The organism is Saccharothrix sp. ALI-22-I (genome assembly GCF_001984175.1).
GTDB lineage: Bacteria > Actinomycetota > Actinomycetes > Mycobacteriales > Pseudonocardiaceae > Actinosynnema.
Map to the genome: position 1 here is coordinate 1 of NZ_MTQP01000059.1, position 56,918 is coordinate 56,918.

61 protein-coding genes (1 of these 61 running past the window's edge) are annotated in these 56,918 nt (G+C 70.2%); 52 read left to right on the plus strand and 9 right to left on the minus strand.

What is annotated here, in order from left to right; genetic code table 11:
* The 24 genes from ALI22I_RS18310 to ALI22I_RS18425 all read left to right on the plus strand — a co-directional run.
* Positions 1-1,534: alpha/beta hydrolase (locus ALI22I_RS18310; protein WP_077006739.1), on the plus strand; the 1,534-nt coding region annotated here is incomplete at its 5' end.
* 357 nt (positions 1,535-1,891) lie between these two features.
* Positions 1,892-3,235: an ammonium transporter gene (locus ALI22I_RS18315; RefSeq protein ID WP_077006959.1), complete on the plus strand. Its 1,344-nt coding sequence runs from the start codon at positions 1,892-1,894 to the stop codon at positions 3,233-3,235.
* Complete coding sequence (locus ALI22I_RS18320) at positions 3,232-3,570, plus strand: P-II family nitrogen regulator (RefSeq protein ID WP_033437621.1); 339 nt, start codon at positions 3,232-3,234, stop codon at positions 3,568-3,570. The genes ALI22I_RS18315 and ALI22I_RS18320 overlap by 4 nt, the downstream gene beginning before the upstream one ends.
* Positions 3,571-3,593: 23 nt before the next feature.
* Positions 3,594-5,963: a [protein-PII] uridylyltransferase gene (locus ALI22I_RS18325; protein WP_238598433.1), complete on the plus strand. Its 2,370-nt coding sequence runs from the start codon at positions 3,594-3,596 to the stop codon at positions 5,961-5,963.
* A gap of 314 nt (positions 5,964-6,277) precedes the next feature.
* Positions 6,278-6,820 (plus strand): AAA family ATPase, encoded by a 543-nt coding sequence (locus ALI22I_RS18330; RefSeq protein ID WP_238598434.1) that lies wholly within the window; start codon positions 6,278-6,280, stop codon positions 6,818-6,820.
* 55 nt (positions 6,821-6,875) lie between these two features.
* On the plus strand, positions 6,876-8,414 hold the full coding sequence (ffh, locus tag ALI22I_RS18335) for a signal recognition particle protein (protein WP_077006742.1): 1,539 nt from the start codon (positions 6,876-6,878) through the stop codon (positions 8,412-8,414).
* Positions 8,411-9,487 (plus strand): metal-dependent hydrolase family protein, encoded by a 1,077-nt coding sequence (locus ALI22I_RS18340; RefSeq protein WP_179118273.1) that lies wholly within the window; start codon positions 8,411-8,413, stop codon positions 9,485-9,487. Before ffh ends, ALI22I_RS18340 begins: the two co-directional genes overlap by 4 nt.
* A gap of 168 nt (positions 9,488-9,655) precedes the next feature.
* The gene (locus tag ALI22I_RS18345) at positions 9,656-10,366 is read left to right on the plus strand and encodes a CPBP family intramembrane glutamic endopeptidase (protein ID WP_077006743.1); all 711 of its coding nucleotides are present in this window, start codon (positions 9,656-9,658) and stop codon (positions 10,364-10,366) included.
* 9 nt (positions 10,367-10,375) lie between these two features.
* Positions 10,376-11,158, plus strand: a complete 783-nt coding sequence (locus tag ALI22I_RS18350) for a CPBP family intramembrane glutamic endopeptidase (RefSeq protein ID WP_077006744.1) — start codon at positions 10,376-10,378, stop codon at positions 11,156-11,158.
* Positions 11,155-11,922, plus strand: a complete 768-nt coding sequence (locus tag ALI22I_RS18355) for a LamB/YcsF family protein (protein WP_238598435.1) — start codon at positions 11,155-11,157, stop codon at positions 11,920-11,922. Before ALI22I_RS18350 ends, ALI22I_RS18355 begins: the two co-directional genes overlap by 4 nt.
* Before the next feature lie 153 nt (positions 11,923-12,075).
* Entirely contained in the window at positions 12,076-12,516 is a 441-nt protein-coding gene (gene rpsP / locus ALI22I_RS18360; protein WP_077006745.1) for a 30S ribosomal protein S16, read from the plus strand.
* Positions 12,513-12,752, plus strand: coding sequence for an RNA-binding protein (locus ALI22I_RS18365; RefSeq protein WP_015104447.1), 240 nt, complete (start codon positions 12,513-12,515; stop codon positions 12,750-12,752). Before rpsP ends, ALI22I_RS18365 begins: the two co-directional genes overlap by 4 nt.
* Positions 12,753-12,762: 10 nt before the next feature.
* Positions 12,763-13,281, plus strand: a complete 519-nt coding sequence (rimM, locus tag ALI22I_RS18370) for a ribosome maturation factor RimM (protein ID WP_077006746.1) — start codon at positions 12,763-12,765, stop codon at positions 13,279-13,281.
* Positions 13,271-14,005 carry a tRNA (guanosine(37)-N1)-methyltransferase TrmD gene (gene trmD / locus ALI22I_RS18375; RefSeq protein WP_077006747.1) on the plus strand — a complete coding sequence of 245 codons (735 nt, stop codon included), beginning with the start codon at positions 13,271-13,273 and terminating at the stop codon, positions 14,003-14,005. The genes rimM and trmD overlap by 11 nt, the downstream gene beginning before the upstream one ends.
* Before the next feature lie 165 nt (positions 14,006-14,170).
* Positions 14,171-14,530, plus strand: a complete 360-nt coding sequence (gene rplS / locus ALI22I_RS18380) for a 50S ribosomal protein L19 (protein WP_077006748.1) — start codon at positions 14,171-14,173, stop codon at positions 14,528-14,530.
* Between the two features lie 34 nt (positions 14,531-14,564).
* The gene (gene lepB / locus ALI22I_RS18385; RefSeq protein ID WP_077006749.1) at positions 14,565-15,467 is read left to right on the plus strand and encodes a signal peptidase I; all 903 of its coding nucleotides are present in this window, start codon (positions 14,565-14,567) and stop codon (positions 15,465-15,467) included.
* A 16-nt stretch (positions 15,468-15,483) separates the two neighbouring features.
* Positions 15,484-16,386, plus strand: a complete 903-nt coding sequence (gene lepB, locus ALI22I_RS18390) for a signal peptidase I (RefSeq protein ID WP_077006750.1) — start codon at positions 15,484-15,486, stop codon at positions 16,384-16,386.
* A gap of 9 nt (positions 16,387-16,395) precedes the next feature.
* Positions 16,396-17,190, plus strand: coding sequence for a ribonuclease HII (locus ALI22I_RS18395; RefSeq protein WP_077006751.1), 795 nt, complete (start codon positions 16,396-16,398; stop codon positions 17,188-17,190).
* Positions 17,190-17,513 carry a DUF2469 domain-containing protein gene (locus ALI22I_RS18400; RefSeq protein ID WP_033431454.1) on the plus strand — a complete coding sequence of 108 codons (324 nt, stop codon included), beginning with the start codon at positions 17,190-17,192 and terminating at the stop codon, positions 17,511-17,513. Before ALI22I_RS18395 ends, ALI22I_RS18400 begins: the two co-directional genes overlap by 1 nt.
* A 211-nt stretch (positions 17,514-17,724) precedes the next feature.
* Positions 17,725-18,078, plus strand: coding sequence for a YraN family protein (locus tag ALI22I_RS18405; RefSeq protein ID WP_077006752.1), 354 nt, complete (start codon positions 17,725-17,727; stop codon positions 18,076-18,078).
* On the plus strand, positions 18,078-19,583 hold the full coding sequence (locus ALI22I_RS18410) for a YifB family Mg chelatase-like AAA ATPase (protein WP_077006753.1): 1,506 nt from the start codon (positions 18,078-18,080) through the stop codon (positions 19,581-19,583). Before ALI22I_RS18405 ends, ALI22I_RS18410 begins: the two co-directional genes overlap by 1 nt.
* Before the next feature lie 205 nt (positions 19,584-19,788).
* Entirely contained in the window at positions 19,789-20,937 is a 1,149-nt protein-coding gene (gene dprA / locus ALI22I_RS18415; protein WP_077006962.1) for a DNA-processing protein DprA, read from the plus strand.
* Between the two features lie 33 nt (positions 20,938-20,970).
* Entirely contained in the window at positions 20,971-21,948 is a 978-nt protein-coding gene (locus ALI22I_RS18420) for a tyrosine recombinase XerC (protein WP_077006754.1), read from the plus strand.
* Entirely contained in the window at positions 21,923-22,933 is a 1,011-nt protein-coding gene (locus ALI22I_RS18425) for a FliA/WhiG family RNA polymerase sigma factor (RefSeq protein ID WP_077006755.1), read from the plus strand. The genes ALI22I_RS18420 and ALI22I_RS18425 overlap by 26 nt, the downstream gene beginning before the upstream one ends.
* On the opposite strand, the gene ALI22I_RS18430 is transcribed toward ALI22I_RS18425, so the two are convergent.
* Positions 22,851-23,456: a M23 family metallopeptidase gene (locus tag ALI22I_RS18430; RefSeq protein ID WP_083751823.1), complete on the minus strand. Its 606-nt coding sequence runs from the start codon at positions 23,454-23,456 to the stop codon at positions 22,851-22,853. The genes ALI22I_RS18425 and ALI22I_RS18430 overlap by 83 nt on opposite strands.
* 347 nt (positions 23,457-23,803) lie before the next feature.
* Between ALI22I_RS18430 and rpsB the strand changes: the two genes are divergently transcribed.
* The 5 genes from rpsB (at position 23,804) to ALI22I_RS18455 (ending at position 27,995) form a co-directional block, all read left to right on the plus strand.
* Positions 23,804-24,673, plus strand: a complete 870-nt coding sequence (gene rpsB, locus ALI22I_RS18435; RefSeq protein WP_077006757.1) for a 30S ribosomal protein S2 — start codon at positions 23,804-23,806, stop codon at positions 24,671-24,673.
* A gap of 121 nt (positions 24,674-24,794) precedes the next feature.
* A complete protein-coding gene (gene tsf, locus ALI22I_RS18440) occupies positions 24,795-25,610 on the plus strand; it encodes a translation elongation factor Ts (protein ID WP_077006758.1) in 816 nt (271 codons plus the stop codon).
* 141 nt (positions 25,611-25,751) lie between these two features.
* Entirely contained in the window at positions 25,752-26,462 is a 711-nt protein-coding gene (gene pyrH / locus ALI22I_RS18445; RefSeq protein ID WP_051772088.1) for a UMP kinase, read from the plus strand.
* A 46-nt stretch (positions 26,463-26,508) separates the two neighbouring features.
* A complete protein-coding gene (gene frr / locus ALI22I_RS18450) occupies positions 26,509-27,066 on the plus strand; it encodes a ribosome recycling factor (RefSeq protein WP_077006760.1) in 558 nt (185 codons plus the stop codon).
* An 83-nt stretch (positions 27,067-27,149) separates the two neighbouring features.
* Positions 27,150-27,995 carry a phosphatidate cytidylyltransferase gene (locus tag ALI22I_RS18455; protein ID WP_077006761.1) on the plus strand — a complete coding sequence of 282 codons (846 nt, stop codon included), beginning with the start codon at positions 27,150-27,152 and terminating at the stop codon, positions 27,993-27,995.
* A 42-nt stretch (positions 27,996-28,037) separates the two neighbouring features.
* Here ALI22I_RS18455 and ALI22I_RS18460 read toward each other — a convergent pair whose 3' ends face one another.
* Positions 28,038-28,853, minus strand: a complete 816-nt coding sequence (locus ALI22I_RS18460) for a VOC family protein (protein WP_077006762.1) — start codon at positions 28,851-28,853, stop codon at positions 28,038-28,040.
* Positions 28,854-28,908: 55 nt separating this feature from the next.
* Between ALI22I_RS18460 and ALI22I_RS18465 the strand changes: the two genes are divergently transcribed.
* A complete protein-coding gene (locus ALI22I_RS18465) occupies positions 28,909-29,655 on the plus strand; it encodes a class I SAM-dependent methyltransferase (protein ID WP_077006763.1) in 747 nt (248 codons plus the stop codon).
* 25 nt (positions 29,656-29,680) lie between these two features.
* On the plus strand, positions 29,681-30,664 hold the full coding sequence (locus ALI22I_RS18470; RefSeq protein WP_077006764.1) for an aldo/keto reductase: 984 nt from the start codon (positions 29,681-29,683) through the stop codon (positions 30,662-30,664).
* A 1-nt stretch (position 30,665) separates the two neighbouring features.
* On the opposite strand, the gene ALI22I_RS18475 is transcribed toward ALI22I_RS18470, so the two are convergent.
* Positions 30,666-31,313, minus strand: coding sequence for a PadR family transcriptional regulator (locus ALI22I_RS18475; RefSeq protein ID WP_083751824.1), 648 nt, complete (start codon positions 31,311-31,313; stop codon positions 30,666-30,668).
* A 205-nt stretch (positions 31,314-31,518) separates the two neighbouring features.
* Here ALI22I_RS18475 and rlmN point away from each other — a divergent pair, with 205 nt between their 5' ends.
* The 4 genes from rlmN (at position 31,519) to ALI22I_RS18495 (ending at position 35,033) form a co-directional block, all read left to right on the plus strand.
* Positions 31,519-32,625 carry a 23S rRNA (adenine(2503)-C(2))-methyltransferase RlmN gene (gene rlmN / locus ALI22I_RS18480; protein WP_077006766.1) on the plus strand — a complete coding sequence of 369 codons (1,107 nt, stop codon included), beginning with the start codon at positions 31,519-31,521 and terminating at the stop codon, positions 32,623-32,625.
* A 57-nt stretch (positions 32,626-32,682) separates the two neighbouring features.
* Positions 32,683-32,928 (plus strand): FitA-like ribbon-helix-helix domain-containing protein, encoded by a 246-nt coding sequence (locus tag ALI22I_RS18485; RefSeq protein ID WP_077006767.1) that lies wholly within the window; start codon positions 32,683-32,685, stop codon positions 32,926-32,928.
* Positions 32,925-33,356: a type II toxin-antitoxin system VapC family toxin gene (locus tag ALI22I_RS18490; protein WP_077006768.1), complete on the plus strand. Its 432-nt coding sequence runs from the start codon at positions 32,925-32,927 to the stop codon at positions 33,354-33,356. The genes ALI22I_RS18485 and ALI22I_RS18490 overlap by 4 nt, the downstream gene beginning before the upstream one ends.
* Before the next feature lie 120 nt (positions 33,357-33,476).
* Positions 33,477-35,033, plus strand: coding sequence for a serine/threonine-protein kinase (locus tag ALI22I_RS18495; protein WP_077006769.1), 1,557 nt, complete (start codon positions 33,477-33,479; stop codon positions 35,031-35,033).
* Between the two features lie 36 nt (positions 35,034-35,069).
* Here ALI22I_RS18495 and ALI22I_RS18500 read toward each other — a convergent pair whose 3' ends face one another.
* On the minus strand, positions 35,070-35,327 hold the full coding sequence (locus ALI22I_RS18500; protein ID WP_238598436.1) for a DUF2631 domain-containing protein: 258 nt from the start codon (positions 35,325-35,327) through the stop codon (positions 35,070-35,072).
* Positions 35,328-35,525: 198 nt separating this feature from the next.
* On the opposite strand from ALI22I_RS18500, the gene ALI22I_RS18505 reads away from it, so the two are divergent.
* The 6 genes from ALI22I_RS18505 to ALI22I_RS18530 are packed head-to-tail and all read left to right on the plus strand — an operon-like array spanning position 35,526 to position 41,852.
* Complete coding sequence (locus ALI22I_RS18505; RefSeq protein ID WP_077006770.1) at positions 35,526-36,701, plus strand: ABC transporter ATP-binding protein; 1,176 nt, start codon at positions 35,526-35,528, stop codon at positions 36,699-36,701.
* Positions 36,694-37,845 carry a polyamine ABC transporter substrate-binding protein gene (locus tag ALI22I_RS18510; protein ID WP_077006771.1) on the plus strand — a complete coding sequence of 384 codons (1,152 nt, stop codon included), beginning with the start codon at positions 36,694-36,696 and terminating at the stop codon, positions 37,843-37,845. The genes ALI22I_RS18505 and ALI22I_RS18510 overlap by 8 nt, the downstream gene beginning before the upstream one ends.
* Entirely contained in the window at positions 37,821-38,687 is an 867-nt protein-coding gene (locus ALI22I_RS18515) for an ABC transporter permease (protein ID WP_238598437.1), read from the plus strand. Before ALI22I_RS18510 ends, ALI22I_RS18515 begins: the two co-directional genes overlap by 25 nt.
* Positions 38,684-39,508 (plus strand): ABC transporter permease, encoded by an 825-nt coding sequence (locus ALI22I_RS18520; protein ID WP_077006772.1) that lies wholly within the window; start codon positions 38,684-38,686, stop codon positions 39,506-39,508. The genes ALI22I_RS18515 and ALI22I_RS18520 overlap by 4 nt, the downstream gene beginning before the upstream one ends.
* 40 nt (positions 39,509-39,548) lie before the next feature.
* Positions 39,549-41,198 (plus strand): sensor histidine kinase, encoded by a 1,650-nt coding sequence (locus ALI22I_RS18525; RefSeq protein WP_238598438.1) that lies wholly within the window; start codon positions 39,549-39,551, stop codon positions 41,196-41,198.
* A 3-nt stretch (positions 41,199-41,201) separates the two neighbouring features.
* A complete protein-coding gene (locus ALI22I_RS18530; protein WP_077006774.1) occupies positions 41,202-41,852 on the plus strand; it encodes a response regulator in 651 nt (216 codons plus the stop codon).
* Positions 41,853-41,937: 85 nt separating this feature from the next.
* Here the strand turns inward: ALI22I_RS18530 and ALI22I_RS18535 are convergent, their stop codons facing one another.
* Entirely contained in the window at positions 41,938-42,204 is a 267-nt protein-coding gene (locus tag ALI22I_RS18535; protein ID WP_077006775.1) for a GlsB/YeaQ/YmgE family stress response membrane protein, read from the minus strand.
* 156 nt (positions 42,205-42,360) lie between these two features.
* Between ALI22I_RS18535 and dxr the strand changes: the two genes are divergently transcribed.
* Genes dxr through map form a run of 8 tightly spaced genes read left to right on the plus strand, consistent with a single transcriptional unit; the run spans position 42,361 to position 50,351 of the window.
* Positions 42,361-43,581, plus strand: coding sequence for a 1-deoxy-D-xylulose-5-phosphate reductoisomerase (gene dxr, locus ALI22I_RS18540; protein WP_077006776.1), 1,221 nt, complete (start codon positions 42,361-42,363; stop codon positions 43,579-43,581).
* A 1-nt stretch (position 43,582) separates the two neighbouring features.
* Complete coding sequence (locus tag ALI22I_RS18545) at positions 43,583-44,779, plus strand: M50 family metallopeptidase (protein ID WP_077006777.1); 1,197 nt, start codon at positions 43,583-43,585, stop codon at positions 44,777-44,779.
* A 33-nt stretch (positions 44,780-44,812) separates the two neighbouring features.
* Entirely contained in the window at positions 44,813-45,970 is a 1,158-nt protein-coding gene (gene ispG / locus ALI22I_RS18550) for a flavodoxin-dependent (E)-4-hydroxy-3-methylbut-2-enyl-diphosphate synthase (RefSeq protein ID WP_077006778.1), read from the plus strand.
* A 49-nt stretch (positions 45,971-46,019) separates the two neighbouring features.
* Positions 46,020-46,874 carry a GNAT family N-acetyltransferase gene (locus tag ALI22I_RS18555; RefSeq protein WP_077006779.1) on the plus strand — a complete coding sequence of 285 codons (855 nt, stop codon included), beginning with the start codon at positions 46,020-46,022 and terminating at the stop codon, positions 46,872-46,874.
* Between the two features lie 59 nt (positions 46,875-46,933).
* Entirely contained in the window at positions 46,934-48,733 is a 1,800-nt protein-coding gene (locus ALI22I_RS18560) for a penicillin-binding transpeptidase domain-containing protein (protein ID WP_077006780.1), read from the plus strand.
* Positions 48,734-48,766: 33 nt separating this feature from the next.
* Complete coding sequence (locus tag ALI22I_RS18565) at positions 48,767-49,042, plus strand: type II toxin-antitoxin system Phd/YefM family antitoxin (RefSeq protein WP_077006965.1); 276 nt, start codon at positions 48,767-48,769, stop codon at positions 49,040-49,042.
* Positions 49,039-49,446 carry a type II toxin-antitoxin system VapC family toxin gene (locus ALI22I_RS18570; protein WP_077006781.1) on the plus strand — a complete coding sequence of 136 codons (408 nt, stop codon included), beginning with the start codon at positions 49,039-49,041 and terminating at the stop codon, positions 49,444-49,446. Before ALI22I_RS18565 ends, ALI22I_RS18570 begins: the two co-directional genes overlap by 4 nt.
* 47 nt (positions 49,447-49,493) lie before the next feature.
* Entirely contained in the window at positions 49,494-50,351 is an 858-nt protein-coding gene (gene map, locus ALI22I_RS18575; protein ID WP_077006782.1) for a type I methionyl aminopeptidase, read from the plus strand.
* On the opposite strand, the gene ALI22I_RS18580 is transcribed toward map, so the two are convergent.
* A complete protein-coding gene (locus ALI22I_RS18580) occupies positions 50,338-51,036 on the minus strand; it encodes an alpha/beta fold hydrolase (RefSeq protein WP_077006966.1) in 699 nt (232 codons plus the stop codon). The two genes, map and ALI22I_RS18580, sit on opposite strands and share 14 nt — an antisense overlap.
* A 69-nt stretch (positions 51,037-51,105) precedes the next feature.
* Between ALI22I_RS18580 and ALI22I_RS18585 the strand changes: the two genes are divergently transcribed.
* Positions 51,106-52,629, plus strand: a complete 1,524-nt coding sequence (locus tag ALI22I_RS18585; RefSeq protein ID WP_077006783.1) for a cobyric acid synthase — start codon at positions 51,106-51,108, stop codon at positions 52,627-52,629.
* Positions 52,630-52,633: 4 nt separating this feature from the next.
* Here the strand turns inward: ALI22I_RS18585 and ALI22I_RS18590 are convergent, their stop codons facing one another.
* Positions 52,634-53,536 carry an EamA family transporter gene (locus ALI22I_RS18590; protein WP_077006784.1) on the minus strand — a complete coding sequence of 301 codons (903 nt, stop codon included), beginning with the start codon at positions 53,534-53,536 and terminating at the stop codon, positions 52,634-52,636.
* 74 nt (positions 53,537-53,610) lie between these two features.
* Here ALI22I_RS18590 and ALI22I_RS18595 point away from each other — a divergent pair, with 74 nt between their 5' ends.
* Positions 53,611-54,519 carry a LysR family transcriptional regulator gene (locus ALI22I_RS18595; protein WP_077006785.1) on the plus strand — a complete coding sequence of 303 codons (909 nt, stop codon included), beginning with the start codon at positions 53,611-53,613 and terminating at the stop codon, positions 54,517-54,519.
* A 227-nt stretch (positions 54,520-54,746) separates the two neighbouring features.
* Here ALI22I_RS18595 and ALI22I_RS18600 read toward each other — a convergent pair whose 3' ends face one another.
* Complete coding sequence (locus ALI22I_RS18600) at positions 54,747-55,418, minus strand: FadR/GntR family transcriptional regulator (protein ID WP_077006786.1); 672 nt, start codon at positions 55,416-55,418, stop codon at positions 54,747-54,749.
* Positions 55,419-55,588: 170 nt separating this feature from the next.
* On the opposite strand from ALI22I_RS18600, the gene ALI22I_RS18605 reads away from it, so the two are divergent.
* Positions 55,589-56,767: an MFS transporter gene (locus ALI22I_RS18605; protein ID WP_238598439.1), complete on the plus strand. Its 1,179-nt coding sequence runs from the start codon at positions 55,589-55,591 to the stop codon at positions 56,765-56,767.
* Between the two features lie 139 nt (positions 56,768-56,906).
* On the opposite strand, the gene ALI22I_RS18610 is transcribed toward ALI22I_RS18605, so the two are convergent.
* Positions 56,907-56,918: the 3' end of a mycothione reductase gene (locus ALI22I_RS18610; protein ID WP_077006968.1), read on the minus strand. 1,362 nt of this gene lie beyond the right edge of the window; only the last 12 of its 1,374 coding nucleotides appear in the window; its start codon lies off the right edge, out of view; it ends in the stop codon at positions 56,907-56,909.

Sequence of the window (56,918 nt, forward strand, 5' to 3'; positions counted from 1 at the left end):
GGGCCTGGTCCCCGGACCGGGCTCCGAGCCCGGCGAGGCGCGGCCCTACCAGCCCGGTGACGACGTGCGGCGGATGGACTGGGCGGTCACCGCCCGCATCGCCTGGCAGCCGTGCCCTGAGCTGGCCGAGGTGGAGTGCGGCACGCTGAGCCTGCCCATCGACTGGGCCAACCCGCGCGGCGAGAAGTTCGACCTCGCCGTGGCCCGCCGCAAGGCCACCGACCCGTCCAAGCGCGTCGGGATCATGGTCATCAACCCCGGTGGTCCGGGCGGTTCGGGCGTGAACTTCGCGCTGGCGGCGGCCGGCTACTTCAGCCCGGAGGTGCAGGAGCGCTTCGACATCATCGGCTTCGACCCGCGCGGTGTCGCGCGCAGTCAGCCGGTGCAGTGCTCGCTCGACGTGTTGCGGCGGCAGCCGTCGATCTACCCGACGAACCAGCAGCAGTTCGACACCCTCGCCGCGTACAACCGCGAACTGGCCGCGGACTGCCGCGCGCAGACCGGCCCGATGTACGACCACGCCGACACCGGCGCGGTGGTCAAGGACATCGACGCGCTGCGCAAGGCGCTCGGTGAACAGAAGATCAACTACTACGGCGTCTCGTACGGCACGCTCATCGGCCAGCAGTACGCCGAGGAGTACGGCCGCAACATCCGCGCCATGGTGATCGACTCGAACATGGACCACAGCCTGGGCACGTGGCGGTTCAACGAGACCGAGGCCAAGACCGCCGAGGACTCGTTCGGCGAGTTCGTGAAGTGGTGCGACCGCAACGAGTTGTGCGCCCTGCACGGTCAGGACGTCGGGAAGGTGTGGGACGACCTGCTCGACCGCGCCGACCGCGGCGAGATCGTCGACCCGTTCGACCCCGAGGTCAAGGTGACCTCCGAGGAGATCATCAGCGTCGCGTTCAGCTCGTTCTACGGCCCCAACTGGCAGTCGCTGGCGTCCTGGCTGGTCGACTTGGGCGCGGGCAAGGCGGCCCCGGTCGCCTTCGCGGCGGAGACGGCGCGCAACCCGTTCCCGGCCGTGTTCTGCCAGGACTGGGCGATGCGGGTGAAGAACTACCGCGAGTTCTCCGCCCTGGTGGACCGCGCCAACCAGATCGCGCCGCACATGCGCGGCTCGTCGCTGGGCCACTACGCCATCGCGGGCTGTATCGGCCTACCGGAGAAGGTCAACAACCCGCAGCACCGGTTGAAGATCAAGAACGCGCCGAAGATCCTGATGATGAACTCGCTCTACGACCCCGCCACCGGGTACGAGTGGGCGGCCAACGCCCACCGGCAGAGCCGTGACACCACGGTCCTGCTGACCTACGAGGGCTGGGGCCACGGTGTCTACGACCGCAGCGACTGCACGCGTGGCACCACGGACGACTACCTGATCAACCTGAAGACCCCGCGTGCCGGCGCCCGCTGCGCCGCGGTGGAGCCCCCGCCGGAGCCGACCGCGTCCCTTGGCACGGAGTCCTCGGACGCCAAGCCGGTGCCGACGGGTCCGGCCCCGGGCATCCCGGGCTGGCTCAAGTAAGAGCGTCACGACGAACCGGGGCCGCCTCCACCACCTGGTGGGGGCGGCCCCGGCCGGTCTGGCAGGCTCGACGCGACTGTGCGACGCCTGAGGGTCATACCCTCCGTGACCCACCGTCGCCGGTTCACTCCATGGGTCACACGAACCACCGCAAACGCGAGAGTCCCTCGCACGGTCCGTCACCGGGAATTCCGCCGCGACGGCGACTGATCGCGGGCGGAACGACTTGCTTCAAGCGGACGAAACATGGCTGTAACACCAGGGGTCGGACAGTTCACCTGCGCGAAACCTGAGGCGCAACCGCGCGAAACAGGACCTGCCGATGCTCCGTGCAACCGAAGCGCAGTGGAGGTCGACGTGGATACAGGGGACACCGCCTGGGTGCTCACCAGTGCCGCACTGGTGCTGTTGATGACGCCGGGACTTGCCTTTTTCTACGGGGGCATGGTCCGGTCGAAGAGTGTGCTCAACATGATGATGATGAGCCTGGGCGCAATCGCCGTGGTCGGTGTGCTCTGGGTGCTGGTCGGCTATTCCATGGCATTCGGCACCGATGTCGGTGCGGGTCTGCTCGGCAAGCCGTTCGAGTTCTTCGGCCTTGACGGCCTGCTGGCGGCTGACTCGCTCGCCGGCAAAATCCCGTCCACCGTGTTCGTCGCCTTCCAGGCGATGTTCGCCATCATCACGGTGGCCTTGATCTCCGGCGCGATCGCCGACCGCGCCCGCTTCGGGCCCTGGCTGCTGTTCGCCGGTCTGTGGGCGCTGCTGGTGTACTTCCCGGTCGCGCACTGGGTGTTCGACTTCGACGGCAAGGACGAGGCCGGCAACGTCATCGACCCGGGTGGCTGGATCGCCAACAAGCTGCTCGCCATCGACTTCGCGGGCGGCACCGCGGTCCACATCAACGCCGGTGCGGCGGGTCTCGCGCTGGCGATCGTCCTCGGCAAGCGCGTCGGTTGGCCGAAGGACCGGATGAAGCCGCACAGCCTGCCGCTGGTCGTGCTCGGTGCCGGTCTGCTGTGGTTCGGCTGGTTCGGCTTCAACGCGGGCTCCGCCCTCGGCGCCAATGGCCTCGCCGGCGTCACCTTCGTCAACACCCTGGTCGCCACCTGCGCCGCCATGCTCGCCTGGCTCGCCGTGGAACGCGTCCGCGACGGCAACGCCACCACGCTCGGCGCCGCGTCCGGCGTCATCGCGGGTCTGGTCGCCATCACCCCGGCCTGTTCGTCGGTCACCCCCCTCGGTGCCATCGCGATCGGCGCGATCACCGGCGCCCTGTGCGCCCTGGCGGTCAGCCTGAAGTACCGCTTCGGCTTCGACGACTCGCTCGACGTGGTCGGCGTGCACCTGGTCGGTGGCCTCTCCGGCACCATCCTGATCGGCTTCTTCGCCAGCTCCTCCGCTCCCGCGGGCATCGACGGCCTCTTCTACGGTGGCGGCGTCGACCAGCTGTGGCGGCAGGCCGTGGGCGCGCTCGCCGTGCTCGCGTACTCCTTCGTGCTGAGCCTCATCCTGGGCTACCTGGTCAAGCTGACCGTAGGCTTCCGGGCCGACGCAGAGGCCGAGGTGGCCGGCATCGACGAGGCCGAGCACGCGGAGACCGCGTACGAGTTCGGCAGCGGCCTGGGCTCTCGCAGCGGCAGCAAGTCCAGTGTCGCCGCCGGCGGCACTGCGGTGCTTGAGGGGAGCAACAAGTCATGAAGTTGGTCACCGCGATCATCAAGCCCTTCACCCTCGACGACGTGAAGGCATCCCTGGAGCAGCTGGGGGTGCTGGGCATGACCGTCAGCGAGGTCCAGGGCTACGGCAGGCAGAAGGGCCACACCGAGGTCTACCGCGGCGCCGAGTACGCCGTGGACTTCGTGCCCAAGCTCCGCATCGAGGTGCTGGTGGACGACGCCGCCGTGGAGAAGACCCTCGACGCCGTCGTGGAAGCCGCCCGCACCGGCAAGATCGGTGACGGGAAGGTCTGGGTGACCCCGGTCGACACGGTCATCCGGGTCCGGACCGGGGAGCGCGGCTCGGATGCCCTATAGGGATCCTCGGTAGGAATGTAGGAATGGGAGACGGCCGTATGGAGAACGCCGAGACGGCCGTCGTCACGGCTGACGACCTGGTGCGAGCACGCGATCGGCTGCTCGCGCCAGGTCGGCGCCGTTTGACGGGGGAGTCGCTGCGCGAGGCGCTGGTGGACCTGCACGAGTTCTGGCTCACCGCGCACGCCTCGCAGGCGGGTGTCGGTGGACCGGGCGGCGGTGTCGCGCTGGTCGCCGTGGGGGGTCTGGGCAGGCGAGAGCTGGTGCCCTATTCCGATCTGGACCTGCTCCTGGTGCACAACGGGCACAAGGGCGTGGACCAGATCGCCGAGAAGCTCTGGTACCCGCTGTGGAACTCCGGCATCGGCCTGGACCACTCGGTGCGCACGGTCGGCGAGGCGCTCCGCGTCGCCGCCGGTGACCTGCGCACCGCGTTGGGGCTGCTGGACATCCGCCACATCGCGGGCGACCAGGAGATCAGCCAACGACTGGCCGAGAGCGCGCGTCAGGCGTGGCGCACGGGGGTGCGCACGCGGCTGGACGAGATGGCCGAGTCGGCGTCACGGCGGTGGGCGCGCAGCGGCGAGATCGCGCACCGCGTCGAGCCGGACCTCAAGCACGGCCGCGGTGGGTTGCGGGACGTGACGCTGCTGGACGCGTTGAGCGCGGCGCAGCTGACCGACCGGCCGTCCGCCGAGGTCAACGAGGCCCGCAAGCTGCTGCTGGACGTGCGCACCGAGCTGCGCCGGGTGGCGCGCAAGCCGCGCGACGTGCTCCGCGCGCAGGACGGCGACGAGGTCGCCACCGCCCTGGGCCTGCAGGACCGCTTCACGCTGGCCAGGTCGATGTCGTCGGCCGCCCGCACGATCGTGTACGCGGTGGACGTGGCCATGCGGACGGCGCGTGCCGCCGTCCCCAAGCGCGGACTGGGTGTGTTCGCCCGGTCCCCGCTCAGACGGACCCCCGCCAGACGACCGCTGGACGAGGGCGTCGTGCTGCACGGCAACGAGGTGGCGCTGGCCCGTGACGCCATGCCCAGCCGCGACCCGGCCCTGCTGCTCCGCGTCGCCACGGCCGCCGCCCGCAGCAAGCACCCGATCGCCGCGGGCACGTTGGCCAAGCTCGCCGACTCCGCCCCCGAGCTGCGCCAGCCGTGGCCCAGAGAGGCCCGCGAGGAGCTGCTGGCCCTGCTGGGCAGCGGCATGGGCCTGATCGACGTGGTCGAGGCGCTGGACCGCACCGGTCTGTGGGGCAGGCTGTTCCCCGAGTGGGGCGCGGTGCGGGACCTGCCGCCCCGTGACGCCGCGCACACCTGGACCGTGGACCGCCACCTGGTGCAGGCCACCGCGCACGCGGCCCGCCTGGTGACCAGGGTGTCCCGGCCGGACCTGCTGCTGCTCGGCACGCTGGTGCACGACATCGGCAAGGGCAGGCAGGCCGACCACTCCGAGGTCGGCGCGGCGCTCACCACGCAGATCGCCGAACGGCTCGGCCTGTGGCCGCAGGACGTGGCCACGCTCACCGCCCTGGTGCGCCACCACCTCCTGCTCCCGCACACGGCGACCCGCCGTGACGTGGAGGACGAGACCACCGTGCACCGCGTCGTGGAGACCCTCGGCGGCGACCCGGTGCTGCTGGAACTGCTCTACGCGCTGGCCGAGGCCGACGCCCTGGCGACCGGGCCCGGCGTGTGGTCGGAGTGGAAGTCCTCGCTGATCAGCGACCTGGTCGCGCGCTGCCGGACGGCGATGGCGGGCGACCCGCTGCCCAAGCCGGAGCCGTTGGACCAGCGCCAGCAGGACCTCGCCCAGGCCGTGCTGAGCAGCGGCAAACCGGACGTGCTGATCGACCCGAACGACCACGCGGCCACCATCACGGTGGTCGCGCCCGACCGCCCGGGCCTGCTCTCCAGGGCCGCCGGTGTGCTGGCGCTCAACTCCCTCGAAGTGCACACCGCGACGCTGCGCTCCCACGAGGGGGCGGCGGTCGACGTGTTCACCGTCTCACCCAGGTTCGGTTCCCTGCCGGACGTGACGTTGTTGCGCGAACAGCTCACCAGGGCCGTGGACGGCTCCCTCGCGCTGGCCGACAAGCTGGCCGCGAAGGAACGCGACTACGGCGGCCCGCCGCAGGACCCGCCACCGCCGAGGGTGCTCTGGTTCGACGACGAGTCGACCGGCGCGGTGGTGCTGGAGCTGCGCGCGGCGGACCGGATCGGGCTGCTGCACCACGTCGCGGACGCGTTGGAGCAGTCCGGTGTGGACATCGTGTGGGCGAGGGTGTCCACATTGGGCTCCACGGTGGTGGACTCGTTCGCCATCACCATGCCGAAGGGCATCGACGGCAACCAGCGCCGCAAGATCGAACGGGCGGTTCTGCTCGCCGCCGGATAGCGCGGTCCACCGCCGGAAGTTGCGTAGCTCTACGCACAACCGACCACGGGTGCTCACGCTGCCACCGGGCCCCGTGCCACGGCAAGCTTTCAGCCATGGCACGGGGACGGACCCGCCCGACTGGGGGTGGGGCGGGGGGAGCGTCGCCACCGAGTGGTCGGAGGCGGCCCATCGAGGGGTTGGGCCGCCTCCGTCCCGCTGGTTCCCGCCTGGTTCCCGCGGACGCGGACCGTAGGTGTGATTTTTCGCAAACGATCACTGCGCCACTCGGCGGAACTCGTCGGCGTCCGAAACGTCTCTTTAGTATGGAAGCGATGACCGCAGTCGCCGTGAGGCCGCGCTCGCTGGTCGTGCTGGCCGGACTGCCGGGAGCGGGTAAGTCGACGCTGCTCGCCGCCGCCGACACGGATGGCGCGCCTGCCGTCGTGCTGGACTCCGACCAGGTTCGGACCAGACTGCGGAGCCTCTTCCCCAAGACCATGCCGTACCGCCTCTACCGACCGCTGGTGCACCTCGTGCACCGCACCCGCATCCTGTGGTTCGCGATCACCGCGCGCGGCCTGCTGCTGGTCCACGAACCGTCCACCCGCCCGACCACCCGCGCCGGCCTGGTCGCGGTGGGCGTGCTCACCAACCGGCCGAGGCACTTCCTGTGGCTCGACGCCAGCGCCGAGGAGGCGCTGTCCGGCCAGGTCCAGCGGGGCCGGCTGATCCGTTCCCGGTCGTTCACCCGGCACGTCCGCCGCGCGTCCAGGCTCCGCACCCGCTTCGCCGCGGGTGTGCCGCCGCGCGGCTGGCAGGGCCTGACCCTGCTGACCCGCGAGGACCACCTGCGGCTGTCCGTGACGCCGGCGTGAACGGCTACCCTAAGAGCCAGGAACCCACCGACGACGTGCGAGGTCTGGCGGCAACGTGTTCAACACCCTTTCCGACCGGCTCACCTCGGTCCTGCAGAACCTGCGGGGCAAGGGGCGGCTGTCCGAGGCCGACATCGACGCGACCGCGCGCGAGATCCGGGTCGCGCTGCTGGAGGCCGACGTCGCGCTGCCCGTCGTGCGCACGTTCATCGCGAAGGTCAAGGAGCGGGCCAAGGGCTCCGAGGTCAGCCAGGCGCTGAACCCGGCCCAGCAGGTCGTCAAGATCGTCAACGAGGAGCTGGTCGGCATCCTCGGCGGGGAGACCCGCAGGCTGAACCTGGCGAAGAACCCGCCGAGCGTGATCATGCTCGCGGGCCTCCAGGGCGCCGGCAAGACGACCCTGGCGGGCAAGCTCGCCAAGTGGCTCAAGGGCCAGGGGCACACCCCGATGCTGGTGGCCTGCGACCTGCAGCGCCCGAACGCGGTCACCCAGCTCCAGGTGGTCGGCGAGCGCGCGGGCGTGCCCGTCTTCGCCCCCGAGCCGGGCAACGGCGTGGGCGACCCGGTCGACGTGGCCCGCAAGGGCATCGAGGAGGCCAAGCGGGCCCAGTACGACATCGTGCTGGTCGACACCGCGGGCCGCCTCGGCGTGGACGAGGAGATGATGCGCCAGGCCGTCGACATCCGCGCCGCCGTGCAGCCCGACGAGGTGCTGTTCGTGGTCGACGCGATGATCGGCCAGGACGCGGTGAACACCGCGACCGCGTTCTCCGAGGGCGTCGGCTTCACCGGCGTGGTCCTCACCAAGCTCGACGGCGACGCCCGCGGTGGCGCGGCGCTCAGCGTCCGCGAGGTCACCGGTCAGCCCATCCTGTTCGCCTCGAACGGTGAGAAGCTGGAGGACTTCGACGTCTTCCACCCGGACCGGATGGCGAGCCGGATCCTGGGCATGGGCGACATGCTCACCCTGATCGAGCAGGCGGAACAGGCGTTCGACGCGGACCAGGCCGAGGCGGCCGCGGTCAAGATGGGCTCCGGCCAGCTCACGCTGGAGGACTTCCTGGAGCAGATGCTGGCCCTGCGCAAGATGGGCCCGATCGCGAACCTGCTGGGCATGCTGCCCGGCGCGGGCCAGATGAAGGACCAGCTGGCCAACCTGGACGAGAAGCACCTGGACCGGGTCCAGGCGATCATCCGCGGCATGACCCCGGCCGAGCGCGACGATCCGAAGATCATCAACGCGTCCCGCCGGCTGCGCATCGCCAACGGCTCCGGCGTCCGGGTCAGCGATGTGAACGACCTGGTCAACCGCTTCTTCGAAGCGCGCAAGATGATGAGCCAGATGGCCGGCCGCTTCGGCCTGCCGGGCGGCGGTGGCAAGAACACCCGCAAGGGCAAGGGGAAGAAGGGCAAGAAGGGCAAGGGCCGCGGCCCGACGCCGCCGAAGATGCGCGGCGGGTTCCCCGGCATGCTCCCCGGCGGCATGCCCGGCATGCCCCCTCAGGGCGGCGGGCACGAGCTCCCGCCCGGGCTCGGCTCCCTCGACCAGCTCCCACCCGGCTTCGACCCGTCGAAGCTGAAGTTCGGCAAGTGACCGGTCTGCACCTGCGGGGCGTCGTCCTGCCCGAGGGCGGCGACCCGCGGGACATCTGGGTGGTCAACGGCCGGATCCGCACCCGACCGGTACCGGGCGCGACGACCGTCAGCACCGGGGGCTACCTGGTCCCCGGCCTGGTGGACGCGCACTGCCACGTCGGTCTGGGCGCCCACGGCACGGTGGACCTGCCCGAGGCGGTCGACCAGGCCCTCACCGACCGCGATGCGGGCACGCTGCTGATCCGGGACTGCGGCTCGCCCCTGGACACCCGGCCGTTGCAGGAGCGCCTGGACCTGCCCCGGATCATCCGCGCGGGCAGGCACCTGGCCAGGCCCAAGCGGTACATCAGGTACCTGGGCGTCGAGATCGAGGACCCGGCCGACCTGCCGTCGGCGGTGGCCGAGCAGGTCGCGGAGGGCGACGGCTGGGTCAAGCTGGTCGGCGACTGGATCGACCGCGAGACCGGCGACCTCGCGCCCCTGTGGACCGAGGACGTCCTCACCGAGGCGATCAAGGTCGCGCACGAGAACAAGGCCAGGGTCACCGCGCACGTCTTCGGCGAAGAGGCCCTGCCCGCCCTGCTCAACGCCGGTATCGACTGCATCGAGCACGGCACGGGCCTGACCGACGAGACCATCGACCACATGGCTCGCAACCAGACCGCCCTGGTGCCGACCCTGATCAACATCGAGAACTTCCCGTCCATCGCGGCCGGCGCGGAGAGGTACCCGAGCTACCAGAGCCACATGAGGCACCTGCACGCGCGCAACACCGAGACCATCGCCAAGGCCGTCGAGGCGGGCGTCCCGGTGTTCGCGGGCACGGACGCGGGCGGCGGCATCGAGCACGGCCGCATCGTGGACGAGATCCAGGCGCTCACCCAGGTCGGCATGACACCGGACCAAGCCCTGGGGGCGGCCTCCTGGGCCGCGCGCGAGTGGCTCGGCTTCCCGTCGCTCACCGAAGGCGCGGCGGCCGACATCGTGGTCTACGACGAGGACCCGCGTGCGGACCTCGACACCCTGCGGCACCCGAAGCTGGTCATGCTGCGCGGCCGAATCCACGGTTGAGCCGTCGTCGGGCACACGTGGCGACCACGTCCGACCAGTAGGGAAACCCGTGATCCGGTGGGCCGGCGAGAATTCTTCCGCCGCCCCGCGACCGCCCTGCCGCCGTCAGGGTGATCTTGACCTGCCTCGGGGAGCACCTCGGCACCGCGGACCACTACGTTCGGACGAGTGGAGGAACAGCAGGCCCAGGACACCGGCCGAGCGCACTGGGGTTTCCTGGCGTTCTTCACCGGCCTGGCGGGCTACCACATCGCGACCCTGGTCTTCACCGCCGCGACCGCCGACCGCTTCGCCGAAGTGGACATCACCGATCCACCGGTCCTCGGCCCACTGCTCCTGCTCGTCTTCCTGCCGAACCTCCTGCTCGGCCTCGGCCCCGCCGTCGTCTCGTGGGCCAGGGGCAGCGGTCCGAACACCGACTTCGGCCTGATCCCCACCGCACGAGACTTGAGGGTGGGTCTGGCCGCCGGCGGCACCGCCCTTTTAGCCGCCTGGCTTCTGGGCACCCTGTTGTTGCGGATCAACCCGGACCAATCCAGCTCACTGGAGCAGATCGAAGCTCTATCGGGGGGCCGCACCGTCTGGCTCGCGGCGGCAGCGCTGTTCGTCTTCCTCGGCGCGCCGCTGACCGAAGAACTCCTCACCAGGGGAGCCCTATGGCAAGCACTGGCCCACTACAAGATCCCGAGGATCGCGATCCTCGCGCTCACCGCGCTCATCTTCGCGTTCCTGCACGAGGAGAGCTGGCGCATGATCAGCCTCTTCGCCCAGGGCCTCGCGATCGGCGCGGCCCGCATGATCACCGGCCGGGTGGCCGGGAGCGTCGTCGCGCACGCGACGAACAACCTGCTGCCCGCCGTCTACCTCTACACCGGCTGATTAGGGTGGATGGCTGTGACACCACCGGATGAACCTCCGACAGGCCTGATCGCCAGTGTCCGCGCGGTCGGGCGGGGGCCGGAAGCGGTGCGCGTCGGTCAGCGCTGGGGCTTCGGCGCGTTCCTGCTCGTGGAAGCGGTGTTCATTCTCAGTGCGGTGTTCATCACCGCCCTGGCCCGCACCTCGGGCACGGACATCGGCAGCTCGGTCTCGTTCATCCTGATCGGTTCGATGGTGCCGACGGTGCTGGCCGCCGCCGTCGCCGTCACGGTCACCTACCTGCGCGGCAACGGCCCGTTCCAGGACCTGCGGCTCGGCTGGGAGTGGGCGGACGTCAAGATCGGCCTGAAGCTGGGCGCGCTCGGCCTGCTGCTCACCTACGTGGCCGCGGTCATCTGGTCGAGGCTGGTCGGCGACAGCAACGCCACCTCCGCCATCAGCGAGCTGGTGGACGGTGCGGGCCTGCCCCTGGCCGCCGCCATCGTGATGTTCCTCTACGTGTGCTTCCTGGGCCCGGTGTGCGAGGAGATCATCTACCGCGGCCTGCTGTGGGGTGCGGTCGAACGGCAGAACTGGAGCCGGTGGGCGGCGTTCGTGCTCACCACGCTGATCTTCGCGGCCAGCCACCTCGAACCGCTGCGGACGTCGCTGCTCATCGTCATCGCCATCCCCATCGGCATCGCCCGCCTCATCACCCGCAGGCTCACCGCGAGCGTGGTGGCGCACGTGATCAACAACTTCCTCCCCGGCCTGACCCTCCTGCTCGTCTCGGTCGGGGTGATGCCCTCGTGAACACCGGCGTGGTCGACCTCAACAGCGACCTCGGCGAGGGCTTTGGCATCTGGCGCCTGGGCGACGACGAAGCCCTCCTCGACATCGTGACCAGCGCGAACGTGGCCTGCGGCTTCCACGCGGGCGACCCGTCGACCATGCGCCGGGTCTGCCGGCAGGCGGCGAGCCGCGGCGTGGCCGTGGGCGCCCAGGTCTCCTACCGCGACCTGGCCGGCTTCGGCCGCCGCTTCATCGACGCCGACCCGGCCGAACTGGCCGACGAAGTCCTGTACCAGATCGGCGCGCTGGACGCCTGCGCCAAAGCGGCGGGCACCAAGGTCGAATACGTCAAACCGCACGGCGCGCTCTACAACGCCACCGTCCACCACGACGCACAGGCCAAAGCCGTGGTGGACGGCGTCAAGGCGTTCGGCGACCTCCCCGTCCTCGGCCTGCCCGGCTCCCGCCTGCTGCACCACGCCGAACGCGCCGGCCTGCGCCCGGTCCGCGAGGCGTTCGCCGACCGGGCCTACACGCCGGAGGCCACCCTGGTGCCCCGAACCCAGTCGAACGCCGTCCTGACCAGCACGGACGCTGTCCTGGCCCAGGTTCTGCGGCTCGCCGAACACCGCGAACTGGTGGCCACCGACGGCACCGTGCTCAAGGCCGAAATCGACTCCATCTGCCTGCACGGGGACACCCAGGGAGCCGTCGAACACGCCCGGAAAATCCGGGGGGCACTGGCGGGAGCGGGCATCCCCGTGGCCCGATTCGTGCCTGAGTAGACCCGTCTGGCAGAATGGTTGGTTGTTCGCCGAGGTCGGTCCCTCTCACCGTGCCGTGGCGCCCCAGACACTGGGCTTTCACCACCCGTGCCCCACTCGGGTGAGGAATGCCCGCACCTGAGCACATCGAGAGCACGAGGAGCACCCACACCCGTGGCCGTCAAGATCAAGCTTCAGCGGCTTGGCAAGATCCGTCAGCCGTACTACCGGATCGTCGTCGCCGACGCCCGCGTCCGCCGCAGCGGCAAGGCGATCGAGACGATCGGCAAGTACCACCCCAAGGAAGAGCCGTCGTTCATCGCGGTGGACAGCGACCGCGCGCAGTACTGGCTGGGTGTCGGCGCGCAGCCGACCGAGTCGGTCCAGCGCCTGCTGGAGATCACCGGTGACTGGCAGAAGTTCAAGGGCCTGCCGGGCGCCGAGGGCACGCTGAGGGTCAAGGAGCCGAAGACGAGCAAGGCGGAGCTGTTCGCCGCCGCGCTGGCCGCCGCCGGCGATGCCCCGTCGACCGACGCGACGACGCCGAAGAAGAAGTCGGCGAAGAAGGCCGCCGACGCCGAGCCCGCTCCCGAGGCCGCCAAGGACGAGGCGTGAGTTTGTTGGCTGACGCTCTCGAACACCTCGTTCGAGGCATCGTCGACCACCCGGACGACGTCCGGGTGAACCTGGTCACGACTCGGCGCGGTCGCACGCTGGAGGTGCACGTCCACCCGGACGACCTCGGCAAGGTGATCGGCCGCAGCGGCCGCACCGCGACCGCGCTGCGCACCGTGATGGCCGGTATCGGTGGTCGTGGCGTGCGCGTCGACGTGGTCGACACCGATCGCTGAACGCGCGCACATGGACGTCGTCGTCGGCCGAGTGGCCAAGGCGCACGGGATCAGCGGCGAGTTGGCCGTCGACGTGCGCACGGATTCACCCGAGACCCGGTTCGCGCTGGGCACGGTGCTGACCGCCAAGCTGCGCGACGGCACGTCTCGCAACCTCACCGTCGCAGCCGCCCGGAACCACTCCGGGCGGCTGTTGGTGCGTTTCGAGGAAGTGCTGACCCGCGACGTGGCCGAGACGCTGCGCGGCACGTTGCTGCTGGGCAGCACGGAGGACCTGCCGCCCACCGGCGACCCGGACGAGTTCTACGACCACGAACTCGAAGGGCTGACCGCCGAACTGACCGACGGCACGAAGATCGGCACCGTGCTGGAGATCCTGCACGGACCGGGCGGCGAGCTGCTGGTCGTCAGGCGCGAGAACGGTGACGAGACCCTGGTGCCGTTCGTGCGCGAGATCGTGCCCACGGTGGACGTGCCCGGCAAGCGCGTGGTGCTGGACCCGCCCGAGGGCCTGCTCGATGCGGATTGACGTCGTCACGATCTTCCCGGAGTACCTGGACCCGCTCCGCGCCGCCCTGCTCGGCAAGGCCATCGACAAGGGCCTGATCAGCGTCGGCGTGCACGACCTGCGGAACTGGACGCACGACGTGCACAAGGCCGTCGACGACAGCCCGTACGGTGGCGGTCCGGGCATGGTGATGAAGCCCCAGGTCTGGGGCGACGCGCTGGACGAGGTCTGCACCCCGGCCACGCGCCTGATCGTGCCCACGCCCGCCGGCCGGCCGTTCACCCAGCGGCTGGCCCACGAGTACGCCGCCGAGGAGCACCTGGTGTTCGCCTGCGGCCGGTACGAGGGCATCGACCAGCGGGTCGTGGACGACGCGTCCCGGCGGATGCGCGTGGACGAGGTCTCCATCGGCGACTACGTCCTGGTCGGCGGCGAGGTGGCGGTCCTGGTGGTGGTCGAGGCCGTGGTCCGGCTGCTGCCGGGCGTGCTGGGCAACCCGAAGTCGGCCGCCGAGGACTCGTTCTCCGACGGCCTGCTGGAGGGTCCCAGCTACACCCGTCCCGAGGTGTGGCGCGACCTCGCCGTGCCGGAGGTGCTGCGCTCGGGCAACCACAAGGCGATCGACCGCTGGCGGCGTGACCAGTCGCTTCGCCGGACCCGCGAACGCCGCCCGGAACTGCTCGACGCCCTCCCCGAGGGCGCGCTCGACAAGCACGACCGCAAGCTGCTCGACGGGCTGGACTAGGGCCGATTTCGTACCGCCGCCCCTCGTCTGGCACACTGGACAGGTTGCTGCACCCGGTTCAACTCATCCGGCGTGCGCTAGGCCCGCCCCCGCGCGTGTGTAAGTTGAGATAAGCCGCGCCTTGGGGGAGTACGCAATACACGTGAGGACGAGGACGGACCACCGATGAACACCCTGGACGCTCTTGACGCCCAGTCGCTGCGCTCCGACATCCCCAGCTTCCGGCCGGGCGACACGCTGAAGGTTCACGTCCGCGTCATCGAGGGCTCCCGCGAGCGGGTCCAGGTGTTCCAGGGCGTCGTGATCCGCCGCCAGGGCGGCGGCATCCGTGAGACCTTCACCGTTCGCAAGGTCTCGTTCGGTGTCGGTGTCGAGCGCACCTTCCCGATCCACTCCCCGAACATCGCCGAGATCGAGGTCGCCTCTCGCGGCGACGTCCGCCGGGCGAAGCTGTACTACCTCCGCGACCTGCGCGGCAAGGCCGCCAAGATCAAGGAGAAGCGCGAGGCCAGGCCGGCCTCCTGACGGCTGGTTCACGCGCTACCAGTAGCCTGCCCACGTGGCAGATCCCGTGCACCGCTCCGCTGACGAAGACGGTCAGGAACCCGCAGCCGAGTCCACTCCGGACTCGGCTGCGGGCGGCAAGAACAAGAAGGACAAGAAGAAGCCCCCGCTCTGGCGCGAACTGCTCGTGCTCGGTGCCACGGCGCTGGTCCTCACCATCCTGATCCAGACATTCCTCGCGCGGGTGTACGTGATCCCGTCGCAGTCGATGGAGGAGACCCTCCACGGCTGCCCCGGGTGCAACAACGACCGGGTGCTGGTCGACAAGCTGGTCTACGACTTCACCGAGATCGAACCGGGTGAGGTCGTGGTGTTCCGCGGCCCCGAGAGCTGGGGCAACAACGACTTCACCTCCGGCCGTTCGGACAACCCGATCGTGGCGGGCATCCAATCGGTGGCCTCGCTGATCGGTCTCGCGCCGCCGGACGAGCGCGATTTCGTCAAGCGCGTCATCGCCACCGGCGGGCAGACCGTCGAGTGCTGCGACGACCAGCACCGGGTGCTGGTGGACGGCAAGCCGCTGGACGAGCCGTACATCTACTGGCAGCCCGGCACGTCACCGGAGAACCACGACCCGTTCGAGAAGGTCACGGTCCCCGAAGGCCACCTCTGGGTGATGGGTGACAACCGCACGAACTCCACCGACTCGCGCAAGCAGGGCGGTGGCGGCGAGGCGGGCACCGTGCCGGAGGACAACGTCATCGGCAAGGCACGCGTGATCGTGCTGCCGCCTTCCCGCTGGCAGGGCATCGGCGACCACAACCCGCAGGCCCTCGCTCTCGGCGCGCCCGCGTGGCAGGGCGCGATCCCGGCGGGCGCCGGTCTGGCCGCGGCGTGGCCGGTCCTCTTCTTCGGACGGAAGCTGCGCAGGCGGTTGACCAGGGCCTCACAGCCCTGATCGGTACGCTGACGGGGTGGTAGACGTCGCACCGTCCCGGGGCACCTCCGACGAGGGGGACCCGGAGCACGAGGACAAGGTCGAGCAGTGGCGCGCCCGCGCGCGCAAAACGGCCAAGCGCAAGGGCTCGTTCTGGAAAGAGCTGCCGATCCTGATCGGTGTCGCGGTGGTGCTCGCGGTGCTGATCCAGTCGTTCCTGGCGAAGGTCTACATGATCCCGTCGGAGTCGATGGAGCAGACGCTGCACGGCTGCTCCGACGGCTGCTTCGGCGACCGGGTGCTGGTGGACAAGCTGACTTACGACTTCAGCGAGCCGGAGCCCGGTGATGTCGTGGTCTTCCACGGGCCCGACAGCTGGATCAACCAGGACTTCGTGGCCGCCGAGCCGACCAACCCGGTCACCAAGGGGCTGCAGGGGCTGGGTTCGCTGCTGGGGTTCCCGTCGGCGAACGAGGAGGACTTCGTCAAGCGGGTCATCGCGGTCGGCGGGCAGACGGTGAAGTGCTGCGACGACCGCAACCGGGTGACGGTGGACGGGAAGGCGCTGGACGAGCCGTACCTGTACTGGGCGCCGGGGCGCAGCACCGTGCAGGAGTCGTTCGCGGACCTGACGATCCCCGAGGGCTACCTGTTCGTGCTGGGTGACAACCGGAACGACTCGTGCGACTCGCGGTGCCAGGGCGACGGCCGCGAGGGTGGTCTGGTGCCGGTGGACAACGTGGTGGGCAAAGCGCGGGTGATCGTGCTGCCGCCGGCCCGCTGGCAGGGCGTGGGCGACCACAACCCGCAGGTCGTGGCCATCGGCGCGCCCGCGTGGCAGGACGCCCTGCCGGTCGGCGCGGGCTTCGCCGCGGCGTGGCCGGTGCTGCTGTTCGGCAAGCGAGTGAGGGCGCGTTTTCGGAGTTCGCGACTGAGATAGGGTCGGAGGGTGATCCGCAAGCCGCCTCGTGTCCAGGTCCGGCAGACCGCGGGCATCTGGGCGTTCGAAGCCGCGCTGGACCGGCGGGGTCTCGGTCCGGTGGCCGGGGTGGACGAGGCTGGTCGCGGTGCGTGCGCGGGGCCGCTGGTCGTGGCGTCGTGCGTGCTCAAGCCCGGTGACGGGGCGAAGTTCGACGGGCTCACCGACTCCAAGCTGCTCACCGCCGCCGCGCGGGACCGGATGTACGACCTGGTGCTCAAGCGCGCGCGTGACTACGCGGTGATCGTGATCCCGGCCGCCGAGGTGGACCTGATCGGCGTGCACGTGGCGAACATCGAGGGCATGCGGCGTGCCGTCGCACGATTGGGTGTACATCCCGGGTACGTCCTGACCGACGGTTTCCCGGTGCCTGGCCTCACCGCGCCGAACATGCCGGTGGTCAAGGGCGACCGGGTGGCCGCGTGCGTGGCGGCGGCGTCCGTGCTGGCCAAGGTCACCCGGGACCGGATCATGACCGGGTTGCACGAAGAACTGCCCGTCTACGGGTTCGACGTGCACAAGGGCTACAGCACCCCCGAGCACACGGCGGCGCTGGCCGAACACGGCCCGAGTGCGCAACACCGCTGGTCGTATGCGAACGTGGCGGCCGCGGCGCGCCGGCACGGGTTGGAAGCGCCGCACAGGGTGGCGCGCGGCGTGGTTGCCGCCGCCGTGGTCCAGAATGGGACAACCCCGCAGACCAGCGGTGGCAGGCTCGCGACGAGGAGGGGCGCGGATTCGATGATTACCCGCGCGGAGGCGTAATGAGTGCAGAGGATCTCGAGAAGTACGAGACCGAGATGGAGTTGTCGCTGTACAAGGAGTACCGCGACATCGTCAGCCAGTTCTCGTTCGTCGTGGAGACCGAGCGGCGGTTCTACCTGGCCAACTCGGTGGACGTGCAGGTCCGCAACGCGGACGGCGAGGTCTACTTCGAGGTGCGGATGTCGGACGCGTGGGTGTGGGACATGTACCGCCCTGCCCGGTTCGTGAAGAATGTCCGGGTAATCACCTTCAAGGACGTCAACGTCGAGGAGCTGGACAAGCCCGAGCTCAGGCTGCCCGAGGACGGTCCGTTCAACTCCTGATACCCGCTAAGTCGCAGGGGCCTGCCTCAGGGCGGGCCCCTTTGCGTCTCTTCGTGCTCTTACGGCCTCGGCCCCATACCACCTGACACCGACAATCCGCCCGCCGCCATCCACAGCCCACCGAGTTGTCCACAGCCGGCGAACCGCTGGTAGCCACCCCTCCACCACGTCGGCAAGGTCGAACCAAGACCGATTCCGACAGGGGTGGAACATGAACACGGCGACCGACCTGGGCAGGCGCGGCGAGGACGCGGCATGCCGGTACCTGGAACACCAGGGCCTGTCGATCCTGGCCCGCAACTGGCGCTGCGACGAGGGCGAACTGGACGTCATCGCCACCGACGGCACCCGGCTGGTGGTGGTCGAGGTGAAGTGCCGTTCGGGCACGACCAGAGGTACGCCCCTGGAAGCGGTGACGCCGGACAAACTCGACCGGGTCCGCAAATCGGCCCTGCGCTGGCTGAGTGCCAACCGGATCGGCCGGGTGGAGATCCGCTTCGACGTCATCTCGATCGAATGGCCGCCGGTCGGCCAGGTCCGCCTGCACCACCTGCGAGGTGTGTGATGGCGCTGGCGCGAACGTGGTCGGTGGCGTTGTTCGGCGTGGACGGCGTCCCGGTGGAGATCGAGGCCGACGTGGGCGTCGGAACCGTCAAAACCCAGCTCCTGGGCCTCCCGGACGCTGCCCTGCACGAGTCGAAAGACCGGGTGAAGGCAGCCGTCAGGAACAGCGGCCACGACTGGCCGTCCCAACGCGTGACCCTGGGCCTGTCCCCGGCGACCCTGCCCAAGAACGGCTCCGGCTACGACCTGGCCATCGCCTGCGTGGTCCTGGCAGCCGCCCAAGCCATCCCAGGCGAACGCCTGGCTCACACCGTCCTCCTGGGTGAACTGGCCTTGGACGGCCGAGTACGCACCATCAGGGGCGTCCTACCGGCCTTGCTCGCGGCCAAGCGAGGCGGCCTGACCCAAGCGATCGTCCCCGTAGCCACCCTCCCGGAAGCGGCCCTGGTAGACGGCGTAACCGTCCTGGGCGCCGCAACCCTGACCGACGTCCTCGACTGGCTGGACGGCAAGGAGACCCTCCACCACACCACCCCACCCACCCCAGCCCCACCCCCGGACGGCCCGGACTTGGCCGACGTCATCGGCCAACCGGAAGCAAGGTGGGCCCTGGAGGTAGCCGCAGCCGGCGGCCACCACATCCTCCTGACCGGCCCACCAGGCACCGGGAAGACCATGCTGGCCCAACGCCTGGCCGGCCTCCTCCCGCCACTCTCGATGGAGGAGGCCCTCGGAGTCACGGCCGTGCACTCCATCGCCGGCCTGCTCACGCCGGAGGCTCCACTGGTCTCCTCACCACCGTTCGTCTCCCTGCACCACTCGACGTCGGTAGGCGCCCTGGTCGGAGGCGGTGCCGGCTTGGCCAAGCCCGGCGCGATGAGCCGAGCCCATCGAGGGGTGCTGTTCCTGGACGAGGCGCGCGAGTTCGGAGTGTCGAAGCTAGAGGCCCTGCGCACGGCTTTGGAGGAAGGCGAGGTCCGCCTGGCCAGGCGTGACGGGATTACTCGCTACCCGGCCAGGTTCCAGTTGGTGATGGCCACCAACCCGTGCCCTTGTGCGCCGCCGAAGGACATCGACTGCATCTGCTTGCCCGCGGCCAGGAGACGGTACGAGACCAAGCTCTCCGGTCCGCTGCTGGACCGGGTGGACCTGAGAGTGACGATGCGCCCACTGACCGCTATGAGTCGCGAATACGTAGTCGAACCTGAACCCACCGCGACCGTCCGCGAACGTGTGCACAAGGCCAGAACGAGAGCAGCGGAACGCTGGGCGGAACACGGCTGGTTGACCAACGCCGAAGTTCCCGGCCCGGTGTTGAGAAGGGAGTTCGCCCTTCCCCGCGAGACGACGTCCGTTCTCGATCGCGCACTCGCCAAGGGCTCATTGACAGGCCGTGGGTCCGATAGATGCCTGCGAGTCGCCTGGACCCTGGCCGACCTGGCAGAAGTCGCCCAACCCACAGAAGACCACGTAGCCGCAGCCCTGGTATTCCGAGAGCGCAGATGATCATGACTACACAGCAGACGCAGTCCAGCCAAGCCCCGTCCCACACCGCGCCGCCGGCCGTGCGCTCACCGATCGCGCCGACCTCAGCCCCACCCTGGCCAATCGGCGCCGGCAAGTTGCTAGACCTGACTACTCACCTCGATCCGCCCGGATCGGTCTTCGGCTGTGGGGCGCGGAGGTCGGCTGGCGAGTGGTGGGGGTGGCCGTGAGTACGGACGAGATCCGGTTGGCTCGGGCCTATCTGTCCCGGGTGGCTGAGCCGCCGGCTGCGGCGCTTGTCGGGTTTGTTGCCGAAGTGGGGCCGGTGCGGGCGGCGGAGATGGTTCGGGGTGGGGAGGTGCCTGCTGCGGTTGACAGTCAGACTTCGGCTCGGCGGGGGCTGGATCAGGCGGAGAAGGATCTGGAGGTTGCTGCCAAGGTCGGTGGGCGGTTGTTGGTTCCTGAGGATGACGAGTGGCCTCGGTGGCCTTTCAACGCCTTGGCCATTGCCGCTGCCAACGGGTTGCGGTGTGGGTTGGAGCCGTTGGCGTTGTGGGTTCGGGGGGAGTTCAGTCTTGCCGCGATCACCGAGCGGGCGGTGGCGGTGGTGGGTAGTCGGGCTGCTTCGGGGTACGGCCAGCACGTTGCGGGGGAGTTCGGGTACGGGTTGGCCGAGGCCGGGGTCACGGTGGTGTCGGGCGCTGCCTATGGGATCGACGGTGCTGCTCATCGGGGCGCGATCACAGGTGGCGGGTTGACGATCGCTGTCCTGGCTTGCGGGGTCGATGTCGCTTATCCCGCTGGTCACCGGGCCTTGCTGGAGCGCATTCCCGGCCAAGGGCTCCTGGTGAGTGAGTACCCACCAATGCACACGCCGGCGCGTCACCGGTTTCTCACCCGGAACCGGCTCATCGCGGCACTGGCGGAGGGGACCGTTGTCGTCGAGGCTGGTCAGCGCAGCGGGGCCAAGAACACGGCGGCGTCCACGGCGGCGCTCGGGCGGGTGCTGATGGCGGTTCCGGGTCCGATCACCTCGGTCAGTTCGTCGGGTTGCCACGAATTGCTGCGGTCGGGTGCCGCGTTGCCGGTGACCAGTGTCGCCGAGGTCATCGAGTCGACCGGGCGGCTCGGCGTCGATCTCGTCGAGGCCACTCGGAACACCGATACCGGGCCGCCGCAGGGTGACGCGATGCGGGTGTTCGAAGCCTTGGGGTTGACGTTCGGGTACAGCCCGGAAGCGATCTCCGTGGAGTCCGGCGTCGAGCTGCCGAGAGTGCGCGCGTTGCTCCCACAATTGGAACTGGCCGGTCTCGCTCAACGCGTCGAAACAGGATGGAAACGCTCTCAGGAAGGGAGTTGGCGTGGCGATACTTGACCAAGAGCGTTCGAGGGCGCAGCGTCAGGGGCTATGTCCCCGCCGCCGCCCGCTCGGACACGTCGTGTCGATCTCGTCCGCCTCCGTCGTGGGCTGCCCGGCGACGTGGCGACGGCCCTGGACCGCTACGAACGCCACCTCGCCATGGAACGCGGGCTCTCCCCGCACACCGTTCGCGCGTATCTCGGCGACGTGGTCGCCCTGTTGGTCCACTTAGCCGAAGGCACGCCCGACAACGCCACCGTGGAAGCGATCGACCTGCCGGGATTGCGGTCCTGGCTGGCTTCCCAGCACTCCGCCGGCGCGAGCCGGACGACGATGGCCCGGCGCGCCGCCTCCGCCCGGACGTTCACCGGGTGGGCGTCCCGCAACGGCCTGCTCGCCGCCGATCCGGGCCCGCGACTCGCCGCACCCCGACCCCACCGGACCCTCCCCTCGGTGCTGCGTCCCGACCAGGCCGGCGCGGCGATGGCAGCGGCGGAAGTAGGCGCGGAACAGGGCGATCCGGTTGCGCTGCGTGACCAAGCCGTGGTGGAGTTGCTGTACGCAACAGGGGTCCGGGTCGCCGAGTTGTGCGGTCTCGACCTCGACGACGTGGACTACTCCCAAAGGGTGATTCGGGTTCTGGGCAAGGGCAGTCGCGAACGCACCGTGCCGTTCGGCGTTCCGGCCGAACGGGCGCTACGGCGCTGGGTGGAACACGGTCGATCGGCGCTGGTCAATAACCGTTCACAAAGGGCACTCCTGCTCGGTGCGCGAGGTGGCCGGTTGGACCCCCGTACCGCCAGGAGGGTTGTCCACGATGTAGTGGGTGCGGTCCCTGGGGCGGCCGACACCGGGCCTCACGGCCTGCGCCACTCCGCGGCCACGCACCTGTTGGAAGGGGGAGCCGACCTGCGCACCGTCCAAGAGCTTCTTGGTCACGCTACGCTCGCAACCACTCAGCTCTACACACACGTCACCGTCGAACGGCTGAAGGCGATCCATGACCGAACCCACCCCCGCTCCTGACGTCGCAGGGGGAGGTTCGCGGATCGCAACCGTGACCTCTCCTTCCGCCGCGCACGTCGGGACCTCGTCGGCGGCGCGTACCCCGACTGGGACGAACGGTCACCGCGTCGAAGGTGAGCCACCGCTCGACGACCCACCGCGCAACGGGCACGCCGCACCCGTCATCGCCGGTAGACCGGCGCACGCGGCGTCCGAGTCGCGCACCGCCGACGACGTGGAAGCCGGGATCATCGCGTTGTGGCACACCTACGGCGAATCACGCCGGCGGGCTCTGCGGGACCGGCTCGTGCTGCACTACGCGCCGCTGGTGAAGTACGTCGCCGGCCGGGTCGGCACCGGTCTGCCCGCGCACGTGGACGTGGCGGACCTGATCCAGTCCGGCATCTTCGGCCTGGTCGACGCGATCGAGAAGTTCGAGCCCGAGCGCGGCCTGAAGTTCGAGACCTACGCGATGCAGCGCATCCGCGGCGCGATCCTCGACGACCTGCGCTCCCAGGACTGGGTGCCGCGCTCGGTCCGCAGCCGGGCCCGTGACGTCGAACGGGCCCTGGAACGCCTCGGCGGCCGCCTCCAGCGCACCCCGACCGACCGCGAGCTGGCCGCCGAGCTGAAGATCGGCCTCAGTGAGCTGCGCGAGCTCTACGCCCAGCTCCAGCTGACCAGCGTGGTGGCGCTGGACGAGCTGATCGCGGCCGGCCGCAGCACCGGCGGTGCGGGCTCGTCGCTGGCCGAGTCCCTGCCCGACGAGGGCGCCGTGGACCCGATCGCGACCCTGGTCGACCAGGACAGCCGCCGCCAGCTCGCCGACGCGATCGCGCAGCTCGCCGAGCGGGACCGCGTCGTGGTCACCCTGTACTACTTCGAGAACTTGACGCTGGCCGAGATCGGCAAGGTCCTGGGCGTCACCGAATCCCGCGTGTGCCAGCTGCACACCCGCGCGGTCCTGAGGCTGCGCACCAAGCTGAACGAGCAGTTGGAAGCGTAAGCCGATCCACTCTCGGCAGGAGTCGGACGGGACCGGCGGCCACCAACCGCAGCGGGTCCACGTAGGCACGGACGGGGGACACGCGCAGCGCACCCCAGTGCAGGCAGGCCTCCGCAGGGCAGCCCTCGTGGCCTGACTGGAGCGTGCCGACGCGCTCACCTCGGCGCACGACCTGCCCCCGGCGCACGGTGGGCTCGACCGGCTCGTACGTGGTCCGCAGGCCGCCCTCGTGCAGCAGCGAGATCACCGAGCGGTCGGCTACCGGACCCGCGTGCAGCACCACCGCGTCGGCGGCGGCCAGGACGGCCGCGCCCGGTGGGGCGGCCAGGTCCACCCCTCGGTGGCCGGGCGCGTACTCGGTGGCCGGGGCCTCGAAGGCGCGGACCACCTGATGGGGTGGTGCCAGGGGCCAGGCGAAGCGTGGTGGACGGGCGGCCCGCGCGGGACCGCCCAGCGGCACCAGCGGTAGCGTCATCAACGTTGTCAAGGCCAGGACCAGCAGTGTTCGCATCGTGGGAGTCATGGGTCCAGCGTCGCGGCCCGGACCGGGGGCTACCAGTGGCTTCTCCGCGACTGTGGACAACTCACGGGGCTGTGGACAACTCCGGGGCCGATTCGATGTTCTCCCGCCGTCCGGCGTACACTCGGTACGCGGCCCGTGTGAGTGCGGGACGACTTCGCGTGCCAATGCAGACTCGACCCGTTCCGTGGTCGAGTCGCGGCGTCCGGCGGTCCTGAGGCGAGACGTCCTCCGGTTCGGACGGCGGCAAGGGCACCAGGGCGGCGGACCGACCGGCCCGCCGCGATCAACCGGAACGCGCGCCGGCCCAGACACCCGGCGCGCCTGAACGAAGAGGTGCGAACCCGGCCATGGCCGTCGTCACCATGAAGCAGCTGCTCGACAGCGGCGTGCACTTCGGGCACCAGACCCGCCGCTGGAACCCGAAGATGAAGCGCTACATCTTCACCGAGCGCAACGGCATCTACATCATCGACCTCCAGCAGACGCTGACCTACATCGACCGGGCTTACGAGTTCGTCCGGGAAACGGTCGCGCACGGTGGGTCGATCCTGTTCATCGGCACCAAGAAGCAGGCGCAGGAGGCCATCGCCAACGAGGCCCTCCGCGTCGGCATGCCCTTCGTGAACCAGCGGTGGCTGGGTGGCATGCTCACCAACTTCTCCACGGTGCACAAGCGCCTCCAGCGGCTCAAGGAGCTGGAGTCGATGGAGCAGACCGGCGGTTTCCAGGGTTTCACCAAGAAAGAAATCCTGATGATGAACCGCGAGAAGGACAAGCTGGAGCGCACGCTCGGCGGTATCCGCGACATGTCCAAGGTGCCCAGCGCCGTGTGGATCGTGGACACCAAGAAGGAGCACATCGCCGTCGGCGAGGCGCGCAAGCTGAACATCCCGATCGTGGCGATCCTCGACACGAACTGCGACCCGGACGAGGTCGACTACCCGATCCCGGGTAACGACGACGCGATCCGGTCCGCCGCGCTGCTGACCAAGGTCGTGGCCGAGGCCGCCGCCGCCGGTCTGATGGCGCGCTCCGGCGCCCGCACCCAGGCCGCCGACGGCGCCGACAAGCCCGAGCCGGGCATCGACGAGCCGCTGGCCGAGTGGGAGCAGGAGCTGCTGGTCGGTGCCGACGCACCGGCCGCCGCGGCGCCCGCCGCCGACGCGCCGGCTGCCGAGGCGCCCGCCGCCGAGGGCTCCGAGGCCGTCCAGTCCTGATCAGCCACACGCCGCGCCCGCCACGACGAAGGTGGGCGCGGCGTGTGCACAGCACCACCCCCGCGCGTACCCACGTCGGTGAAGCCGACGATCAGACCGCAGAAGGAACGGAAACCGCACGATGGCGAACTACACCGCCGCTGACGTGAAGCGCCTCCGCGAGCTGACCGCCGCAGGCATGATGGCCTGCAAGAAGGCGCTCGAGGAAACCGACGGCGACTTCGACAAGGCGGTCGAGATCCTGCGCATCAAGGGTGCGAAGGACGTCGACAAGCGCGCCGAGCGCACGACCTCCAACGGCCTGGTCGTGGCCGAGGACGGCGTGATGATCGAGCTGCGCTGCGAGACGGACTTCGTCGCCAAGAACGCCGACTTCCAGGAGTTGGCCTCGCAGATCGTCGCGGTCGCCAAGGCCACCCGCCCGGCGGACGTCGAGGTCCTCAAGGCCACCGACCTCGACGGCAAGAACATCGACGCGGTCGTCCAGGAGTTCTCCGCCAAGATCGGCGAGAAGCTGGAGCTGGCCAAGGTCGCCGTCTTCGACGGCACCGTGACCACCTACCTGCACCGCCGCGCGGCCGACCTGCCGCCCGCCGTCGGCGTGGTGGTCGAGTACACCGGGGACAGCGAGGACGCCGCCCGCGGCGCCGCGATGCAGATCGCCGCGATGCGTCCGCGCTACCTCACCCGCGACGAGGTCCCCGCGGACCTGGTGGCCAACGAGCGCCGCATCGCCGAGGAGACCGCTCGCGAGGAGGGCAAGCCGGAAGCGGCGCTGTCCAGGATCGTCGAGGGTCGGGTGAACGGCTTCTTCAAGGACGTCGTGCTCCTGGAGCAGGCTTCCGTGACGGAGTCCAAGAAGACCGTCAAGGCCGTGCTGGACGAGGCCGGGGTCACCGTGACCCGCTTCGCCCGGTTCGAGGTCGGCCAGGCCTGATTCGCGTGAGGGCGGGGTTGCGCGCATAGTCGCGACCCCGCCCTTGCCGTGTCCAGAGGAGGACCTGTGAGCAGCGCAGAGGTAGACCACTCGAAAGCCGATCACGCCGACGACGAGCCCGCCCACGGCTATCGCCGGGTGATGCTCAAGCTGGGCGGCGAGATGTTCGGCGGTGGCGGTGTCGGCGTCGATCCCGACGTCGTGCAGACCGTGTCGCGCCAGATCGCCGCAGTCGTCCGAACCGGGGTCCAGGTCGCGGTCGTCATCGGTGGCGGCAACTTCTTCCGCGGCGCCGAGTTGCAGCAGCGCGGCATGGACCGCAGCCGGGCCGACTACATGGGCATGCTGGGCACGGTGATGAACTGCCTCGCCTTGCAGGACTTCCTGGAACGCGAGCACGGCATCGAGACCCGCGTGCAGACCGCCATCACCATGGGCCAGATCGCCGAGTCGTACATCCCCCGCCGGGCCATGCGGCACCTCGACAAGGGCCGCGTGGTGATCTTCGGCGGCGGTGCGGGCATGCCGTACTTCTCCACCGACACCACCGCCGCGCAGCGCGCGCTGGAGATCGGCTGTGAGGTCGTCCTGATGGCCAAGGCCGTGGACGGCGTCTACACCGCGGACCCGAAGACCGACCCGGACGCACTGATGTTCGACAACATCACCCACCGTGAAGTGCTCGAACGCGGCCTGAACGTGGCCGACGCGACGGCGTTCAGCCTGTGCATGGACAACAACATGCCGATCATGGTCTTCAACCTGCTCACCGAGGGGAACATCGCCCGCGCCGTGCGTGGTGAGAAGATCGGCACACTGGTGAGCACCCCCGGTGGTCGCCCGTCCTTCTAGACCTGCTGGGATCCGAGCCGAACTGCGCACACCAAGGGAGTCTGCCGTGATCGACGAGACCCTCCTCGACGCCGAGGAGAAGATGGAAAAAGCGGTGTCCGTGGCGAAGGAGGACCTGGCCGCGGTGCGCACCGGCCGTGCCAACCCTTCGATGTTCTCCCGCATCGTCGTCGAGTACTACGGTTCGCCGACCCCGCTGAACCAGCTGGCCAGCGTCGCCATTCCCGAGGCGCGCATGGCCGTGATCAAGCCCTACGACGCCACCCAGCTCAACGCGGTCGAGAAGGCCATCCGCGACTCGGACCTGGGGGTCAACCCCAGCAACGACGGCTCGATCATCCGCGTGGTGATCCCGCAGCTGTCCGAGGAGCGCCGCCGCGAGATGGTGAAGGTGGCCAAGAGCAAGGGCGAGGACGCGAAGGTGTCCATCCGCAACATCCGCCGCAAGGCCAAGGAAGAGCTCGACCGCCTGGTCAAGGACGGCGAGGTCGGCGAGGACGACGGCACCAGGGGCGAGAAGGAACTGGAGAACGTCACCCACCGGTACGTGGCGCAGGTCGACGACCTGGTCAAGCACAAGGAAGCCGAGCTGCTCGAGGTCTAGGTGATCACGTCCGGTTGGTCGGGTCGGGTCACCGGCCGCATGTTCTGCTTGGCCGGTAGCCGGCCGTGATAGGAGCACAAGAAGTGTCAGGCGGCGGCGAGCAGGGCGCGCCGGAGCGGAACGCGTCACGCGCGGGGCGCAACCTGCCCGCGGCCATCGCCGTGGGTGTCGGCTTGGGCGCGGTCATCCTTGTCGCGCTGTTCACGGTGCGCGAGCTGTTCATCGGCATCGTCGCCGTCGCGGTCGCCGTGTCGATGTACGAGCTGGCGGGCGCGCTCCAGCGCGGTGCGGGCATCCGGGTCGCGCTGGTGCCCGTACTGCTGGGCGGGCAGGCCGTGGTGTGGCTGGCCTGGCCGTTCGAGCGCGGCGGGGTGCTCAGCGCGTTCGTGGTGACGATCCTGGTCTGCCTGCTCTGGCGGCTCAAGGACGGCGCGGACGGCTACCTCCGGGACGTCACCGCGTCCATCTTCACGGTCGCGTACGTGGCGGTGTTCGCCGCCTTCGCGGTCATGCTGGTCGTGCCGGACGACGGGGTGTTCCGCGTCCTGGCGTTCCTGATCGGCGTCGTGCTGTCCGACACCGGCGGCTACGTGGCCGGCGTGCTGTTCGGCAAGCACCCGATGGCCCCCACCATCAGCCCGAAGAAGTCCTGGGAGGGCTTCGCGGGTTCGATGGTGGCGGGCATGGTCGGTGGCGCGCTGACCGTCGGCCTGATGCTGGACGGCCAGTGGTGGCACGGCGTGCTGTTCGGCGCCGCGCTCGTCATCACGTCCACCGCCGGTGACCTGGTCGAATCGCTGATCAAGCGCGACCTCGGGATCAAGGACATGGGCACCCTCCTGCCCGGCCACGGCGGGCTGATGGACCGCATGGACTCACTACTTCCCTCAGCCGTCGTCGCTTACCTGCTGCTACTCGTCTTTGTGTAGCCCACTCGACCTCGCCGCCGTCTGCGGAGCAGCGGCCATGTGTCAATCGTCGTAGGGGTCGTCGACGCGTGAGCCGGTGTCCTCGTCGGACAGCGGTGTGGTGCGGGACGGGTCGATCACGGAGAACACCGCGCCGGTGTGGTCGGCGACGACGGTGATCCGGCCGAACGGGGTGTCGTACGGCTCGACGGTGACGCGTCCGCCCAGCTCCAGCACCCTGGACGCGGTCGAGTCGGCGCCGATCTCCGGCGCGGCGGTGAAGTACACCATCCAGTGCGGCGGGGTGTCCGGCGCGAACGCCCGGCCCATCCGCTGGCGGCCCAGCACGGTGTGGCCGTGGAGTGCCCAGATCGTGTAGTCGACCGCGTGGCCGTCACCGATCTGGGTGATCTCGTAGCCGCACAGCTCGTGGAAGAACCCGTCCGCGACGTGCCCGTCGCGGGTGTTCAGCTCGGCCCACGCGTACGCGCCGTGCCCGTCGGTGCCGAACACCCAGTCGGGGGAGACGTGCCGGAACCCGACCACCGCCCCGGTCGGGTCGGCGATCACGGTGGCCGTGTCGGACGGTTCGGCGAGCACGGTGCCGCCCAGCGCGTGCGCCTTCTCGGCGGTGGCGCGGGCGTGGGGGGTGTTCAGGTACAGCGTCCACGCGCTCGGCTCGTCGGCGGCGACCAGTTCGGCCACCGGCAGGCCGTCGACCAAGGCGGTCGTGCGGCCCTGTCCGTCGGAGTAGTACCAGCCGAAGAGCCCGGTGTAGAAGTCGATCGTGGCCTGGAGGTCGGTGGTGGCGATGTCCACCCAGCACGGCGCTCCGTGGTGCATTTCGGCCAAAGCGGGAGAATTCGGGACGATCGACACCGTGTACCTCCTGCAAGCCGCCTATTCGATCACGCTACGGCTCTAGAGTCGTCCCGTGAAGGGATTCGTCCGCGCCGCGTTGGCCGCCGTGCGGCCCGTCGACGTCCTGCCGAGCCCGAACATCTGGCACTGGCCCGAGGTCTACGAGGTCGAGAACCGCGCCCAGGACGTCGGCGGCGCCATCTGGAGCGCGCTGCGGGAGGACTGCGACTGGGCCGGGCGGGACGTGGTCGACGTCGGCTGCGGCGACGGGTTCCACCTGCCGGTGTTCGCTGAAGCGGCTCGCTCGGTGATCGGTGTCGAGCCGCACCCGCCGTTGGTGCGGCGCGCCCGTGCGCGGGTGGCGGACGTGCCCAACGCCGAGGTGATGGCCGGACCGGCGCAACGCCTGCCGCTGCGCGACGCGAGCGCGGACCTGGTGCACGCGCGCACGGCGTACTTCTTCGGCCCCGGCTGCGAACCCGGTCTCCGCGAGGCCGACCGGGTGCTGCGGCCCGGCGGCGCGCTGGCGATCGTGGACCTCGACGGCCTCGCCGAGCCGTACGGGCCGTGGCTGTGCGCCGACGAACCGCGCTACAACCCCGTGGAGGTGGAGACCTTCTTCACCGCTCAAGGGTTCTCGTTGCGCCGTGTGCGCGCGCTGTGGCGGTTCGATCGTCGTGAGGACCTGGAGGCGGTGTTGCGCATCGAGTTCTCCCAGGCGGTCGCGGAGAAGGCGGTCGCCCGGACGCCCGGCCTGTCGTTCGAGGTCGGCTACCGCGTCCACGTGAGACGGAAGCCGACCGGGATTGTGCTGACCTGATAACGCTCACATAGGATTTGGAACCGTGGAGAACAGGAACGCGGGCAGGTTGGGCCGGCAGGTCGGCGTCGTGGGTCTGGGCTGCTGGCAGCTCGGCGCGGACTGGGGCCAGGTCGAGGAGTCCGACGCGCTGGCCGTGCTGCACGCCGCCGTCGACACCGGCGTGAACTTCCTCGACACCGCCGATGTCTACGGCGACGGTCGCAGCGAGACGCTGGTCGGCAAGTTCCTGCGCGAACGCGGCGACGCGGGCATCACGGTGGCCACCAAGATGGGCCGCCGGGTCGAGCAGACGCCGGAGAACTACAACCGCGAGAACTTCCTGGCCTGGAACGACCGGTCCCGCGCCAACCTCGGCGTGGACACGCTCGACCTGGTGCAGCTGCACTGCCCGCCGACGCCGGTCTACTCCACCGACGAGGTGTTCGACACCCTCGACGAGATGGTGGAGGCCAAGCGGATCGCCGCGTACGGCGTGAGCGTGGAGACCGTCGACGAGGCGCTGACCGCGATCGCCCGACCGGGTGTCGCGAGCGTCCAGATCATCCTGAACGCGCTGCGGCTCAAGCCGCTGGAGCGGGTGCTGCCCGCGGCGGCGGAGGCGGGCGTGGCGATCATCGCCCGCGTGCCGCTCGCCTCGGGGCTGCTGTCCGGCAAGTACACCGCGTCGACCACGTTCGGGGCCGACGACCACCGCAACTACAACCGCAACGGTGACGCGTTCGACGTCGGCGAGACGTTCTCCGGCGTGCCGTTCGAGGTCGGTCTGGAGGCGGTGGAGCGGCTGCGGGCCCTCGTGCCCGCCGGTGCCACCATGGCGCAGTTCGCGCTGCGGTGGATCGTGGACCAGCCGGGGGTCACCGTGGTCATCCCCGGTGCCCGCAACGCCGAGCAGGCGCGCGCCAACTCGACCGCCGCGGATCTCGCGCCGCTGTCAGCCTCGGCCCAGGACGAGGTGCGCGCGGTGTACGACTCGCTGATCCGGCCGCTGGTCCACGACCGCTGGTAGTTCACTCTTCCGTGTCGTCTTCCTCGACGTCGAGCTCGCCCAGGATCGCGTAGAGCTTGCGGCGGGCCTCGCTGAGGACCTCGACGGCCCGTGCCTTCTGCTCACGCGTGCCCGCGTGAGCCATCTGCTGCATCGCCGAGCCGAGGTGGCGCGCCGCCGTGCGCAGCTTCGCGGCGTTCACGTCGACGTCGTCGTTGACCTGCTGCCACGGCGGCGCGCCTTCGAGCTTCGCCGCCTCCGCCTGACCGGTCTCGGTCAGCGTGAACAGCTTCTTGCCGCCCGCCTCCTCGGTGGAGGCGACGAGGCCTTCGTCGGCCAGCATCTGCAGGGTCGGGTAGACCGACCCCGGGCTGGGCCGCCAGAGCCCGTCCGTGCGGCCGGAGATCTCCTGGATCATCTCGTAGCCGTGCATGGGGCGTTCGGCGAGCAGCGTGAGCACCGCCGCGCGGACGTTGCCCTTGCGCTGCCTGCCGCCCCTGCCCCGCCCCCGGCCGTGACCGGGGAAGCCGGGCGGCTCGGGTGGCATCGGGGGACCGGGCGGAAAGGGGCCGTCGGCGAACGGGCCGCCCCGGCCGAAGCCGCCGCCGAACCCGCGTCGCGGGTCGCCGAAGCCGTGTTCCCGGTGGTGCCTGTGTCCGTGGAAACGCATCGTCTTGCTCCTTGTATCGATCGGTTCTGACGTATCGACGATATATCGGAACCGATCGCGATGCAACGGTGATGCCGATCGCAGTGGGTCGCCTCATGGCTGCCGTCGTCATGGGGCTGGGTCGCGGTGCTCCGGCGGGGGGTGTCCACTCACACGGTCGGTGTGGTCTTTGGCACTGCGCGGCCGTGGGACACTGGACGGTGCTATGACTGCCCTCCCCCTCGTCTTCGACGCGCCCAAGCGCGGGCTACCGCCGCGCCACCTCGCCGACCTCTCCGCCGACCAGCGTCGAGAGGCGGTCGCCGCGCTCGGTGAGAAGCCGTTCCGCGCCGCGCAGCTGTCGAACCACTACTTCGGCCGGTTGACCGTCGACCCCGACGCGATGACCGACATCCCCACCGCCGCCCGTGACCGCCTGATCGCCGACCTGATGCCGCCGCTGTGGACCGAGCTGCGCAGCGTCGAGGCCGACGGCGGCACGACGCGCAAGACGTTGCTGCGCGCCCACGACGGCACGCTGGTCGAGAGCGTCCTGATGCGCTACCCCGACCGCGCCACGCTGTGCATCTCGTCGCAGGCGGGTTGCGGCATGGCGTGCCCGTTCTGCGCCACCGGCCAGGGCGGACTGACCCGGAACCTGTCCACCGCGGAGATCGTGGACCAGGTGCGACGCGGTGCGGCGGCCATGCGTGACGGCGAGCTGCCCGGCGGTCCGGGTCGGCTGTCGAACATCGTGTTCATGGGCATGGGCGAGCCGCTGGCCAACTACAAGCGCGTGGTCGAGTCGGTCCACCGGATCTGCGACCCGGCGCCGGACGGCCTGGGCATCTCACAGCGTTCGGTGACCGTGTCGACGGTCGGGTTGGTGCCGGCGATCCGGAAGCTGACCGAGGAGAACCTCCAGGTCCGCTTGGCCGTCTCGCTGCACACCCCGGACGACGAGCTGCGCGACACCCTCGTCCCGGTCAACACCCGCTGGAAGGTCGCCGAGGTCCTCGAAGCCGCTCGTGGTTACGCGGACCGGACCGGTCGCCGTGTCTCCATCGAATACGCCCTGATCCGCGACATCAACGACCAGCCGTGGCGTGCGGACATGCTCGGCAAGCTGCTGCGCCGGCACCTGGGCCAGTTGGTGCACGTGAACGTGATCCCGCTGAACCCGACGCCGGGCTCGAAGTGGGACGCCTCCCCGAAGCCGGTGGAGCGCGAGTTCGTCCGCCGCGTCAACGACCAAGGCGTCGCCTGCACCGTCCGTGACACCAGGGGCCAGGAGATCGCCGCCGCCTGCGGCCAGCTCGCCGCCGAAGGCTAGGTCCACCCCACTCCCGGGTGCTAGCATTGACAGCAGTGCTGGCATGAGAGGTGGACCGTGGCGACGTTGACGATCCGAGACTTCGATGAGGGTCTGAAGGCCAGGCTGCGCGTTCGGGCTGCTGAGCACGGCCGGTCGATGGAAGCCGAAGTGCGTGAGATCCTTGCCTCGGTGCTGACCAGGTCGGCGTCCGAGGTGGGGATGGGTTCGCGGATTCGGCAAAGGTTCAGCGACGTGGGGGATCCGTCGATCGAGCTGCCGCAGCGGACGGAGCCTGCACGAGCCGCGGAGCTTCCTGAGTGATCGTTCTTGACACCAACGTCGTCTCCGAACTGATGAGGCAAGTTCCGGATGACGGCGTTGTCCGGTGGGTCGATCGGTATTCGGCCGAGGATGTCTTCATCACGGCGGTGACGGCTGCTGAGCTCGCGCACGGGGTCGCTCGACTGCCTGAGGGCCGGCGCAAGACCATACTGGCGGCAAGGATCTCGGACCTTCTGGCCGAGGACTTTCGAGATCAGATCTTGCCTTTCGACAGTGTTGCAGCGGATTACTGCGGCGAGATCGCCGCCACGCGCGAGGCGAACGGCCATCCGATCGGCATGGCCGCCGCGCAGACCGCCGCGATCTGTCGTCGCTACGTCGCTTGCCTGGTCACACGAAACATCAAGGACTTCGTCGACACCGGTATCAAGGTGCTCAACCCGTGGGACGACGCTCCTGAGTTGTAATGGCTATGCGGACCGGACCGGGGAAACGCTGCTGATGCGGACCTGCGTGCCTGGCGGTTGTCGGTGAGCGGGTGGGGGTGACCGGCTACCATCCTGCGGTCGGTTCACTTGGGGGGACTCGTGCACTCGAAGCTGGTCGCGGGCCGGTATGTGGCGGTTCGTGAGCTGGGGCGCGGCGGCATGGGCGTGGTCTGGTTGGCGGAGGACCGGGTCATCGGGCGGCGGGTCGCGCTCAAGGAGTTGCGGACCTCGTCGGCGGCCGAGCTGAAACGCGTGCTGCGGGAGGCGCGGACGGCCGGTCGGCTCAACAGTCCCGCCGTGGTGACCGTGCACGACGTGGTGTCCGAGCACGGCATCACCTACATCGTCATGGAGTTGGTCGAGGCGCCCACCCTCGCCGACCTGATGGGCAACGGGCCGTTGCCCGCCGAACAGGTGTCCGCGATCGGGCTGGCCGTGCTCGAAGCGCTGGAGACCGCGCACGCGGCGGGTGTAGTGCATCGGGACGTCAAGCCGAGCAACATCATGGTGCTGCCCGACGGGCGGGTGAAGCTCGCCGACTTCGGCATCGCCCGCGCCCTGGACGACCCCGGCCTGACCGCGACCGGCGGCGTGATGGGGTCGCCCGGCTACATGGCGCCGGAGCTGTTCACGGGCGAGCCGCCGTCGCCCGCCACGGACCTGTGGTCGCTGGGCGCGACCCTGTTCCACGCCGTGGAGGGCCGCTCGCCGTTCCAGCGCGAGTCGACCGCCGCGACCATGCACGCCATCCTGTCCGAGGAGCCGGTGCTCAACCGCTGCACCGGCCCGCTCGCCGCCGTGGTCACGGGCCTGCTCACCCAGGTGCCCGCGAACCGGCTCACGGCCGCTCAAGTACGTCAGCGCCTCGCTTCGACCGGCGATCCGGACACGGTGATCATCGAGGCGCCCACGTCACTAGTGTCCCGGCCCACCGACACCCGCCCGAGTTGGGGCGAGACGTGGGACGACGAGCCGCGCAAGCCGAAGCGCCGGATCGCGGTGGTGGCGGGCGCGGCCGTCGCCGTCACGGCCCTCGCGCTGACCACCGTGTTCTTGCTGCTCCCCGAGGCCGAACCGGGCCGCGCGTCCGGCGCCGGGAACGTGTCCTCGCCGGTCACCACCACTGAGACGACCCCGAGCAGCAGTACCCAGTCCGCGTCGTCTTCCGCCGCGAGCACCACGACCACGACGACGACCACCACCACTGCGGCCACAACCACCACGACCTCGGCGAACAACGTCGCGCCGCCGCCGGTCGTCACCACCCCGCCCAGGCCGCCGCGCGAGACCACCGCGCTGACCAGGTTCAGGAACGCCGAGGGGTGGCACTACAGCGGCTCGACGATTCTCGCCACGCCCGGCGGGTTCGTGCCGGAGGGGCCGCTGGGCAAGCTGGCGGCCAACGCCGAGTCGGGCACCCAGCCGATCTACTCGTGCCAGATCAACAACAGCGCGGACCGGATGACCTCGGGGGTGGCCGACTGCGAAGGACAGCGGACGTATGGCCTGCTCGGCTACATCTTCACCGCCCCGCCGGCCGACGTCGCCACGAAGGCGCTCTACCGGTGCAACGCGGGCGGGCACCACTTCGACTCGCTCGACCCGGCCTGCGAGGGCAAGACGGTCGAGTTCCGCATCGGCTGGGTGCTCACCTGAGCCCGAGCCGAGCCCGAGCCAAGCCGTCGATCGGGACTACCGGCGCCAGGAGGTGCGGCTGCGGACCTGGTCCCAGATCAGGAGGGCGGCCATGGCGGTGCCGACGAGGATGACCCAGATGTTCTCGGTGCGGCCGTGGTGGTTGCCGATGAGCAGGGAGAAGACACCGAGGGTGGACAGCCAACCGGCGATCTTGATGCCCTTGGGGAAGCTGCCGTGCCAACCCCACTCGGCCGACGGCTCGTCGTGGGTGTCGACCGCCGGACGCTTGTCCAGTTCCGAGGACGAAGACACAGCCGCACGACCTTCCTGCCCGATCACGTTCACCAACGCGGTCATCGTCGCACACGCCCGCGCCACGCGAGACGTGAGGTGCGCGGCACCGCCGTGACGTCTACCCTCGGCCCTCGCGCGCGTTCGCCGTGCGTCCGCCGCGTGTTCGCACCGCACCCCCCGCCAGGCCGGCCGGATTCCGGGCCGCCCAGAGAGGCGATGAGGTTGACCGAACAGCCGGTACCCGGCTTCCACCCGGCCGAGGGGCGCACGCCGGACACCTTCGCGCCGGTCGAGGTCGGCCTGCACGGCGTCACCAAGCGCTTCTCCGACCAGACCGCGGTGGACGACGTCACGTTGCGGATCCACGAAGGCGAATTCTTCTCCGTCCTCGGCCCCTCCGGCTGCGGCAAGACCACGCTGCTCCGCATGATCGCCGGGTTCGACGACCCGACCGCGGGGCGCATCGAGCTGGACGGCGTGGACGTGGTCGGCGTGCCGCCCTACCGGCGTGACGTGAACACCGTCTTCCAGTCGTACGCGCTGTTCCCGCACATGTCGGTGTGGGACAACGTCGCCTACGGCGTCAAGCGCAAGGGCGTCCGGGGCGCGAAGCTCAAGGAGTTAGTCGGCGAACACCTGGAGCTGGTCCGGCTCCAGCAGTACGCCAAACGCCGACCCGCTCAGCTGTCCGGTGGCCAGCAGCAACGCGTGGCGATCGCCCGCGCGCTGGCGGCCGGCCCCCGGCTACTGCTGCTGGACGAGCCGTTGGGCGCGCTGGACGCGGTGCTGCGCAAGGAGTTGCAGATCGAGCTGATGCGCATCCAACGCGAGGTCGGCACCACGTTCCTCTACGTGACGCACGACCAGGAGGAGGCGCTGGTCCTGTCCCACCGCGTCGCGGTGATGAACGCCGGGAAACTGGAGCAGGTCGGCTACCCGGAGGACGTCTACGAGCGCCCGGCCACCCGGTTCGTGGCCGGGTTCATCGGCACCTCCAACATCCTCGACGCGAAGGTGTCCGGTGTGGACGGTCGCTGGGCGGTGCTGGACACGCCGGGCGTCACCGGGCTCCGGGCCCCGCTGAACAGCCGCGGACTCCGCCACGGGCAGCGGGTCGCGGCCACCGTGCGCCCGGAGAAGGTGCACCTGCACGACCTCGCCGACGAGCCGCCGACGGGCTGGTGCGTGCTCACCGGCACCGTGCGCGACGTCGTCTACACGGGCGTGTCCACCCAGTACGTGGTGGACGTGCCGGGCGGCGCGGAGCTCGTCGCGTTCGTCCAGAACACCCGCCGCATCGCCGACGCGGGGTCACCGGGGCAGCCCGTGCGGATGGCCTGGGACCCCGACTTCACCGTGTTGTTGGAGCCGGAAGAGGGTATGGATGACTGAGCAGAACCTCCGGATCGCCCACCTTTGGGACATGGACAGCGCCCGGGTCACCCGTCGGACCGTGCTGCGTTCGTCGGCGTTCTTCGCGCTGGCGGCCACCGGGGCGTGCGGTGTCGGCAGTGCGCCGACGACCACGACGAGCAACGCGCCCACCTCGAACGCCAAGGCGGCCAACGCCGTGGCCGAGCCGAAGCTCAACTTCTACAACTGGACCGACTACATCGCGCCGGACACGTTGTCGGGGTTCACCGCGGCCGCGGGCATCGAGGTCACCTACGACAACTTCAGCTCCAACGACGAGATGGAAGCCAAGATCGCCTCCGGCGCGGCGGGTTACGACCTCGTGGTGCCCAGCGACAACTTCCTGCGCCGGTTCCTGCGCTCCGGCCTGCTCTCGCCGCTGGACCACGACCTGCTGCCGAACCTGAAGAACCTGGCCACCCGGTTCACCGAGGCCGAGTACGACCCCGGCAACCGGTACTCGGTGCCGTGGGCGTGGGGCACGACCGGGTTGGCGTACTCGAAGGCACAGCTCGGCGAGGTGACCGGGTTCTCCGCCTACGACCTGGCCGCCGCGCAGGGCCGCAGCACGATCCTGGACGAGGCGCGCGACGCGTTGGCGCTCGGCCTGCTCAAGGCCGGCCACGACCCGAACACCGCCGACCCCAAGCAGATCGCCGAGGCGGTGACGGTGCTGCTGGAGTTGAAGAAGAAGATCGGCCAGATCACCTCGGACGTGATCGAGCCGCTGAGCTCGGGCCAGGTGCCGTTGGCGCAGGCGTACTCCGGTGACGCGTTCCAGGCGCGGGACGCCAACGAGGACCTCGCCTACGCCATCCCGACCGAGGGTGGTCTGTCCTATGTGGACCTCCTGTGCGTGCCGAAGGATGCGCCGCACGCGGAGAACGCGCACCGGTTCATCGACTACGTGCTGCAACCGGAGGTGGGCGCGGCGTTGGCGAACGCCATCCGCTACGGCAGCCCCAACGAGGCCGCGCGGCCGATGATCGAGCCGGAGTTGCTGGACGACCCGCTGGTGTACCCGTCGGACGAGCAGTTGGCGAAGCTGCCGTTCACCAAGGACCTCGGCGCGGACGTGGAGGCCCGTTACGCCGACGCGTGGACCAGGGTGAAGACCGGCTGATGGCCCGGCCGCGGTGGCTCGTCGCGACCGGTCTGCTCGCGCCGACCGGGGTGTGGCTGGGCCTGTTCCTGATCGCGCCGCTGGCGCTGGTGGTGCAGTTCAGCTTCGCGACCCGTGACACCGGGGTGGCGCGGGCAGTGCTGCCGTGGACCGTGCGGGCGTACGAGACGGCGTTGGACCCGGCGTTCCTGCCGATCTTCGGCCGCACGTTGGCCTACGCGGGCATCACCACGGCGTTGTGCCTGCTCCTGGGCTTTCCGCTGGCGTGGTTCATCGCGCGGCACGGCGGGCGGTACCGGACGGCGCTGCTGGTGGCGGTGCTGGTGCCGTTCTGGTCGAGCTACCTGGCCCGGATCTACGCCTGGAAGGCGCTGCTGGACGGTGAGGGGCTGGTCAACCGGCTGCTGGAGACCGTGGGGCTGGACCGTGACGGCGGCTTCCTGCTGACGGACGGCGCGGTGGTGGTGGGGCTGACGTACGGGTTCCTGCCGTTCATGGTGCTGCCGCTGTACGTGGCGTGTGAGCGGTTCGACCACCGGCAGGTGGAGGCGTCCTACGACCTGGGGCACGGGCGGGCGTCCACGTTCTTCCGGGTGGTGCTGCCCGGCGTGTTCCCGGGGGTGTTGGCCGGGTCGCTGCTGGTGCTGGTGCCGTCGGCGGGTGATTTCGTCACGCCGCGGCTGTTGGGCGGGGTGGACCAGGCCACGTTCGGCAGCGTGATCGACGACCAGTTCCGCGGCGGCAACAACTGGCCGCTGGGGTCGGCGATGGCGGTGTTGCTGCTGGTGCTCGTGGTGGTCGTGCTGGTGTTGCGCGGCAAGCGCGGCGAGGACGTGCTGTGAACCGCCGTCCTTGGGTGCTGGGTGCCGTCGCCGTGCTGGTGTTCGTGTTCCTCTACGCGCCGATCCTGTGGTTGGCGGTGGTGTCGTTCAACGACTCGCGGTCGTTGAGCCGGGTCACCGGGCTGTCGGCCCGCTGGTACGTCGAGTTGTTCGACGACGCACGGGTGCTCGACGCCCTGGGGTTGAGCCTGCGGTTGGCGTCGGTCAGCGCGGTCGTCGCCACCGCGATCGGCACGCTCGCCGCGTTCGGCCTGCGCCGCGCCTTCCCCGGGCGGAGTGTGTGGACGGTCCTGCTGAGCCTGCCGCTGGTGGTGCCCGAGGTGGTGCTGGGCGTGGCGCTGCTCGGGTTCTGCGTGAAGCTCGCCGGCATCCCGCTCGGCTTCGGCGCGCTGCTGGCCGCGCACGTGGCGTTCTCGTTGAGCTTCGTGGTGGTCGTGGTCCGGGCACGGGTCGCGGGCATGGACGACCGCCTCGAAGAGGCCGCCGCCGACCTCGGGGCGAGTCCGCTGGTGGCCTTCCGCACCATCACGTTGCCGCTGGTGGCCCCGGCGGTGGCGGCGGGTGCGGCGTTCGCGTTCCTGCTGTCGTTCGACGACGTGGTGACGTCGAGCTACCTGACCGGCGTCGGCTCCACGACCCTGCCGGTGTTCGTGTACGCCCAGGCCGGTCGCCGGGGTGTGTCACCGGAAATCGTCGCTTTGTCGACATTGATGGTGGCGGTGAGCGCGGCACTGCTCGTCGCGGGCGTGCTCGTGGTCGCCTGGCGGGCCCGCCGCGCGTCACCTGCGTCAACTTTCGTCGGAAACCTTCGAGACCAATGAACGCGGACGACGCCCGGGTGGTTCTTTAACGTTGTCGCCTGTGACGTCTGTCGTTCAACGGCTCCGGCCCGGCCTGCCGGATCTCAGAGAGGCGCCCGCCGCGTTCCTGCGCGCCCACGCCGAACGCCTCGGCCTGGTCACCCCGTGGCGCGTGGGACGCGAGGTGCTGGCGGTCCTGGTGCTGCTCTGCCTGGACGTGTTCCCCGGCTGGATCGCGGGCGAGTGGCGGCCGTCCGGGTTGGCGATGGTGGTCATCGGCTCCGGGTACGTGGCGCTCTACCTGGCCCGACTGCTGTTCCCCGCGCTCGCTTTACTGATCGGCACCTGGGTGGTCTTCAGCGCCGATCACGGCGGCGTCGCGTTGATCATCATGCTCGGCTACGCGGCCGGCTACCGGATCGTGTCGTGGCAGCGCGCGCTGCTGACCGCCGTCCTCGCGCTGGTCCTGCTCATGATCGCCTGGGACATCGCCAGCCCCGGCCTGTCCGGCGCGTTCGGCTCCTGGGTGATGCTCACCGGCTACTGCCTGCTCGTCGCACTGCCGTTCCTGGTCGGCCGGTACGCCGCGCAGCGCAACGCGCTGGTGGCGGCCCTGCGGGAACGCGAGGCACGGGCGGTGCGCGAACGGCGGATGGTGTCGCGCCAGGTGCGGCTGCGCGAGCGCAACCGGATCGCCCAGGACATGCACGACAGCCTCGGCCACCGGCTCAGCCTCATCTCCGTGCACGCGGGCGCGTTGGCCCTGGACACCGGTCTGGGCGACCGGCAGCGCGAGGCGGTGGACGTGCTGCGCAGCGCGGCCCTCACCGCCATGGAGGAGCTGCGCGGCGTCATCGGCGTGCTGCGGCGCGACGAGGAGCCGGACGAGGACCAGGTGCGGCGGACCGTGGACTCGATCGACGAGCTGGTCGAGGGCGCGCGCCGGGCGGGTGTGCGGGTCAGCCTGGTCCGCGGCGGCCAGCCCGTGCCGCTGCCCGCGAAGGTCAGCCACGCCGCCTACCGCATCGCCCAGGAGGGCCTGACCAACGCCAACAAGCACGCGCCGGGCGCGAGTGTGCAGGTGACCGTGAAGTACGAGCCGGACGCGCTGGTGGTGGAGGTCCGCAACAACCCGCCGCGCACCAAGCTGCCCAAGGGCACCGGGTTCGGCCTGGTCGGCCTGGGTGAACGGGTGCGGCTGGCGGGCGGCATGCTGCACGTCGGCGAGTTGCCGACCGGCGGGTTCCGGATCGCCGCCGTGCTGCCGTACGAGGACACCGCCGCGTCGGGCGACGAGCCGTCCGACGACGAGCCGTCCGACCACGAGCAGTCCGGGCCGGCCAAACCGACCGGCGTCCGCAAGTGGGCGGGTGTCGGCTCGATCCTGCTGGCCGGGATCGTGGTCGTCGTGGTCGTCGGCGGCTACAGCTGGCTGGGGTCGCAGCCGTTCACCAAGGTGGTGACCGGCGAGTTGTACGACTCGGTGCGGGTCGGGCAGTCGGAGGCCGAGGTGCTGGCGAGGCTGCCTGGTGGCGCCGAGCCGCCGCTGGGCGACCTCAAGTCCGACGCCGAGCCCGAGCCGGCCGGGTCGACGTGCCACTACCGCGTGGCCGACGAGCAGACCTACTCCGTACGGGCGAACAGGATCGTGCGGTTCTGCTTCGCCGACGGCAAGCTGATCGAGAAGAAAATCCACCTCCAGGGGATGTGAACGTTGATCCGGGTCCTCATCGCCGACGACGAGCCGCTGATGCGAGCGGGCATCAAGGCCATTCTCGGCACCGCCGACGACATCGAACTCGTCGCCGAGGCCGGTGACGGTCGCGAGGCCGTGCGCATCGCCCAGGAACGGCGGGTGGACGTCGCCGTGCTCGACATCCGGATGCCGCGGCTGGACGGCCTGGCCGCGGCTCGTGAGCTGCGGTCCGCCGCGCCTTCGGTGCGGGTGGTGATGCTCACCACGTTCGGCGAGGACGACAACATCGTCCAAGCGCTGTCCGACGGCGCGGCCGGGTTCCTGCTGAAGGACTCCGCGCCCGAGGAGCTGCTGCGGGCCGTGCGCGCCGTTCACGCGGGAGAGGCGTACCTGTCACCGATGGTGACCAGCCGGGTGGTGGGGATGGTGGCCCAGGTCGGCCAACCACGCCGCCAGGCGGCGATCCGGCAGGTCGAGGGGCTGACCGAACGCGAGGTGGAGGTGCTGTCCCTGCTCGGGCTGGGCATGTCGAACGCCGACGTCGGGCAGCGGCTGCACATGAGCGAGGCGACCGTGAAGACCTACGTGAGCAGGCTGCTCGCCAAGCTGGGGCTCACCAACCGGGTGCAGGCGGCCCTGCTGGCACGCGACGCGGGGCTGGCCGGCTGAGAGCGGCAGGGCCGGACAGAGGGGAGTGCCCCGCCGATTTCTCGACGGGGCACTCCGGGGATGGTTCCGTGCGTCAAGCGAGCGTCTATGCCCTGGCTCGAGTGCCCGTCACCAAGCGGTAGATGCCCAGCACGATCAGCGAGCCGAGGATGGCCAGCAGCCAAGTGCTCAGGTCGAAGAACGTGTTGAGGTCGGTCCCGAAGATGGCACGGCCGACGAAGCCGCCGATGATGGCGCCGACGATGCCGAGTAGCATCGTGATGATGATGCCGCCGGGGTCCCGACCAGGCATGATGGCCTTGGCGATGGCACCCGCGATGAGGCCGAGGACGATCCAACCCAAGATGCCCACGGGGGCTCTCCTTCCTGATGGCCGCGACGGGCTGATCCGTCGAGGCGCTTGATCGAGGAGTGCCCACGGACGGGTGAAGCCACGCGCCCGTTACCCTTCTGTTATCGAAGTACCGCTGTGCGGGTTATCAGGACGGGTCCGGAACAATGGGCGGTGATGAGCACACCACGCACGGTCCTGGTCCTCGGTTCCACCGGGTCGGTCGGCACCCAGGCCCTCGATGTCATCGCCGCCAATCGCGACCGGTTTTCCGTGGTCGGGCTGGCCGCGGGTGGCGCGGATCCCGCCGCCCTCGCCGCCCAGGCCGTCGAGTTCGGGGTGCAGGCGGTGGCCGTCGCCCGCGCCACCGCGGTCGAGGACGTCACGCTCGCCCTCTACGCCGAAGCGCAACGGCGCGGCTACGCGCAGGGAGCGTTCAAGCTGCCGCGCATCCTCGCCGGACCCACCGCGATGACCGACCTGGTCGACTCCACGCCGGCCGACGTGGTGCTCAACGGCATCACCGGCTCCATCGGCCTGGCGCCGACGCTGCACGCGCTCAAGACCGGCGCGACGCTCGCCCTGGCCAACAAGGAATCGCTGATCGCGGGCGGTCCGCTGGTGCTCAAGGCGGCCAAGCCCGGCCAGATCGTGCCGGTCGACTCCGAGCACTCGGCGCTGGCCCAGTGCCTGCGCGGCGGCCGGGCCGACGAGGTCGCCAAGCTCGTCCTCACCGCCTCCGGTGGCCCGTTCCGCGGCCGCACCCGCGCCGAGCTCGCCGACGTCACCGCGCGCGAGGCCATGGCGCACCCGACCTGGTCCATGGGCCCGGTCATCACCATCAACTCGTCCACCCTGGTCAACAAGGGCCTGGAGCTGATCGAGGCGCAGCTGCTGTTCGGCGTGCCCTACGAGCGCATCGGCGTGGTCGTGCACCCGCAGTCGATCGTGCACTCGATGGTCACCTTCACCGACGGCTCCACCCTCGCCCAGGCCAGCCCACCGGACATGCGGCTGCCCATCGCGCTGGCCCTCGGCTGGCCGGACCGCACCCCCGGCGCCGCCGCCGCGTGTACTTTCGACGTGGCGACGGCGTGGACTTTCGAGCCGCTGGACGACGACACGTTCCCAGCGGTGCGACTGGCCAGGCAGGCGGGCTCCGGCGGCGGCTGCCTCCCGGCGGTCTACAACGCGGCGAACGAGGAAGCGGTCGCGGTCTTCCTCGACGGCGGCACGTCGTTCACCTCCATCGTGGACACTGTCGAACGGGTGCTGGCGGAGGCGGACGGCTGGGCGCACGAACCCGCCGACGTCGCCGAAGTCCTCGCGGCGGAGCATTGGGCCCGGGCGCGGGCGCGTGAACTCGTGGCCACTTCGGTGGGGTCTGGAAGGGACTGACGTGGGCGTCTTCTTGGGCATCGTGCTGTTCGCCCTGCTGATCGGCATCTCGATCGCGCTGCACGAGCTCGGCCACCTGGCCACGGCGAAGATGTTCGGGATGAAGGTGACCCGGTACTTCATCGGGTTCGGACCCCGCATCTGGTCGTTCCGCCGCGGTGAGACCGAGTACGGCCTCAAGGCCATCCCCGCGGGTGGTTTCTGCGAGATCGTGGGCATGACCGCGCTGGAGGACGTCCCGCCGGCCGACCAGCACCGCGCGTTCAACCGGCAGAAGACCTGGAAGCGGGTCGTGGTGCTCTCCGCGGGCTCCATCACCCACTTCATCGTGGGCTTCATCGTGCTGTACTTCATGGCCTGGACCATGGGCATCCCGAACCTGCGCGACACCGCGCAGATCGCCGAGGTCGCGCCGTGCGTGCAGAGCAGCGCCGACGCCGAGTGCGCGCCGGGCGCGCCGTCACCGGCCAAGGACGCGGGCTTCCAGGTCGGCGACGTGATCCTCGCCGTGGCCGGCACGGCCACGCCCACGTGGAGCGACGTGCTGGACAAGACCCAGAAGCGGTTCGGCACGACCGAGTTCAAGGTGCTCCGCGACGACCGGGAGATCACCCTCACCGCGGACGTCGCGCGGATCGACCGCGAGGTCCGGCGGGCCGACGGCACGCGCTACAAGACCGAGGTCGGCGCGATCGGCATCATCCACCAGCGCAATTTCGAGTACAACCCGGTCACCGCCATCGGTGGCGCGACCGCGTTCACCGGCACGATGTTCGAGAACACCTGGCGCGGCCTGATCAACTTCCCGCAGAAGATCCCGGCGGTGGTCGAGGCGATCGGCGGCGGTGAGCGCGACATCGACAGCCCGGTCAGCGTGGTGGGCGCGAGCAGGCTCGGCGGCGAGGCGGTCGACCGCGGCCTGTGGCAGCTGTTCTGGCTGATGCTGGCCGGTCTGAACTTCTTCGTGGGTGTGTTCAACCTCCTGCCGCTGCTGCCGCTTGACGGTGGTCACATCGCGGTCAACCTGTACGAACGAGTGCGAAACTGGATCCGGAAGCTGCGCGGCCTGCCCGACGGCGCACCGGTCAACTACCTGCGGCTGCTGCCGCTGACCTACCTGGTGATCTTCGTCGGCGGCGCGGTCACGCTGCTGACGATCACCGCGGACATCGTCAACCCCATCCGGCTCTTCCAGTGACATCCCGCTATTCCAGTGAGAGGTGCTAGTCCAATGAGTGACGGCGTCATGCTCGGCCTTCCGGCGATGCCGCCTCCGGTGTTGTCGGAACGGCGCAAGACCCGCCAGCTCATGGTGGGGTCGGTGGGTGTCGGGAGTGAGTTCCCGGTGTCGGTGCAGTCGATGACGACGACGGTCACCGCGGACGTGAACGCGACGTTGCAGCAGATCGCGGAGTTGACGGCGGCGGGGTGCGACATCGTGCGGGTGGCGTGTCCGTCGCAGGACGACGCGGACGCTCTCGCCGCGATCGCGCGGAAGTCGCAGATCCCGGTGATCGCTGATATCCATTTCCAGCCGAAGTACGTGTTCGCGGCGATCGAGGCCGGGTGCGCGGCGGTGCGGGTGAACCCGGGGAACATCAAGAAGTTCGACGACAAGATCAAGGAGATCGCGGCCGCCGCACGCGACCACGGCACCCCGATCCGGATCGGCGTGAACGCGGGCTCGCTGGACCCGCGGTTGATGGCTAAGTACGGGAAGGCGACGCCGGAGGCGTTGGCGGAGTCGGCGTTGTGGGAGGCGTCGTTGTTCGCCGAGCACGATTTCCACGACTTGAAGATCTCGGTGAAGCACAACGACCCGGTCGTGATGGTGCGCGCCTACGAGTTGCTGGCGGAGCAGTGTGACTACCCGCTGCACCTGGGTGTGACCGAGGCGGGTCCGGCGTTCCAGGGCACGATCAAGTCCGCGGTCGCGTTCGGTGCGCTGCTGCGGCAGGGCATCGGCGACACCATCCGCGTCTCGCTGTCCGCGCCTCCGGTCGAGGAGGTGAAGGTCGGGCACCAGATCCTGCAGGCGCTCAACCTGCGGCCGCGGAAGCTGGAGATCGTGTCGTGTCCGTCGTGTGGTCGTGCGCAGGTGGATGTGTACACGTTGGCGGAGCAGGTCACGGCGGGTCTGGAGGGCATGGAGGTGCCGCTTCGGGTCGCGGTGATGGGCTGCGTGGTGAACGGGCCTGGTGAGGCCCGTGAGGCGGATCTGGGTGTGGCGTCGGGTAACGGCAAGGGTCAGATCTTCGTGAAGGGCAAGGTCGTGAAGACCGTGCCGGAGCACCAGATCGTGGAGACCTTGATCGAAGAAGCCATGCGCATCGCCGAGGAGATGGGTGAAACCGCCGAAGGCGGCGAGCCGGTCGTGACGGTCGGCTGAGCGGGTGGCGGACGCGCGGGTAACGCGGTCCATCTGGCAGGCTTGAGCTGTGCTGAGGCTGGCTGGCGCGCGTCTGCTCGACGAGCGGGATCTGACCGAGGTCCTGGCCGTGCTCGCGGCCGACCCGGTGGCGTCCTGCATGGTCGCCGCACGGGTGGAGGTCGCGGGCCTGGACCCGTGGCGGCTGGGTGGCGAGGTCTGGGCGTACGACCACCGTTCGCTGCGCGGCGGCCGGATCGACGCGCTGTGCTTCGCCGGGCCCAACCTCATCCCGCTGCGTGGCAACATGACCGCGCTGCGCGGCTTCGCCGACCGGGCCCGACGCCGGGGGCGCATGTGCTCCTCGCTGGTCGGGCCGGCCGAGCAGGTGCTCGGCCTGTGGGAGGAACTGGCCCCGGACTGGGGTCCGGCGCGCGAGGTGCGCGGCGACCAGCCGCTGATGGCGCTGGGCGGCAGCCCGTCGATCCCGCTGGACCCGCTGGTCCGGCCGGTGCGGCCGGAGGAGCTGGACCGGTACCTGCCGGCGGCGATCGCCATGTTCATCGAGGAGGTCGGCGTCGACCCGTGCGCCGAGGACGGCGGCGTGTCCTACCGGGCGCGGGTGGCCGAGCTCATCGCGGCCGGGCGGGCGTTCGCCCGGTTCGAGGGCGGTGACGTGGTGTTCAAGGCCGAGATCGGGGCCATGTCGACGAAGGTCGGCCAGATCCAGGGCGTGTGGGTGCGGCCGGACCGCCGCGGTCACGGCATCGGCACGGCGGGCACCGCGGCGGTGGCCGAACGCCTGGTCAGAGGCCTGGGGCGGACCGCCTCGCTGTACGTGAACTCGTACAACGACGTGGCGCGGGCGGCGTACCGCAGGATCGGGTTCGTCCAGGTCGGCCAGTACGCGACCGTGCTGTTCTGAGGGCTGTTCCGGGCGGGCGGTTCTCGGTGTCGTGGGGCGGACCGGGCATACTCGGCGCCGTGATCGCGCGCAAGCTGGCCCTGTTCGGGGTCGTCCTGCTGCTCGTCAGCGGCTGCGGCCTGTTCTCCTCCCGGCCCGGTCCCGACCAAGTGGCCAACGACTTCCTCACCAAGCTCGCCGCCGGTGACGTCGACGGCGCCGCCGGGCTGACCGACGACCCGACCGGCGCGAAGGAGTTGCTGGGCAAGGTCCGGGAGGTGCTCAAGCCCGCCGGGATGACCGCCAAGGTCGAGCAGGTGCGCTCGTCCGGCGAGTCGTCCACCGCGGACGCGACCGCGCAGCTGGACTGGGACCTCGGCAACGACCACGCCTGGAGCTACCAGACCGAGTTCGACCTGCGCCGCGAGGAGGACGACTGGAAGGTGCACTGGGCGCCTTCGGTCGTGCACCCGAAGCTCGCCGCGCAGCAGACGCTGGGCGTGACCGAGGTGCAGCCGCCGTTGGCCCCGGTGCTGGACCGGGACGGGACGCCGCTGCTGTCGCCGGAGCAGGTCGTGTCGATCCTGCTGGACTCGAAGGAAGCCGGTGACGTGGGCGCGGTGGCCGGCGCCTTGGCCGCGGCGCTGACGCCGATCGACGCCGCCATCACCCAGCAGTCGATCGTGGACGGCGTGGCGAAGCTGCCCGCCGGTCAGGTGTACCAGGTGGCGGCGCTGCGCGACCCGGACTACCAGACCGTCAAGCCCGCGATCTACGAGCTGCCGGGCGTGCGGTTCACCTCGCAGACGAGCCTGCTCGCGCCGTCGCGCACGTTCGGCTCGCAGGTGCTGCCGGCGGTGCGCAAGGCCGTGGAGGAGGAGATCGCCGGGCAGGCAGGGTTGCGCGTCTACACGGTCAACGCGGCCGGTGCCGAGGTGGAGACCCTGCACGAGCAGGCGCCGGAGCCCGCGCAGGCCATCTCGACCGGGTTGAGCCGGACCGCGCAGACGGCGGCCGAGGACGCGCTGGAGTCGGTGCCGCAGGCGGCGATGCTGGTGGCTTTGCACGCGGGGACCGGCGAGGTGCTGGCGGTGGCGCAGAACGGCCCGGCGGACGCGGAGGGTGCCGTGGCGCTGACCGGCCGCTACCCGCCGGGGTCCACGTTCAAGATCGTGACGGCGGCGGCGGCCCTGTCGACCGGGCAGGCGGCCGCGGACAGCGCGTTGCCGTGCCCCGCCAAGACCACCATCGACGGACGCCGGATCGTGCCGAACGACCACGAGTTCGACAAGGGCACGATTCCGCTGCACTCGGCGTTCGCGTTCTCGTGCAACACGACGTTCGCGGAGTTGGCGGCCGGGATGGCGCCGGACGGGCTGACCAAGACTGCGGACACGTTCGGCCTGGGCGTCGACTTCGACATCCCGGCGATCACCACGATCACGGGGTCCGTGCCGCCCGCCAGTGACGTGGTGGAGCGCGCGGAGGACGGCTTCGGCCAGGGCAAGGTGCTGGCCAGCCCGTTCGGCATGGCACTGGTGGCCGCGACGGTCGCATCGGGCAAGATGCCCGTCCCGTCCCTGCTGCGCGGCCGTGAGACCAAGGTCGACCACACCCCCACCGCCCCCGCCCCGACCGTGCTGGAGCCGCTGCGGGCGATGATGCGCGAAGTCGTCGAATCCGGCACCGCACCGCAGCTCAAGCCGTACGGGGACGTGCGCGGCAAGACGGGCACGGCGCAGTTCGGCGACGGCACCAACTCACACGGCTGGTTCGTCGGCTACCGCGGTGATGTGGCCTTCGCGACCCTCCTGCTGGGCACCAACAGCTCCGCCCCGGCAGTGGACGCCTCAGCCCGCTTCCTGGCTGCACTGGGCTGAACGGTCTAGTCAAAATGTGATACTGTGTTATACATGGATCAGATCGGGCTTCGGGAACTTCGTCACCACACGAGTGAGTACGTGCGGCGCGCCGAGGCTGGGGAGCGGATCGCAGTCACCGACCACGGCCGGGTGGTCGCCGAGATCGGCCCTCCTGGTGACGATGCACTGCCGACGCGAGACCAGTTGGCCGCCAGCGGTGTGCTACTTCGTGGGCGAGGGCGACCGTTCCCCAAACCCCTGCCCGCCACTACGGGCACGCCGATCTCGGAGGTGCTGCGCCAGATGCGTGAGGACGAGCGCTGGTGATCTACCTCGATACCTCGGCCCTGGCGAAGTTGGTACTGACCGAAGCCGAAACCCCGGCGTTGAGTGACTGGTTGGACGATCGCAGTGAAGTGCCGCGCGTCAGCAGTTCGTTGGCACGGGTCGAGTTGGTGCGAGCCGTGCGAGCGGAGGGCGACGCGGCGATCCGCACGGCTACGTTGGTGCTGGTCGAACTCGACGAGATGCCGATGACCACGGATCTGTTGGACGCGGCCGGTGCGCTGGCATTTCCCTTGAAGTCGCTGGATGCGATCCACCTCGCCTCCGCCCTGCGCATCCGGGTCCATCTCGACGCGTTCGTGGCCTATGACAAGCGACTCCTGACCGCCGCCGACGAGATGGGGCTGCCGATCGCCTCGCCCGGAACGGCGGAGCCGACCACGTAGGGACACGTGGCGCATGCCTCATCACGTCGAGCCGTAATCTGGGGGGTATGTCCGTGCGTGCCGTCCTGCAGCCAGGTGTGCTGTCCCCCCGCCGTCCGGTGCCCGCCGAGATCGAGCGGCCCGAGTACGTCGACCGGCCTGAACCCAGGCGCAACACCGATCCGTGGGTGCAGCCGCCCGAGGTGGTGGAGGCGATGCGTGTCGCGGGTCGGTTGGCGGCGCAGGCGTTGCAGGAGGCGGGCAAGGTCATCGTGCCCGGTGTGACCACCGACGAGATCGACGCGGTCGCGCACGAGTTCCTGTGCGACAACGGCGCCTACCCGTCCACGCTCGGCTACCGCGGTTTCCCCAAGTCCTGCTGCACCTCGCTGAACGAGGTCATCTGCCACGGCATCCCCGACTCGACCGTGGTCGAGGACGGGGACATCGTCAACGTCGACGTCACCGCCTACATCGGCGGCGTGCACGGCGACACGAACGCCACCTTCCTCGCCGGTGACGTGAGCGAGGAGGTCCGCCTCCTGGTCGAACGCACCCACGAGGCCACCATGCGCGCCATCAAGGCGGTCAAGCCCGGCCGGCAGCTCAACGTGGTCGGCCGGGTCATCGAGGCCTACGCCAACCGCTTCGGCTACGGCGTGGTGCGCGACTTCACCGGCCACGGCATCGGCCGCACGTTCCACAGCGGCCTGGTCGTGCTGCACTACGACGCGCCGCACGTGCCCACGGTCATCGAGCCGGGCATGACGTTCACCATCGAGCCGATGATCACCCTCGGCGGCATCGACCACGACCTGTGGGACGACGGCTGGACGGTCACCACCCGCGACAAGAGCTGGACCGCCCAGTTCGAGCACACCATCGTGGTCACCGAGGACGGCGCGGAGATCCTCACCGTCTGTTGATCAGCGGCACGAGGGCGGCCGCCACCTCGTCGGGCGACGTCACCGCCCCCAGGTGGTGGCTGTCCAGCTCCACCACCGGCCAGCCCAGTTCACGCGCCGCCGCGGCAGCTTTCGCGTAAGCGGGGCTGAGCTGCACGTACGAGCAAGGCCCGGTCCACGCCACGGTGGGCCGGGGCTCCTTCAGGAACGCCAGCGGCACCTCGGGCGCCTCGGCCACGATCTCCTCCAGCAGCCGCACGTCCGGCACCATCGCGGACAGCGCCTCCGGCGCGAACCACAGGTCCCAGCGCGGCATCAGCCCGGCCCGCGAGATGGACTTCAGCCCGGCCATCCGCTCGGCCGGCGCGTCGTCACGCCAGCTCCGCCCCGGTGTGGGCAGGTCGGAGTCGAGGAACACCAGCCCGCGCACGGGCGTCTCCAGGGCGTCGGCGAACGCGGGCAGCAGCGGACCGGCGCCGCTGTGCCCGACGAGCACCAGCTCGCCTTCCACCATGGAGTCCTCCACGGCGTCGGCGAACAGTCCGATCAGCCGTTGGTGGACGGGCGCGGCGTTGACCGTGACCCGCAGGTCCAGCAGCACCACCGGGTGACCCAGTGCGGCGAGCGCCCCGGCGAGCGGCCGGAGGCTCGCCGGCCCGAGGTAGGGGCTGTGCACCAGGACTGCGGTGGCGGGGGCGTCGACCATGACGTGGATGATGTCAGTCCGGGCCGACAAAGTCCGGTTGTCGGCCCAGCCCGACGGTGAGGGGACTACGTGCGCAGTGCGTTGCTGGTGGCCGGCACGACGTCGGACGCGGGGAAGAGTGTCCTGGCCGCCGGGCTGTGCCGGTGGCTCACCCGGCGCGGTGTGAAGACGGCGCCGTTCAAGGCGCAGAACATGTCCAACAACTCGGTCGTGACGCCGGACGGCGGCGAGATCGGCCGCGCCCAGGCGCTCCAGGCCGCCGCGTGCGGGTTGGAGCCGAGCGTGCGGTTCAACCCGGTGCTGCTCAAGCCGGGCGGTGACCGCAGCTCCCAGGTCGTGGTGCTGGGTCGCGTGGTGGGCGAAGTGTCCGCTTTGTCCTACCGTGAGCGCAAAGCCGAGCTGTTCACCACGGTCCTCTCCACTTTGGACAGCCTCCGGGACGACTACGAGGTGGTGATCTGCGAAGGCGCCGGATCACCCGCCGAGATCAACCTCAGGGCCAACGACATCGCGAACATGGGCCTCGCGCGGGCGGCGGACCTACCGGTGCTCGTGGTCGGCGACATCGACCGCGGCGGGGTGTTCGCGCACCTCTTCGGCACCCTCGCGCTGCTCGACCCGGCGGACCAAGCGCTGGTCAGCGGGTTCGTGGTGAACAAGTTCCGCGGTGACCCGGCGTTGCTCGAACCCGGCCTCCGGCAGCTGCGAGCCCTCACCGGCCGCCCGGTGTACGGCGTGCTGCCGTGGCGGGAGGAGCTGTGGCTGGACGCCGAGGACTCGCTGTCCTACGCGGCGGACGGCGTGATCGGCCGTCCGGAGCCGCCGCGCGGCGACCAGTGGCTGCGGGTGGCCGTGGTGCGGCTGCCGCGCATCTCCAACGCCACCGACGTGGAGGCGCTGGCGTGCGAGCCGGGCGTGTCGGTGCGGTTCGTCACCGAGCCGTCCCGGCTGGCCGACGCGGACCTCGTGGTCGTGCCCGGCTCCAAGGCCACCGTCGAGGACCTGCGCTGGCTGCGCGCCACCGGCCTGGCCGACGCGATCGCCGCGCACGACGGCCCGGTGCTGGGCATCTGCGGCGGGTTCCAGATGCTCGGCCGGGCGATCGAGGACGCGGTCGAGTCGCGCGCGGGCGCGGTGGCCGGGCTCGGCCTGCTCGACGTGGACGTGCGGTTCCAGCCCGAGAAGACCCTGCACCGGCCGCACGGTGACGCGTTCGGCGAACCCGTCACCGGCTACGAGATCCACCACGGCCAGGTCACCCGCAACGGCGAGCAGGGCCTGGTCACCCTGCCCGACGGCACGCCGGAGGGCGCGCTGCGCGGCCGGGTGGCCGGCACGCACTGGCACGGGCTGCTGGAGAACGACGCGTTCCGCCGCGCGTTCCTGCGCTGGGCCGCCGGCCACGCGGGCCGGGAAGGGTTCACCCCCGCGCCGGACGTGGACTTCGCCGGGCGGCGTTCCGCGCAGCTCGACCTGCTCGGCGACCTCGTCGCCGACCACCTCGACACCGACGCGATCCGGGCGTTGCTGGAGAAGGGCGCGCCACCAGGACTTCCGGTCATCCCACCGGCGGGTCCTCCGCCTGTCGCGTGACGGCTCACCGGACCGCCACCGCAACGTTGATCACCGGTTCCGCCACGGGTGGTGTGCGGCGTTTGAGGGTGGTCGCGGCCATGCCGACGATCACCAGACCGGCCGCGCCGAGGCGGACCGCGGTGATGGTCTCGTCCAGCAGCAGCCAGCCGGACAGCATCCCGGCCACCGGCACCAGCAGCGCGAACGGCACGACCGCGCTCGCCTCGTAGGTCCGCAGCAGGAGGTTCCACAGGCCGAAGCCGAACAGGGTCGAGCCCCAGGCGATGAACAGGATCGCGCCCACGCCCGTCCAGCTCAGCCCCCGCAGCGCCGCCAGGTCCGCGGCCGGGCCCTCGAACACCAGCGACAGCCCGAGCAGCGGCAGCACGGCCAGCGCGCTGACCCACACGATGAAGTTGATCGGGTCCGGCGGCCGGGCGTAGCGGGTGGCCACGTTCGCCAGACCCCACGCCGCCGCACCGAGCACCACCAGCAGGAAAGCCGAGATCGGGCTGCTCACGCCGTAGTCGAACGCGATCACCACGATCCCCGCCGCCGCCACGCCCATACCGAGCAGCTGCACCGGCCGCGGCCGTTCGCGCAGCAGCACGGCCGCGAACAGCACGGTGAAGAACACCTGGCTTTGCACCACCAGCGACGACAACCCGGCGGGCATCCCCGCGGCCATCCCGACGAACACCAACCCGAACTTGGCCACGCCGAGCGCCAACGCGACCGCGACGACCCACTTCCACGCCACCTTGGGCAGGCCGACGAACCACAGCGCGGGCACGGACGCGGCCAGGAACCGCAGCGCGGAGAAGAACAGCGGCGGGACATCGCGCAAGCCCACCTTGATGACGACGAAGTTGACCCCCCAGATGGTGGCGACGAGCACCGCGATAGCGACGTGGCGTGGTTTCACGCCTTGGAGTCTCAGCGCTCATACCGTTTAGCACTAGCGATTATCTCTGAAGGTTTGGGTTTAGTATCGCTTACATGTTGGATCTGGGACGGCTCCGCGCTCTGCACGCGGTCGCGCAGCACGGCTCGGTCGGAGCGGCCGCGACGGCGTTGGGCTACACGCCGTCGGCGGTGTCGCAGCAGATCGCCAAGCTCGAACGCGAGACCCGCACCACGCTGCTGGAACGCCGAGGTCGCGGTGTCGCGCTGACCGACGCGGCGCACCTGCTGTCCGCCACCGCCGGGCAGGTGCTCGCGCTGGTCGAGCACGCCGAGGTGGCGTTGGAGGAGCAGCGCGGCGAGGCCGTGGGCGAACTGCGGCTCGGCGCGTTCGCCACCGCCGCCCGCGGCCTGCTGCCCTCGACCCTGGTGCGCCTCGCCGAGCAGCACCCGCGACTCGACGTGCGGCTGGTCGAACTCGACCCGCCGGACTGCCTGGAAGCGGTGGCGCGCGGCGAGTTGGACCTGGTCGTCATGCACGACTGGGTCAACGCGCCGCTGGCCGTGCCCGAGCCGGTGTCACGGCTGCGGCTCGGCGAGGACGTCGCGGACGTGCTGCTGCCCGTCGACCACCCGTTGGCCGGGCGGGATTCGATCGTGCCGGAAGACCTGGCCGGCGCGCGGTGGATCTGCCAGCCGGAGGGCACGATTTGCCACGACTGGCTGGTGAAGACCTTCCGCGGCGCCGGGATGGAACCGGACCTGGCCTACCGGATCGCCGAGTACGAGACGCAGTTGGCGTTGCTGGCCAAGGGGATCGGCGTGGCGCTGCTGCCCAGGCTGGGGCGCGGCGCGCTGCCGGACTCGGTGCGCGCGGTGCCGTTCCGGCCGACGCCGACCCGGCGGGTGTTCGCCGCGTGGCGCACGCAGGCCAGCCGCCGCCCCGCCGTCACGGCCACGCTCGCCGCGTTGCAGGCCTGTTGGGACCAGCGGGAGACGGCGTGAGGTAACGATCCGGCATCCGGTGTTGCGGTCTGCCCGGTGCCGGCGACTACTGGAGTGGATCTCGGCTCCACTCAGGCCAATCACCCAGGGGGCCTCCCGCGGAATTCCGCCGCCGTGGGAGGTTCCCGCCTCTGAAAACGCTTACCGCACACGCTTGCCGCACACGCCCTACCGCACACGTTTGCCGTAAACGTTTGCCGCACACGCTTACCGCTCAGGTCGGCGAGTCAGTCCTTGTGCCGCTCCAACAGCTCCTCCAGGAAGCCGCCGGCTTCGGCGGCGGCACGGGCCGCGTCACGGTCGCGCACCGCGTCCAGCAGCCCGGTGTGCGAGACGTGGTCGTCGTCGTGGTCGGTCTCCACGGTGGCCGTGATGCTGGCCCGGACCGCCTCGGTCAGGCCCTGGTACAGCTCGGCCAGCAGGGTGTTGTGGGAGCACTGGACCAGCAGCACGTGGAACGCGGTGTCCTTCTCGACCAGCCGCTGCCAGTCCTTGGCGGCCAGCGCCTCGTCCCGCTCGGTCAGCAGTGCGTCGAGTCTGCGCAGTTCCTCTTCGGTGCGGTGGGACGCGGCGAGGCGGGCGCCCTCGACCTCCAGCGTCCGGCGCACCTGGAGGACGTCGCGCAGCTCGCTGCCGCACATGCGGCGGACCGCGCCGGACAGCTCGCTGGTCGCGCGGACGAACGTGCCGTCGCCCTGGCGGACTTCGAGCAGACCGGCGTGGGACAGCGCGCGCACCGCCTCCCGCACGGTGTTGCGGCCCACACCCAGCGCGGTGACCAGCTCCGGCTCCGGTGGGATGCGGCGGCCGACCGGCCATTCACCGGCGGCGATCGCTCCCCTCATCTGCTCGATCACCTGGTCGACGAGTCCGGCCCGCCGAGTAGTGGCCAACGGCACAGCATCATCCTTTCATCCGAACATCCCATGTCTGCGATAGTGATCCGGTGCCGACCCAGCAGACCCAGCAGACTCAGCCGGACTGGTCACCTTCGACTGTTCACACTGCCACCGATGGCGGTGTCAATGCGACGATCGCGGACCATCCTGGTGGTACTGCTGTCGGTCCCGTGCGGCGGAGTCGCCAAGTTGCCCTGGTCGGCAGCACGCTGTTGGCGATCGGCGTAGCGCTGGCCGCGGCCAACCTCCGACCCGCCGTCACGAGCCTGGCCTCGGTGTTGGCCGATGTGCGCGTGTCGCTGGGTGTTTCCACCGCGTGGACCAGCGTGCTGACCGCCGTGCCCGCGCTGTGCTTCGGGTTCGCGGCGTTCCTCGCGCCCTGGTTGGGGCGACGGTTCGGCATGGCCCGCGCGGTGGCGTTGTCGTTGTTCGTGTTGACGGTCGGCCTGGTGCTGCGGGTCGTGGACGGTCCGGCGGCGGTGCTCGGCGGCACGTTCATCGCGTGCGCGGGCATCGCGGTGTGCAACGTGCTGATCCCCGTGGTCGTGAAGGACTCGTTCCCCGGCCGGGTCGGTCTGCTGACCGGTGTCTACACGGCCGCGCTCGCTGCCGGTGCCGCTCTCGGCGCTGCTTTCACGCCGGGTCTGGAATCCGCGTTCGGGTCGTGGCGGTTGGCTGTGGGCGCGTGGGCCTTCCTGTCGGCGGCGGCGCTCGTGGTGTGGCTGGCCGGCGCCCGGCACGGCTTCTCCGCCCGCCCGGTCACGCGTCGCCGGGTCGCCGGTCGGTCCCTGTTCCGCAGCCCGCTGGCGTGGGTGATCACGGCGTTCTTCGGCCTGCAGTCGCTGCTGGCGTACACGGTGATGGGGTGGCTGCCGCAGATCCTCGGTGACGCGGGCATCGACCGCACGACCGCCGGCCTGCTGCTCGCCATCGCCATGGTGCTGGGCGTGCCGGTGAGCCTGATCATCCCGCCGCTGGCCGCACGGCGTCCCAGCCAGTCGGGTCTGGTGCTGGTGTTGGGTGTGGTGTCGATCCTCGGCGTGCTGGGCTTGGCCCTGGCACCGGCTGCCGCCCCTGGTCTGTGGGTGGTGCTGGTCGGTGTGGGCATGGGCATGTTCCCGCTCGCGCTGGTGATGATCTCGCTGCGCACGTCGTCCAGCGCGGACACCGCCCGGCTGTCGGCCATGGCGCAGAGCATCGGCTACCTGGTCTCCGCCAGCGGCCCGTTCGCGTTCGGCGTGCTGCGCGGTGAGACGGGCACCTGGACCCTGTCGATGCTGCTCCTGGTGGGCCTGTTGGTCCTGGTCACCGCCCTTGGTTGGCTCGCAGGCCGGCCGCGGGCGGTGTAGCTGACAACGCCTTGTCTCCTGCCCGCGATGTGTCGGGTTACGGGCACGAACGGGAGGCCCGGCCGCACGAGGGGTACGGCCGGGCCTCCCGTCGGCATTCGTGCACTCGTGCTCAGTTGTCCAGTGGCAGGTTGAGCGGTCAGTCCAGCGG

Bases quoted from the DNA above. Each gene is read 5' to 3' on its own strand.
- pyrH (WP_051772088.1), top strand. From the start codon at position 25,752: ATGCTCAAGCTGGGCGGCGAGATGTTCGGCGGTGGCGGTGTCGGCGTC.
- tsf (WP_077006758.1), top strand. From the start codon at position 24,795: ATGGCGAACTACACCGCCGCTGACGTGAAGCGCCTCCGCGAGCTGACC.
- ALI22I_RS18405 (WP_077006752.1), top strand. From the start codon at position 17,725: ATGAACACGGCGACCGACCTGGGCAGGCGCGGCGAGGACGCGGCATGC.
- ALI22I_RS18410 (WP_077006753.1), top strand. From the start codon at position 18,078: ATGGCGCTGGCGCGAACGTGGTCGGTGGCGTTGTTCGGCGTGGACGGC.
- ALI22I_RS18505 (WP_077006770.1), top strand. From the start codon at position 35,526: ATGAGGTTGACCGAACAGCCGGTACCCGGCTTCCACCCGGCCGAGGGG.
- rlmN (WP_077006766.1), top strand. From the start codon at position 31,519: ATGACTGCCCTCCCCCTCGTCTTCGACGCGCCCAAGCGCGGGCTACCG.
- ALI22I_RS18595 (WP_077006785.1), top strand. From the start codon at position 53,611: ATGTTGGATCTGGGACGGCTCCGCGCTCTGCACGCGGTCGCGCAGCAC.
- rimM (WP_077006746.1), top strand. From the start codon at position 12,763: ATGGACGTCGTCGTCGGCCGAGTGGCCAAGGCGCACGGGATCAGCGGC.
- ALI22I_RS18325 (WP_238598433.1), top strand. From the start codon at position 3,594: ATGGGAGACGGCCGTATGGAGAACGCCGAGACGGCCGTCGTCACGGCT.
- ALI22I_RS18510 (WP_077006771.1), top strand. From the start codon at position 36,694: ATGACTGAGCAGAACCTCCGGATCGCCCACCTTTGGGACATGGACAGC.
- ALI22I_RS18350 (WP_077006744.1), top strand. From the start codon at position 10,376: ATGGCTGTGACACCACCGGATGAACCTCCGACAGGCCTGATCGCCAGT.
- ALI22I_RS18330 (WP_238598434.1), top strand. From the start codon at position 6,278: ATGACCGCAGTCGCCGTGAGGCCGCGCTCGCTGGTCGTGCTGGCCGGA.
- ALI22I_RS18430 (WP_083751823.1), bottom strand. From the start codon at position 23,456: ATGACTCCCACGATGCGAACACTGCTGGTCCTGGCCTTGACAACGTTG.
- dxr (WP_077006776.1), top strand. From the start codon at position 42,361: ATGAGCACACCACGCACGGTCCTGGTCCTCGGTTCCACCGGGTCGGTC.
- ALI22I_RS18320 (WP_033437621.1), top strand. From the start codon at position 3,232: ATGAAGTTGGTCACCGCGATCATCAAGCCCTTCACCCTCGACGACGTG.
- trmD (WP_077006747.1), top strand. From the start codon at position 13,271: ATGCGGATTGACGTCGTCACGATCTTCCCGGAGTACCTGGACCCGCTC.
- ALI22I_RS18475 (WP_083751824.1), bottom strand. From the start codon at position 31,313: ATGCGTTTCCACGGACACAGGCACCACCGGGAACACGGCTTCGGCGAC.
- ALI22I_RS18580 (WP_077006966.1), bottom strand. From the start codon at position 51,036: ATGGTCGACGCCCCCGCCACCGCAGTCCTGGTGCACAGCCCCTACCTC.
- ALI22I_RS18565 (WP_077006965.1), top strand. From the start codon at position 48,767: ATGGATCAGATCGGGCTTCGGGAACTTCGTCACCACACGAGTGAGTAC.
- ALI22I_RS18425 (WP_077006755.1), top strand. From the start codon at position 21,923: ATGACCGAACCCACCCCCGCTCCTGACGTCGCAGGGGGAGGTTCGCGG.
- rplS (WP_077006748.1), top strand. From the start codon at position 14,171: ATGAACACCCTGGACGCTCTTGACGCCCAGTCGCTGCGCTCCGACATC.
- ALI22I_RS18400 (WP_033431454.1), top strand. From the start codon at position 17,190: ATGAGTGCAGAGGATCTCGAGAAGTACGAGACCGAGATGGAGTTGTCG.
- ALI22I_RS18420 (WP_077006754.1), top strand. From the start codon at position 20,971: ATGTCCCCGCCGCCGCCCGCTCGGACACGTCGTGTCGATCTCGTCCGC.
- map (WP_077006782.1), top strand. From the start codon at position 49,494: ATGTCCGTGCGTGCCGTCCTGCAGCCAGGTGTGCTGTCCCCCCGCCGT.
- ispG (WP_077006778.1), top strand. From the start codon at position 44,813: ATGAGTGACGGCGTCATGCTCGGCCTTCCGGCGATGCCGCCTCCGGTG.
- rpsB (WP_077006757.1), top strand. From the start codon at position 23,804: ATGGCCGTCGTCACCATGAAGCAGCTGCTCGACAGCGGCGTGCACTTC.